Below are 44528 nucleotides of genomic sequence, written 5' to 3'. Positions count from 1 at the left end.
GACCCGGCGGCCGCGGCCGGGGAGCCACCGGCGGCCGCGGCCGCGCGGCGGGCCATCACCCGGCGGGTGTGCTCGCGCACCTCGCCGCCGCGCTCCTTGAGGGTGACCAGCAGCGGCGTCGCGAAGAACACCGAGGAGTACGTGCCGGCCAGCAGCCCGGTCAGCTGCACCAGCGCGAGGTCCTTGAGCGTCCCCACGCCCAGCAGGCCCACCCCGATGACGAGCAGCCCCAGCACCGGCAGCACCGCGATCACCGTGGTGTTGATCGAGCGCATGAGCGTCTGGTTGACGGCGAGGTTGGCCTGCTCGGCGTAGGTGCGGCGGCTGAGGCTGAGGAAGCCGCGGGTGTTCTCCTGCACCTTGTCGAACACCACCACCGTGTCGTAGAGCGAGAACCCGAGGATGGTGAGCAGGCCGATGACGGTCGCCGGGGTCACCTCGAAGCCGACCAGGGAGTAGATGCCCGCGGTGAGGACCAGGTCGTGCACCAGCGCGGCGAGCGCGGCCAGCGCCATGTCGCGCTCGAAGCGGAAGCCGATGAACAGGCTGACCAGGACGAGGAACACCACGAGCGCGATGAGCGCCTTCTGCGTGATCTCCCCGCCCCACGTCTCGCTCACCGCGGAGTCGCTGATGGCGTCGACGCTGGACTGCCCGTCGGCCCCGACGACCTGGAACCGGTCGAGCAGCGCCTGCTTGAGGGTGGTCACCTGCTGGGTGTCCAGCGCGACCGAGCGGATCTGCACCGTCGCCGAGGACCCGGTGCCGACGGTCTGCACCGCGACGGGGTCCATGCCGAGCGCGGCGCGGTAGGTGTCCTCCACCGCGGAGGTCGTCGTCCCCGCGGCGGGCAGCTGCAGCTGGGTGCCGCCCTCGAAGTCGATGCCGAGGGAGAAGCCGCGGAACACCATCGAGCCGATCGAGACGACCATGAGCACGGCGACGATGCCGTAGAAGAGCTTGCGGCGGCCGATGACGTCGAACGCGCCGGTCCCGGTGTAGAGCCGGGAGAGGAAGCTGCCGCCGGCCTCCGAGGCCGCGGGCTCGCGCGGCTCGGCCACGGCGGTCCCGGTGCTCGTCCCCGACCCGGCTGCGCCGTCCCGGGTGTCGTCCCCGTCGCCGGCGGGCGTGTCGTCGCTGGCCACGTCAGGCCTCCTTGGTCAGGGTCGAGGAGCCGGGGCGGGACGCGCCGGCCTGCGCCGCCTCGGCCCGCTTGCGGTTGCGGGCGATCTGCTGGACCGCGCCCAGCCCGGTCACCGACGGGCGCGACCAGAAGTCCGAGCGGGAGGCCAGGACGACCAGCGGGTGGGTCACGAGGAACACGACGACGAGGTCGAGCACGGTGGACATGCCGAGGGTGAACGCGAAGCCCTTGACCTGGCCGACGGCGAGCACGTAGAGCACCGCCGCGGCGAGGAAGCTGACCGCGTCGGCGGAGAGGATGGTGTGCCGCGCCCGCACCCAGCCCCGGGGCACGGCGGAGCGGAAGCTGCGGCCCTCCCGGACCTCGTCCTTGAGCCGTTCGAAGAACACCACGAACGAGTCGGCGGTGATGCCGATGGCGACGATGAACCCGGCGATGCCGGACAGGTCGAGGGTGAAGCCGATGTAGCGACCCAGCAGGACCAGCACCCCGTAGACGATGACGCCGGAGAGCACCAGCGACAGCGCGGTGAGCAGACCCAGGGCCCGGTAGTAGACCAGGCAGTACAGCAGCACCAGCACCAGGCCGATGCCGCCGGCGATGAGCCCGGCCTGCAGCGACGCCGAGCCCAGGCTGGCCGAGACGGTCTGCGCCTCGGACTGGGAGAACGACAGCGGCAGCGACCCGTACTTCAGCGTGTTGGCCAGGTCGGCGGCCTGCTGCTGGGAGAACGAGCCGGTGATCTGGGTCTGCCCGCCGGTGATGGCCTGGTTGATCCGCGGCGCGCTGACGACCTGGGAGTCCAGGACGAAGGCGGCCTGCTTGCCGACGTTGGCGGCGGTGAAGTCCGCCCAGGTGGCGCTGCCCTCGGAGGTGAAGTCGAGGCTGACCTGGAACCCGACGCCGCCCTGCGCGGGGCCGCTGCTGGCCCCCGAGATCTGGGTGCCGGTGATGATGGCCGGGCCGAGCAGGTACTTCGCGTCCCCCGTGCTGGAGCAGGTGACCAGCGGCAGCGAGGGGTCGTCGTTGCCGAGCAGGGGGTCGTTCTGGTCGCACGCCAGGCCGGTCAGCGCCTGCGCCTGGGTGGCCTGGTCGGTCGACTGCCGCAGCGCCTTGGCCGCCGCGATCGCCGCGGCGGAGTCGGTGGGCGAGGACGGGGTGGCGGGGGCGGCAGCGGTCGGGGCCGCCGGGTCGGTCGACGTCGGGGCGGGCTCGGTCGTCGGCGTGGGCTCGGTCGTCGGGGCCTGGGCGGGGGCGACGAAACCCTGGGGCGCGGTGCCGGCGCTCGTCGGGGCGGGCTCGCTGGTCGGCGCCGGGGCCGAGGTCGACGCCGGGGCGGGGGCCGTGCTCGGCGCGGCCGGGTCGGTGCTCGGCGCGGTGCTGCCCGCGGTGGACCCGGTGGCCGAGGCGGCCACGGTCTGCAGCACGGGCCGGATGTAGAGCTGCGCCGTCTGGCCGAGGTTGCGGGCCTGCGAGCTGTTGTCCCCGGGAACGGTGATGACGAGGTTGCTGCCGTCGACGACGACCTCGGATCCGGAGACGCCGAGCCCGTTCACGCGCGTCTCGATGATGGTCCGCGCCTGCTCGAGGGACTGCTGCGTGGGCGGGTTGCCGTCCGGGGTCCGGGCGGTGAGCGTGACCTGAGTGCCGCCCTGCAGGTCGATGCCCAGCTTGGGCGTCGGGGACCGGTCACCGGTGAGGAACACCAGCGCGTAGAGCACTGCCACCACCGCGACGAACGCGGCCAGGTAGCGGGCGGGACGGATCTTCGCTGCGGGCGGGGCCACGGGCGGTCGGTCTCCTCGGGGTTCGGGCGGACGGGCGCGAGCGCGGGCCGTCCAGGGCCCGGGTTCCGCCGCCGGCGCGCGTCCCGTCACCCGGGCCGCGCGGGTGGGTCAGGACTTGCGCAGCGAGGGGCGGGTGTCGTCGACCTCGGTGGCGGTCGTGCCGGCGTCGCTGGTGTCGTCCACCAGCGCGTCCTCGTCGTCGCCGGTGGTGTCCTCGGCGTCGTCGGTCAGCTCCTGGCGGATGACCAGGCGGCTCCACGTGGTGACGACCCCCGGGGCGATCTCCAGGTCCACGGTGTCCTCGTCCAGCCCGGCGACGGTGGCGTGCAGGCCGGCCGTTGTCATCACGCGGTCCCCCACCTGCAGGGCGCTCTGCATCTCCTGCGTGGCCTTGAGCTCGCGGCGCTGGCGGCGGCTCTGCGTCACGAGCAGCACGACGAAGCCCACGATGAGCAGCGGGAAGATGAGTTCCATCGGTGGATCAGTCCTCTGGTCGGGGTCAGTGGGGGTCGTGCCCGGTGCGCGGCGCACGGGTGCGCGCAGTCGGCCCCAGTGTGCCACCCCGCCGTCGGTGGTCCGTCGACCCCGCGCGGGGCGCACTGCTCGGTGCCCGGGGCACCCCCGGGGCCGCGGCGGGCGCACCGTCCGGTGTCGGGAGGGCCCCGGGCCCGTCAGGTGGGCGGGTCGGCGGGGTCGAACAGCGACGGCTCCGCGCCGCGGCCGCCGCCGGCGCCGCTCACCGCGTCGGGCGGGGCGACGAGCCCCAGGTGCTGCCACGCCGCCGCGGTCGCCACCCGGCCGCGGGGGGTGCGGGCCAGCAGCCCGGCGCGGACCAGGAACGGCTCGCACACCTCCTCGACGGTGCCGGGCTCCTCCCCCACGGCCACGGCCAGGGTCGACACCCCGACCGGCCCGCCGCCGAAGCTGCGCACCAGCACCCCGAGCACGGCGCGGTCGAGCCGGTCCAGGCCCAGCTCGTCGACGTCGTAGACGGCCAGCGCGGCCCGGGCGACGGCCCGGGTGACGGCGCCGTCCGCGCGCACCTCGGCGTAGTCGCGGACGCGACGCAGCAGCCGGTTGGCGATGCGGGGGGTGCCGCGGCTGCGGCCGGCGATCTCGGCGGCGCCGTCGTCGCGCAGGTCGACACCGAGGATCCGCGCGGAGCGGGCCAGGACCCGCTCGAGGTCGGCGGGCTCGTAGAACTCCATGTGCGCGGTGAAGCCGAAGCGGTCGCGCAGCGGGCCGGTCAGCGCGCCGGAGCGGGTCGTGGCCCCGACGAGGGTGAACGGGGCGACGTCGAGCGGGATGGACGTGGCCCCGGGGCCCTTGCCGACGACGACGTCGACCCGGAAGTCCTCCATGGCCAGGTAGAGCATCTCCTCGGCCGGGCGGGCGATGCGGTGGATCTCGTCGATGAACAGCACGTCGCCCTCGACGAGGTTGCTCAGCATCGCGGCCAGGTCCCCGGCGCGCTCCAGGGCCGGCCCGGAGGTGAGCCGCAGCGCAGCGCCCATCTCCGCGGCGATGATCATCGCCAGGCTGGTCTTGCCCAGCCCGGGCGGGCCGGAGAGCAGCACGTGGTCGGGCGGCGCGCCGCGGTTGCGGGCCCCGGCCAGCACGAGGTCGAGCTGCTCGCGGACCCGGTGCTGGCCGATGAACTCGGCGAGGTCCTTCGGCCGCAGGCTGGCCTCGACGTCGTGGTCCTCGCGCAGCGCCTGCGCCGTGACCACCTCGCTGACGGGCTCGTCGGCGGCGCGGTCGCTCACCGCGTCCGCCCCAGCGAGCCCAGGGCCCGGCGCAGGGCGGCGGCCGTGTCCGCGGCCGGGTCCTCGGCCAGCACGGCGTCGACGGCCGGCTCGGCCTGGCGTGCGGCGAAGCCGAGGCCGAGCAGCGCGTCGACGACCTGGTCGCGCACCGGGCCGCCCCCGGTGGTCCCGTCCTCGGGCGTGGGGGTGACCTCGACCTTGTCGCGCAGCTCGACGACCATCCGCTCCGCCCCGCGCTTGCCGATGCCCGGCACCCGCATGAGGACCGTCAGGTTGCCGTCGGCCAGCGCCCCGCGCAGCACGTCGGGCTCCAGCACCGCCAGCACGGCCATGGCCAGCCGCGGCCCGACGCCGGAGACCGTCTGCAGCAGCGAGAACAGCGCGCGCTGGTCGTCGTCGGCGAAGCCGTAGAGGGTCAGCGAGTCCTCCCGCACCACCAGCGTGGTGGCCAGCTGCGCCTCGGTGCCGCGCCGCAGGCCGCCCAGGGTGGCGGGGGTGGCGAGCACGGCCAAGCCGACCCCGCCCACCTCGAGCACGGCGTGGTCCAGCGCGATCGCGGTGACCCGGCCGCGGACCGAGGAGATCACGCGCGGGCCCGGGCGGCGGCGAGGCGGGCGAGGTGGCGGCGGCGGGCGTCCTCGGCCTGGGCCTGCGCGGCGGCCATCCGGGCCAGCATGGGCGCGCGCCAGCAGTGGCAGATGGCCAGGGCCAGGGCGTCGGCCGCGTCGGCGGGGCGCGGAGCCACCTCGAGGCCGAGCAGCCGGGTGACCATGGTGGTGACCTGCTCCTTGCCCGCGGTGCCGCTGCCGGTGACGGCGGCCTTGACCTCGCTGGGGGTGTGGAAGCTGACGGGGATGCCGCGGCGGGCGGCGGCCAGGGCGACGACTCCCCCGGCCTGCGCGGTGCCCATCGCGGTGCGCACGTTGTGCTGGGAGAACACCCGCTCGACGGCGACGACGTCGGGCCGGTGCGCGTCGAGCCACTGCTCGGCCGCGTCGGCGATCCGCAGCAGCCGACGGGAGAGCTCGAGGTCGGCGGGGGTGCGGACGACGTCGACGGCGACAGCGGCCACCTCGCGGCCCCGCCCGGCGTCGACCACCCCGAACCCGCACCGGGTCAGGCCAGGGTCGACCCCGAGCACCCGCACGCACGCCTCCCCGACCGCTGCCCGAACTGACGTTCGAACCCTAGCGAGGCCGCCCCGCACGGCCGCCCTGCGACACGCGCCCGCCCTCCCGGAGTGTCTGCAAGCACCACCCGGACGGTCCGGCGGGGTCTGCAGCCACCGCCAGGACGCGCTCAGGCGTCGAGCTCGGCCAGCACCTCGTCGGAGAGGTCGACGTTGGACCACACGTTCTGCACGTCGTCGGAGTCCTCGAGCGCGTCGACCAGGCGGAACACCTTGCGGGCCCCGTCGGCGTCCACGGCCACGCTCATCGACGGCTGGAAGCTGGCCTCGGCCGAGTCGTAGTCGATGCCCGCGTCCTGCAGCGCGGTGCGCACGGCGACGAGGTCGGTGGGCTCGGAGACGACCTCGAAGGTGTCGCCGTTGTCGGTGACCTCCTCGGCCCCGGCCTCGAGCACGGCCAGCAGCAGGTCGTCCTCGGTCAGGCCGTTCTTCTCCAGCGTCACCACGCCCTTGCGGGCGAACAGGTAGGACACCGAGCCCGGGTCGGCGAGGTTGCCCCCGTTGCGGCTCATCGCGGTCCGCACCTCGCCGGCGGCGCGGTTCTTGTTGTCGGTCAGGCACTCCACCAGCACGGCGACCCCGCCGGGGGCGTAGCCCTCGTACATGATCGTCTGGTAGTCGGCGCCGCCCGCCTCCTCGCCGGCCCCGCGCTTGCGGGCGCGCTCGATGTTGTCGTTGGGCACCGAGGTCTTCTTCGCCTTGGCGATCGCGTCGAACAGCGTCGGGTTGCCCGCCGGGTCACCGCCACCGGTACGGGCCGCGACCTCGATGTTCTTGATCAGCTTGGCGAAGGACTTGCCGCGCCGGGCGTCGATCACGGCCTTCTTGTGCTTCGTGGTTGCCCACTTGGAGTGGCCGCTCATCGGCGCGCGCTCCTCTCGTCGGGCGGGCGGCGGCCGGTCGGCCCGCCTCCGCTGGTGGTCCCTGCTCGGCGTCCATCCTAGTCGGGACGGCCTCCGTGCCCGGGCCCGCGGCTCAGGCCTGCGCGAGCACGGTGTCGACGAACAGCCGGTGGACGCGGACGTCCCCGGTGACCTCGGGGTGGAACGAGGTGGCCAGCAGCGGGCCCTGCCGCACCGCCACCACCGCGCCGACGGCCCCCGCGGCCACCCCGGGGGCGTCGGGCACCCGGGCCAGCACCTCGACGCCCCCGCCCACCCGCTCCACCCAGGGGGCGCGGATGAACACCGCCCGCACGTCGCCGCCGGGGACGCCGGTCAGCGGGAGGTCGGTCTCGAAGGAGTCGACCTGCCGGCCGAAGGCGTTGCGCCGCACCGTGACGTCGAGGACGCCGAGCGAACGGGCCTCGGGCCGGGTGTCGAGGACCTCGCGGGCCAGCAGGATCATCCCGGCGCAGGAGCCGTAGGCAGGCATCCCGGCCTCGAGGCGGGCGCACAAAGGCTCGAGCAGCGCGAACGAGACGAGCAGCCGGCTCATCGTCGTCGACTCCCCGCCGGGCAGGACGAGCGCGTCCACCCCGGCGAGCTCGGCCTCGCGGCGCACCGGGACCGGCTGCGCCCCCACCGCGGCGAGCGCGGCGAGGTGCTCGCGGACGTCGCCCTGCAGGGCGAGCACGCCGACGCGGGGTGGGGTCACGGCGGGTCAGCCTAGGCAGCGGCGGGGCCGGTCCCGCCGCCCCCGCCCGGGGCGGGCACCATCGCGGCCGTGGCCGACGCACCGCGGTTCCGCCCGCTGACCCCCGACGCGCTGGCCGACGAGGTGCTGGCCCGCTGCCTGGCCGCCCCCGCCGGCGGGGTGGCGCTGCGGGTGGCGGTGGACGGGGCCGACGCGGCACGGCCGGACCTGCTGGCCGACCTGGTCGCCGCCCGGCTGCGCGCCGCGGGCCGGGCGCCGCTGCGGGTCTCGGCCGTGGACTTCCTGCGGCCCGCCTCGCTGCGCCTGGAGCACGGCCGCGAGGACCCGACGAGCTACCAGCAGGACTGGGTGGACCACGGGGCGCTGGCCCGGGAGGTGCTCGACCCGCTGGGCCCCGGCGGGGCGGGGACGTGGCTGCCACGGCTGTGGGACGCCGCCCGCGACCGCTCCGCCCGGGAGCCGGTGCGCCCGGCCGCGGCGGGGTCGGTGCTGCTGCTCGACGGGCCGATGCTGCTGGGCCGGGGCCACCCGCTCGACCTCGTGGTGCACCTGCACCTGTCCGCGGGGGCGCTGCGGCGGCTCACCCCCGACGCCGACGGCTGGACCGTGCCCGCCCTGCTCGAGCACGAGGACGCGACGGGCACCGACGACGCCGCGGACCTGCTGGTGCGCGCCGAGCACGCGGACCGCCCCGCGCTGCGGGTGGGCTGACCCCGGGCGGGGTCAGCGCAGGCGGTCGCGCAGCGTGGCCACCCCGTCCCCGTCGAGGTCGGCCAGGGCGACGGTGCGGCCGACGGCGGCGAGGGCCAGTGCCTCCGACGGCCCGCGCACCACCGGGCCCGCCCCGGCGGTGAAGTCGCTGTCCGTGGCGACCAGGGCGAGGCCGTCGAGGCGTCCCCGCGGCACGAAGATCCCGGCCCGGCCGCTGCTGAGGTGGGCGAGCACGGGCTCCCACTGGGCGGGGGTGGGGCCGGTGGCCGCGCCGAGCGGCCGTGCGGCGTCGCGCAGGTGCAGCGAGACCTCGACCAGCGGGGTGATCGGCGGCGAGCCGGGCGGGCGGAACGGGTGGTCGGCCCGCTCCCGGAGCACGCGCACCACGTCCGCGGGCGGCGCCTGGGCGGCGCGCCGGCTGGCCCGGTCCATGGCGCGGTCGACCGAGCCGCGCGCGACGAGCAGGTCGCGCAGGAACCCGGTGCGCGACAGCGTCATCGGCAGCGCCAGGTGGGCGGCGAGGACGCGGACGTCCCAGCCGGTGCACAGGCTGGGGGTGGCCAGCTCGCGCTCGCTCAGGCCGTCGAGCAGGTCGGCCGCGACGCGGCGGTGCCCGGCGACCTGCTCGCGCACCGCGTCGGCGTCCACGCCGTCACGCTAGGCCCGGGCCCGGCGGCCGCACCAGGCCCGGACGGACGGCACCGGACCCAGAGGTCAGCGGCGGACGTCGACCGGGCCGTCGTGGGTCGGCAGCCCGGCCGCGAGCCACGCCTCGACCCCGCCGGCCAGGTCCGTCGCCCGCGGCAGGCCCACGGCGCGCAGCGAGGCGGCGGCCAGGCTGGAGGAGTACCCCTGACGGCACACCACGACGACGACCACGTCCGGGCCGGTCGCCTCCGGGATGCGGTGCGGGCAGGTCGGGTCGAGCCGCCACTCGAGCACGGTGCGGTCGATGACGAGCGCGCCGGGCAGGTCGCCCTGCTCGGCGCGCTGCACGTCGGTGCGGGTGTCGACGAGCAGCGCGCCCGCCGCCACCGCCGCGGCCGTCTCGTGCGGGTCGAGCCGGTGCACGCCGTGCCGCGACGCCGCGAGCACGGCGTCGACGCGGGCGCTCACCAGCCGCGCGTGGACAGCCGGTGGTCGACGGGGATCTGGTCCACGTTGAGGCCGACCATGGCCTCGCCGAGCCCGCGGGAGACCTTGGCGATCATCTCGGGGTCGTCGTGGAAGGTGGTGGCCTTGACGATGGCCTCCGCGCGCTGGGCGGGGTTGCCGGACTTGAAGATCCCCGAGCCGACGAACACGCCGTCGGCGCCGAGCTGCATCATCATGGCCGCGTCGGCGGGGGTGGCGATGCCGCCGGCGGTGAACAGCACGGTGGGCAGCCGGCCCTCGCGGGCGACCTGGGCGACGAGGTCGTAGGGGGCCTGCAGCTCCTTGGCCGCGACGAACAGCTCGTCGGGGCTCAGCGAGGTCAGCCGGCGGATCTCGCCGCGGATGGCCCGCATGTGGGTGGTGGCGTTGGAGACGTCGCCGGTGCCGGCCTCACCCTTGGAGCGGATCATCGCCGCGCCCTCGGTGATGCGGCGCAGCGCCTCGCCGAGGTTGGTCGCCCCGCACACGAACGGCACGGTGAACGCGTTCTTGTCGATGTGGTTCGCGTAGTCCGCGGGGGTGAGCACCTCGGACTCGTCGACGTAGTCGACCCCGAGGCTCTGCAGCACCTGCGCCTCGACGAAGTGCCCGATGCGCGCCTTGGCCATCACCGGGATGGTGACGGTGGCGATGATCGAGTCGATCATGTCGGGGTCGCTCATCCGGGACACGCCGCCCTCGGCGCGGATGTCGGCGGGCACCCGCTCGAGCGCCATGACGGCGACGGCGCCGGCGTCCTCGGCGATGCGGGCCTGCTCGGCGGTGACCACGTCCATGATCACGCCGCCCTTGAGCTGCTCGGCCATGCCGCGCTTGACGCGGGCGGTGCCCGGCCCGCTGGGGGTGGTGGCGTCGGTGGTCGTGTCCTGCGTGGTCACTGCGATCTCCAGGTCCTGGGGGGTTCCCGTCGGGGAGGTCCCATGGTAGGGCCAGCCGCCGCACCCGGCGTCCGCGGGGACGCCTCAGGTGATGTCGCGCACGGTGACCGGGGCGCCGCCCGCCGCAGCGTCCGCCGCCTCCCCCAGCAGGTCCGCCAGGGCGGGCGGGTACACCGGCTCCCCCGCGGCGGCCAGCGCGCGCAGCTCGGCCGCGGAGCACCACCGGGTCTCGGTGACGACGCGGCGCTCGAGCTCGGTCGGGGCCGCGGCGACCGCGTCGAAGGCGGGCACCCGCAGCACCCAGTACCGCTCGTCGAGCGACCAGGCGACCCCGTCGAACGCGAAGTCGGTGGTGCGGCGGAACACCGGGCCGACGAGGTCGGCCGCGTCCGCCCGCAGCCCGGTCTCCTCCCACAGCTCGCGGACCGCGGCGGCCGGGCCGTCCTCGCCCTCCTCGACGCCGCCGCCGACGGTGGTCCACCACGCCCGGGACGGGTCGCGGGGGTCGCGCCCGCGCTGCACCAGCACCCGCTCGTCCTCGTCGAGCACCACCACCCGTGCCGTGTCGCGCCGCGCCGGGTCCGCCGGGACGTGGGCCTGCGTGCGGGCCACGGCGTCGAGGGTCCGCCGCTCCGCGATCTCGAGGTAGGTCGGCGCGGGGGCCGTGCCGCCGAGGCGCAGCAGGCGGACCGGGCGGCGGCCCCGCAGGGCGAGGGTGTCGCGGACGGCGTCGTTGTGGAAGCGGCGGGCCAGCAGCACCCGGGCCTCGGCGTCGGCGAGCTCCGCGGCCAGCCGGGGGTCGAGCCCGTCGAGGCCCAGCTCGTCGAGCGCCGCGGAGAGCGCGTTCTCCGCGTCCTCCCGGCTGCGCCGGTCGGCCCGCTCGGCCCGGTCGGCGAGGCGGGCCAGGGCCGGGGTGCCCCGCGGGTCCCGGGCCAGGGCGCGGGCGACGACGGCCCGGCGGGCCAGCGCCGCGTCGAGCGCCACCCAGGCGGTGTCGGTGCGGACGTGCAGCCGGTCGAGCCGGCTCGCGGTGCCCGCCGCCCACAGCGCCACCAGGCCCAGCACGACGACGACGAGGACGACGAGCAGCACCACCCCCGTGCTCACGGCAGCACCTCCGGGCCCTCGTGCACGCGCTCGTGCCCGGCGGTGACGGTCTCGTAGACGCGCACCACCTGCGCGGCGACCACGGACCAGTCGTAGCGGGCGACGGTCGCGCGGCCGCGCTCGACGAGCTCGTCGCGGCGGGCCCGGTCCCCGAGCAGCCCGACCAGCGCCGTCGCGAACGCCGCCCCGTCCCCGACCGGGACCACCAGCCCGGCGGTGCCGTCGTCGAGCACGCGGCGGAACGCGTCGAGGTCCGCAGCCACCACCGCGGTGCCCGCGGCCATCGCCTCGCACAGCACGATGCCGAAGCTCTCCCCGCCGGTGTGCGGCGCGCAGTAGACGTCGGCGCTGCGCAGCGCGGCCGCCTTCTGCTCGTCGGTCACCTGCCCCAGCACGCGCAGGTGCGAGGCCAGCTGCGGGCCGGCCGCCCGGCGCAGCGCGGCCTCGTCACCCCGGCCGACGACGAGCACCTCCACGTCGGGGTGCGCCGCCACCACGGCGGGCAGCGCCTCGAGCAGCACCGGCATGCCCTTTCGGGGCTCGTCGTAGCGGCCGAGGAACGCCACGGTGGGGCCGTTGCGGGGGTAGCCGGGCAGCAGCGGGCCCTCGGCGAAGCGGGCGACGTGCACCCCGTTGGGGATCTCCACCGCGTCCGAGCCGAGCGCCTCGACCTGCCAGCGCCGGGCCAGGTCGGACACCGCGATGCGGCCCGAGATGCGCTCCAGGAACGGCTGCAGCACCGGGGTGAACGTGCTGAGCACCCGCGACTTCGTCGTGGAGGTGTGGAAGGTGGCGACGATGGGCCCGGTGGCCACGGCCATCGCCCACATCGACAGGCTGGGCGCGTTCGGCTCGTGCAGGTGCAGCACGTCGAAGTCGTGCTCGCGGATCCAGCGCCGCACCCGGTTCATCGTCTTGGGGTCGAACGCCAGCCGGGCCACGGACCCGTTGTAGGGCACCGCGATCGTCTTCCCGCTGCTCTCCACGTACGGCGGCAGCACGGTGTCGTCGTCCGCGGGGGCGAGCACGCTGACGTCGTGGCCCAGCTCGATGAGCACGCCGGCGAGCTCGGCCACGTGGGCCTGCACCCCGCCGGGGACGTCGAACGAGTACGGGCACACCATGCCGACGCGCATCAGGCCGCCCCCGCCCGGTCGGCGGTGAACACCGGCTGCAGGGCGTGCCAGTCCTCGGGGTGGGCGCGCAGCGCGTCGGCGAAGGCGTCGGCCAGGCCCTGGCACGCCGCGGCGACCCCGGCCGGGCCGCGGCCGACGGGCACCTCCGGGTAGACCCGGAACCCCCAGCCGTCCCCGTCGAACCAGCACGCGGCGGGCAGCAGCGCCGCCCCGGTGTGCTGGGCCAGGCGGGCGGGGCCGGGCGGCAGCCGCACCTCCTCGCCGAACAGGGTGGCGGCCACCCCGGTCGAGCCGAGGTCCCGGTCGGCGAGCAGGGCGACGACGCCGCCAGCCTGCAGGCGGCGGATGCACGCGCGCAGCGGGTTCTCCGCTCCGCCGGTCAGCGGCACGATCTCGAAGCCGAGGCCCTCGCGGTAGGCGACGAAGCGCTGGTAGAGCGACTCGGGGTGCAGCCGCTCGACGATGGTGGTGAAGGTGCCCAGGCGGTCGACCAGCCACAGCCCGGCCGCGTCCCAGTTGCCGGCGTGCGGCAGGGCGAGCACCGCGCCGCGGCCGGTGGCGAGGACGTCGAGCAGCAGGTGGTCGTCGGCGACCGCGTCGTGCACCGCCGCGGTCACCTCGGCGTGGGTGCTGGGCAGCCGGAACGCCTCGCGCCAGTAGCGGGCGTAGGAGCGCAGGCCGGCGGCGACGAGCGCGTCGGGCACCTGCTCGGGCGGGCAGCCCAGCACCCGGGCCAGGTTGCGGCGCAGCTGGGTGACGCCCTTGCCGCCGCGCCGGGCGCCCACCCGGGCGCCGAGGTCGAACGCGGCGGCGGCGACCGGCCCGGGCAGGGCCCGCACGAGGCGCCACCCCGCCGCGTAGGACAGGTCGGTGGCCCGCTCGGCGCGGGTGCTCACGCGGGCGGGGCGGTGCCGGCCTGGGCCGCGCCCCCGGCCCCCGTGGTCCTACCCGGTGCGGTGCTCCCGGTGGCCTGGGCCGCCCGGCGCACCGCGAGCACCCGCTGCACCACGGTGAACACGCTGCCCACCGTGAGCAGGTACGCCGCCAGGTACACCGCCCACGGCACGCCCAGCCCGGTGAACCCGGTGCCGACGAGGATGATGATCAGGCGCGAGGGTCGCTCGACGAGGCCCTTCGGCGCGGCGAACCCGCTGGCCTCGGCCCGGGCCTTGGCGTACGAGGTCACCTGCGAGGTGATGAGGCAGACCAGCAGGGCGGCCGCCAGCGGCTTGCTGCCCGCGGTGGTGAACGCCCACCAGGTGAGCGAGGCGAACACGGCGCCATCGGCGATGCGGTCGCCCGTCGCGTCGAGCACCGCGCCGAAGGCGGTGCCGCCCCCCTGCACCCGCGCCATGGCGCCGTCGAGCATGTCGAACATGACGAACAGCCAGATGAGCAGGGTGCCGACGAACAGGTGGTCGGTGGGGAACAGCGTCACCGCGGCCAGCACGCTGAGCACGGTGCCGATCACGGTCATGCCGTCCGGGGTGAGGCCGCGGCGCAGCAGCCACGCGCCCATCGGCTCGGTGACCCGCGACGCGGACGACCTGGTGATCAACCTGACCATGCGAGCGACCCGACCCCTCCGACCCCACCGGGGTCCCGGCGGCTCCGGGCCAGGCTAGTCGGCCGCGGCGACGCTCCCCGCCAGCCGCTGCTCGGCGGTGCGGCGCAGCAGCTGCTCCCCGGTGGGGGCGAGGAAGGCGTGGTCGACCGCGACCGCGGCGGCCCGGCCGTCGAGCACCACGGTCATGACCCCGTTGTCGAACCACGGCCCGTCGGTGACGTCCCACTCCACGCCGGGGTCGGTGACCCCGGCGGCGCGGGCCAGCCGGCGCAGCGCCCGGGTGGTGCCGGGCCGGGCGATGACCTTGTTGGCCACCTGGATGGGCAGGTTCAGCGGGTTGCGGAACGGCGACATGGTCAGCTGGTGCACCGCAGGCGCCCCGTCCCCCTCGAGGCCCTCGACGCGGGCGGCCGCCAGGTAGGAGCAGTGCACGTCGCCGGAGAGCCACAGCACCGAGGCGGGGGCGTCGGGCTCGGCGGCCACGTCGCGGACCAGGTCGACCATGGCGTCGAACGACGTGCGGAACGCGGCCCAGTGCTCGAGGTCGACGTCCTGGCGGATCTTCTCCGCCAGCCGCGCCGCCCGCCCGCCCCAGCGGCCGGCCGCGGTGGCCTCGTTCCAGCCCTCGAGGTGGTGGATGCCGGGCAGCAGCAGCACCGGCAGGGTCGAGGCGACCAGCAGGTGCTCCGCGCCCGGTTCCAGGGCCTGCTCCCGGAACCACGCCCACTCGGCGTCGTCGACCATCGCGCGGTCGTCGGGGTCGAGCCGGCGCGAGCAGCGGGAGTCGAGCACCAGCAGCCGGGTGCGGCCCAGGTCGCGGCGGAAGCTCCAGCGCGCGCTGGTGGGCTCGGCGTCGGCGCGGCGGGCGAAGTCGGCGAGCAGCGCCTCGCGGGCGGCGTCGTCGGGCGCGGCGCGGACCGCGGCGTAGAGCTCGTCGCGGGCCAGCTCGGCCGGGGTGAGGTTGCCCAGGTGCTGGTAGACCCAGTACGAGGAGAACGCGCCCACCACCCGGGCGTCCCACCACGGGGCCCGGCCCACCTCCTCGCGCCACGACTGCGAGGTGTTCCAGTCGTCGCGCAGGTCGTGGTCGTCGAGGATCATCGCGGTCGGCACGCTGGCCAGCAGCCACCGCACCTCGGGCGCGGACCACGACTCCCGGTAGAGCCAGCTGTACTCCTCGAAGTCGCAGATCTCGTCGGCGACCTCGCCGCTGCGCCTCGCCCCCTCCGGTCCCATCCCCGCGGCGCGGCGCTCGCGCAGCCGCAGCCGGATCCGCTCGGACGGGTCGTCGGCGTAGACCTGGTCGCCGAGCAGCAGCAGCGCGTCGGGCCACTGGTCGGGGGTGGTCCGCGCCATCGACGCCGCGAGCGCGACCAGGGCGTCGGCCCCGACGAGGGCCAGGTCGGCGTCGGTGTAGCCCTCGCCGCGCCGGCAGGAGCCGAAGGCCAGGCGCACGACCCCGTCGGCGGCGGGGACGCGGATCACGCCGGGGCGCTCCTGCGGCGCGGGCCAGGCCCGGTGCCCGTCGAGCTCGACGGTGTAGGTGAGCTGGTCGTCGCTGCCCGGGTCGAGGTCGGGGCAGACCACGAGGGCGAAGTGGTGGCCGTGCACGCCCCAGGTGGGCTCGGTGGCGGTGACGGCGTCCCCGTCCCCGCCGCGGACGGTCACGGTGACCGTCGCCGGGCGGTCCACCTCCACCCACACCGTCGCGCTGCCGCGGTCCACGTGGCGCAGCAGGGGTCCCAGCACCAGCGCCGGGCGCACGTCCGTCATCGCGCCGACCTTGCCAGTACCGCCGTGGGGCGACAACCGGGCCTCTAGGGTGGCCCCCGTCGTCGGGCGGTCCGGCGACGGGGCCCGCGCCCGGAGGGGGGACACCGTGCCGAGGACGACCGGACCCGTGCTGGCCGCGGCCCTGGCCGCGGTGGCCCTGGGCCTGGGTGGGTGCACCACGACGCTGGCCGGGCAGGCCGGGGTCGACCCCGCCGCGACCGCCGCAGGCACGCCCGCCCCGTCGGCCCCCGCGTCGAGCAGCCCCGCCCCGGTACCGAGCAGCCCGACCGAAAGCCCGACGGTGCCCTCGCCGGCCACCACCTCGGCCGCGCCCGCGTCGGGCGAGGTGCCCATCGTCGACGCCGGGCTCCCCGACGACTGCCTGCTGACCGCGGCGCAGATGGGTGCGCTGGCCTCGGTGGGCCCGATGGCGCCGGAGCAGACGACCGTCACCCAGAGCGACGGGCAGACCGTGGTGTCGTGCTTCTACACCGAGCAGGGCAGCTTCCAGCCCAAGGGCCGGATCCAGGTGTACACGACCACCGGGGCGCCGGTGTCGGAGGTGATGGACCGGCTGCAGGGCACGCCGGTGCCCGGGGTCGGCGACCGTGCCGTGCTGGTGCGCAGCGGCGAGCAGAACCTGCTGTGGTTCGCGGCGGGCCCGCGCATCGCCACCGTGCGGCTCACCGGCGGGCTCGACGGGTCGGCCGAGGCGTTCCGCACCGCCGGGCAGCAGGCCGCCGCCGCGCTCGCGACGCGCTGAGCGCCACCCACCCGCCTCAGCCCGGCCAGGCCTCCGCGAGCAGCCCGCGCGTCTCGGCCAGCAGCTGCGGGAGCACCTTCGTCCCGCCGAGCACGGTGATGAAGTTGGCGTCGCCACCCCAGCGGGGCACCACGTGCTGGTGCAGGTGCGCGGCCAGCGAGCCGCCCGCCACCCCGCCGAGGTTGAGGCCCACGTTGAACCCGTGCGGCTGCGAGACCGAGCGGATGACGCGCACCGCGGTCTGCGTCACCGTCATCAGCTCGTGGCTCTCGGCGTCGGTGAGGTCCTCGAGCTCGGCGACGTGGCGGTACGGCAGCACCATGAGGTGCCCCGGGTTGTACGGGTAGAGGTTGAGCACGGCGTAGACCTGCTCGCCGCGGTGCACCACGAGGCCGTCGGCGTCGCCCATCGCGGGGATGGCGCACAGCGGGCAGCCGGGCTCGCCGTCGTGGGGCACCTCCTCGGCGTCCGGCCCGGTGGCGATGTAGGACATCCGGTGCGGGGTCCACAGCCGCTGCAGCCGGTCGGGCTCGCCCGGGCCGCTCACCCGGATCTCCCCCGGCCCGGCCGCGTCGCTCACCCCGCCCTCACGAGCTCGGCCGTGGGCGAGGCGTTCTCCCGGCGTGCCACCCAGTCGACGACGAGGGCCACCGCGGCCTCGACGGGCACACCGTTGACCTGGGTGCCGTCGCGGAAGCGGAAGCTGACGGCGCCGGCCTCGACGTCGCGCTCCCCCGCCAGCAGCAGGAACGGCACCTTCTGCGTGGTGTGGGTGCGGATCTTCTTCTGCATCCGGTCGTCGGAGTGGTCGACCTCCACCCGGATGCCGGCGGCCTTCAACTGTCGGGCCACGTCGTCGAGGTGGTCGGCGAAGGTGTCCGCGACGGGGATGCCGACGACCTGCACCGGCGCGAGCCAGGCGGGGAACGCGCCGGCGTAGTGCTCGACGAGCACGCCCATGAACCGCTCGATCGACCCGAACTTGGCCGAGTGGATCATCACCGGCTGCTGCCGGGTGCCGTCGGCGGCCACGTACTCCAGGTCGAAGCGGTCGGCGGAGGGCTGGTTGAAGTCGTACTGCACGGTACCCATCTGCCAGGTGCGGCCGATCGCGTCGCGGGCCTGCACCGAGATCTTCGGGCCGTAGAACGCGGCGCCGCCCGGGTCGGGCACCAGCTCCAGGCCGCTGGCCACCGCGACGTCCTCGAGCACCCCCGTGGCCACCGCCCAGTCCGCCTCGGACCCGACGAACTTGTCGGGCTTGGAGTCGTCGCGGGTGGAGAGCTCGAGGTAGAAGTCGTCCATCCCGAAGTCGCGCAGCACGCTGAGCATGAAGTCGAGCAGGTGGCGGACCTCGTCGGGCGCCTGCTCCGGGGTGCAGTAGGAGTGCGAGTCGTCCTGGGCGAAGCCGCGCACCCGGGTCAGGCCGTGGATGACCCCGGAGCGCTCGTTGCGGTAGACGTGGCCGAACTCGAACAGCCGCAGCGGCAGCTCGCGGTAGGAGCGCTGCCGGGAGCGGTAGACGAGGTTGTGCATGGGGCAGTTCATGGCCTTGAGCCGGTAGGGGTTGCCGTCCACGTCGAGCGCCGGGAACATCCCCTCGCCGTAGTACGGCAGGTGCCCGGAGGTGTGGAACAGCTGCTCCTTGGCGATGTGCGGGGTGCCGACGTAGTCGAAGCCCTCCTCGATGTGGCGGCGGCGGACGTAGTCCTCCATCTCCCGCTTGATGACCCCGCCCCGCGGGTGGAAGACGGGCAGGCCGGAGCCGATCTCGTCGGGGAAGCTGAACAGGTCGAGCTCGGTGCCGAGCCGGCGGTGGTCGCGGCGCTCGGCCTCGGCGAGCAGCTCGAGGTGGTTGTCCAGCGCCTCCTGGGACTCCCACGCGGTGCCGTAGACGCGCTGCAGGTCGGCGTTGGCCTGGTCGCCGCGCCAGTACGCGGCCGAGCTGCGGGTGAGCCGGAACGCGGGGATGTGCTTGGTGGTGGGCACGTGCGGGCCGCGGCACAGGTCGCCCCAGACCCGCTCGCCCGAGCGCGGGTCGAGGTTGTCGTAGACGGTCAGCTCGCCCTCGCCGACCTCCATCACCTCGGGGTCGTCCACACCGGACTTGTCGCGGACCAGCTCGAGCTTGAACGGCTCGTCGGCCAGCTCGGCCTCCGCGTCGGCCACCGAGTCCACGACCCGGCGGGAGAAGCGCTGAGCGCCCTTGATGATCTTGCGCATCGTCTTCTCGAGGGCGGTGAGGTCCTCGGGGGTGAACGGCCGGTCGACCTGGAAGTCGTAGTAGAAGCCGTTGGTGATGGGCGGGCCGATGCCGAGCTTGGCCTGCGGGAAGTGCTGCTGCACGGCCTGGGCGAGGACGTGCGCGCAGGAGTGGCGGATGACCGTCCGACCGTCGGCGGTGCCGGCGAGGACGGGGACCACCTCGGTGTCGACGTCGGGGGTGAAGGACAGGTCGCGGAGCACGCCCTGCGGGTCGCGGACGACGACGACCGCGTCAGCGCCCCGGCCCGCCCAGCCGGCCTCGCGCACGGCCGTGCCCGCGGTGGTCCCGGCGGGGACGGCGACGGGGGTCGGGCTGGCGGGCACGGGCTGGGCCACGGCGGGGCGCTCCTCGCGGTTCGAGTGGGAGATGACGGGTGTGCGGGACGCGACCGCGCCCGCACGGCGATGCTATCCGCGGGGCGGGGGCCGCGAGGCCCCGGACGCACCACAGGCCCGCTCCCCCGGGTGGGGTGCGGGCCTGCGGTGCTGCGTGGTGGTCCCGGCTGGGTTCGAACCAGCGACCTTCCCGGTGTGAACGGGACGCTCTTCCGCTGAGCCACGGGACCAGGCGTGCCGCAGCGGCACGTGCGGGGCGGAACGCTAGCACGTCCGGTGGGCGTGCCCACCGTCCGGGCGGTGGGGCTAGAGCCCGAGCGGGGACTGCAGCCAGCCGGGCTCGAACCCGAACCAGCCGCCGACCAGCGCGAGCGCACCGATCAGCCACAGGGTGGCCACGACGATGACCCCCACGCCCAGCGCCACCAGGGCCTGCACCACGCGGGACTGCCGGCCCAGCCAGGCCGTCCACGCGTCGTAGTACTTCTTGACGAACTTCAGGGCGCGGTTGGCCCAGGTGAACTCGCTGGCCAGGATGGCGAGCCCGGCGATGACGATGGCCCAGCCGGGCCCGGGGTAGGGGATGGCGAGGATGCCGACGACGAGCACGATCCCGCCGACGACGCCGACGGCGATGCGGTAGGCCAGGGCACCGCCCGGCTTGGACTTGATGTCCGCCCGCTTGGCCTTGATGGTCCCGACCAGTCCGGAGGACTGCTCGCGGCCGTCCTCGTCGGACGCCGGTGACGCACCGGCACCGCCCCGGGTGGGGGCGGTGCCGGTGGTGTGGGACCTGTCGGTCTCGCTCATGGGGTCATGCTCTCACCTGGCCGCTGGCCACGACGGTCGTGGGAACGGTGGGCACGCCGTCGCTGGGCTCGATGGACATGGCGTACGTCTGGTACGTCGTCCCCGCTGCGGGGAGCGGGTTGACCTGCCGGGCCCCCAGGGCGTCCGAGCCGGCGGGGGCGAGGTCGCCGAGCGGGACGGGCACGCCCTTCTCGTCGAGGCCCCACATCCAGATGGCCTCGCCTGCGCTGACCTCGGGCATGTCGACCGGCAGGAGCAGCTCGTGGTCGTCGGTGGCCAGGAGCACCGCCACCGGGGCCTGGTCGCCGGCACCGCTGAGCACCACCTGCCGCACGCCCGGGCTGGCCAGGTCGCGGACGACGGTGTCGGCGGTGCCGGACGCGACCTGCGTCGGCTGGCCGGAGGACCCGGAGCCCAGCTGGGTGCCCGCCCAGCCGCCGACGGCACCGACGGCGAGGACCAGGACGGCCGCGGCGGCCACGAGCACCCGGCGCGGCCGGCTGGTGCGCGCCGGGGCGGCGATGACGGTGTGGATGACGGGCCGGCCGGTCGGGGCGTCCGCGGCGGGCCGCGCCGGACCGGCCGCACGCGCCGCCTCGAGGATGGAGGCGCGCAGCCGGGCCGGGGGGTCGAGCTGCGGGGTGCCGGTGCCCAGCAGCGCTGCGGTGTGCTCGGTGGCGGCGACCTGGTCGCGGCACTCGGCGCAGAGCGGGAGGTGGGCGGCCACGCTGGCCTCCTCCTCGGGCTCGAGGGCGTGCAGGGCCCAGCCGACGGCGAGGTCGCGCTGGGGGCAGGGGGTGGTGCTCATCGGGCACCTCCCTCGGTGGCGGCGGCGATCCCGAAATCGACGGACAGCGGGCCGAGCGCGGTGCGCAGCCGGTTGGCCGCGGCGAACATGCGGGACTTGACGGTGCCCAACGGCACGCCGACCAGGGCGGCGACCTCGCGCTGGGTGTAGCCGCCGTAGTAGGCGAGCATCATCGCGGTGCGCTGCTCGACGGGGAGCTCGCGGAGCGCGGCCTTGACGTGGTCGGCCACGACGGCGCCGATGGCGTCCTGGTCGGCGCCCGGGGTCTCGGGGGCGAGCCGGTCGGTGGTCTCGTCGTCGACGGCCACCTGGCGGCGGCGATGCACGCCCTCGCGGCGGACGGCGTCGACGGCCTTGTGGTGGACCAGGGTGAGCAGCCAGGAGGAGAACGCGCCGCGGTCGGGCGAGAACTTCGACGGGTCGCGCCAGACGGTGAGGAACACCTCCTGCACCACGTCCTCGGCCAGCAGCTCGTCGACGCACACGCGGCGGGCCAGGGAGTAGGCGGGGCGGGAGTAGCGGTCGTAGAGCGCGGCCAGCGCGCCCTCGTCACCCGCGCCCAGCCGGGCGACGAGCCGCGCGTCCTCCGCGGCGCGCTCGGCCCCGCCCGGGCCTCCGGCACGGCCACGCCGCACCGGGGCGCCGCTGGGCGCCTCCGGAGCCACGTCGGCCGTGTTGCCCTCAGCCACAGTCAGCATCCTCACGTCGGGTGTTCGGTCCCGGTGTGCTCGCCGGTTCGCCCCGTCCGGGACGCGCCGGCCGGACGCCGGTCGACGACTCAGCAGCCACTGTAGTGCGGTGATCGTCCGGACCCCCGGACGAGCGCGTCGGTGACGGGCGCTGCGACCGGCCCGGTTTGGAGCGCGGCGCCGGGGTCCGCTACTGTTCCGCCTCGCACGACGCACCGGGTCGGGGCCACCACGGACCACCCCGGTGATGCGGATGTAGCGCAGCTGGTAGCGCACAACCTTGCCAAGGTTGGGGTCGCGGGTTCGAATCCCGTCATCCGCTCGAGAAGGCCGTGAGGCCCTCCCGGCGGAGTGGCCGAGTGGCTTAGGCAAGGGCCTGCAAAGCCCTGTACACGGGTTCGATTCCCGTCTCCGCCTCCATCTCGACGCCGGTTCGTCCCGGTCCCGCGCGATTAGCTCAGCGGGAGAGCGCTTCCCTGACACGGAAGAGGTCACTGGTTCAATCCCAGTATCGCGCACCAGTTCAGAGGTACTTTCCTTGCCAGCGTGACCTGAACGTGACCTATAAATGTCTGTGGGAGGTCACGCCGGGGTCCGAAGGTCCCCGCGCGACATGGCCCTCACGGGGTCCTGTCTTCCCTCCCCCAGGAAGTACCCAATCGCCCACGGGTGTCGGCGAACCACCCGGCTCGTGGCGTCGTCTGAAGACAGCGAAATCCCCGTAGCTGATCCAGCTGGGATACGGGTTGCGACCGGGCGCACGGGCAAGGCCGGGGTCGAACTAGTAAATTCCGAGGCGCCTGAACTCGGCGGCGCGTACTCGAGCGTGCAGTTCGAGGACTCGCTCGGCCGTCGTCTTGAGGATCGCGCCGATGCGGCTCGCCTCGGGGGTGCTTATCGGCCGGTGTCCCGACTCAATCGCTTGATATACCCCCTGCGAAAATCCAGTGAGTCGGGCAGCCGCTGCCTGACTAAAGCCGGCCTGGTGTCGCAGGTCCCGTAACACCATGTCTTTCTCTTCCACGGGGACGAGGGCAGCCACGTGTACGCCGAGGGCACGTGCAACCTCGGTGAGCGCCCGCGGCGACGGTGTCCGTCTACCCGTCTCCCAGCCGTTCAGGGTCGTCGCGCCGACACCAGACAGCAGCGCGAGATCTCGAAGCGTGAGCCGGCGGCAGGTCCGTAGTTGGATTAGAGCTGCTCGGCTGAAACGGGTAATCCCCGGACCACTCGCGTCAGCGTCTTCGCTGACGTGTTGATCCTCTTTGCGCTGGTCCGGGCCCGATGTGTCGGGCGAGCCAGCGGGTCGTTGAGAAATATGCGTACACGAAGTTGCTCTCTCAAGCCGATCGCTGGTTGATACCCTCAGGCCAGGGTCATCGAGTTTCGCCAGGCATCCGGACGGATCGGGATTTTCGGTCGGCGACCAGTGGTGACGGGGGCAAGAGGCGCGGAGGGTCGCTCGGGGAGGAGCACTCAGCGCGTGGCTGTGTCTCACGGTACTTACGTGCAGAACATCTAGGTGATAGCCAATGGACCGGACGGCCGCGGTAAAGAAACTTCGAGTAGCAGCGAGCGCTACTTGCCTGGCGATGGGACTGACCGCCTGCGCGACATCGGTCGGTCCCGGGTCTGCGGGCGGAACACTCTCCTCGACTCAACTTCCTGTGCCTTCCGCACGCGAGACCAGCGTCGCGCCCGGCACCATCTCCGACCCCGCCCTCGCGTCGGCCCTCGATGAGGCCGCCCGCAGGTACTGGTCGGTGCAGTCCCAGGTGTATGTCGACCCGCGGGCCAACATGGGCCTTGTCGACACAGCTGCGACCGGGCAAACGGCGACCGATCTGCGTTTCCAAGCGCAGCAGATCATCGACAAGAACCTCCGCGTGACCGGGTCAGTCGCGGTAGTTCGCACGAACATCGCCTCGGTCATGCCTAGTCCGGTTGTCTCGGGGCAGTTGGCTACTGCGGTGGTCAAGACCTGCAACGACGTGTCTGCCATACAGATCGACACAGCTGATGGAACGTCGACGATTGACCCGAACCGCCTACCGCAGAACCAAGCCTCTCTGACGCTGGTGAACGCAGACCCATCGGCGCCGGCTGGGTGGCGCGTCAGCGCCATCGACCAGGGCCCCGCCGTCCCTTGCGACTCCGCCTCATGAAGCGCGGGCAGCTCGCTGCAGCTCTCGGCGCTGGGTTGATGCTTGGGGTCGCCGGCGCCCAGCCGGCACTCGCGCAGACCGACGTGTCTGTCGGCGGCGGCGGCTCCTTCGGCTCGGTGCAGATCACGATCACGGCGCCGCCGTCGGGCGGCGGCGATGATGGCGGTTCGGCGCCGTCGGGCGGCGGCGGCGGCACAGCGCCGGTGTCTAACGGCGGTGGCGCGTCCGACGGGGGCTCTGCCCCAACGGGCCCGTCCTACATCCCGGGTCTGGACTCCTACGGGTCTGTTGGGTGCTCGTCGACGGGCAACGCGGCGTGCATCGCTGGCGGTTCGGGTGGGTTGTCCGCGGGGTTCCTCAACAGTGTTGGGCTCGCCGGCTGTCAGCTGGGTGGAGCGTGCCCCGGCACGGGCGCTGCAACGGCGGGTGCCCCCGCGACCCCTACCCCGCCACCGCCGCCGTCTCCCGCGCAGGTGGCGCAGATCGCGATAGCACAGCTCGGGCTGCGTGCGGGCACGCCGCGGTTGTCGGCGAACCCGAACACAGCGGTCGGCCTGCCGGTGTGGATGTGGGTCGACCGGTCGCCGCAGACCACCGGCCCGCAGTCGGTCACGGCCGCACTGGGCCCCACGGTGGTGACGGCGACGGCGGTGCTGTCGCGGATCACCTGGTCGATGGGCCCGGCCGGCGCGGTCGCGGTGTGTAACGGGCCGGGCACCCCGGCCCCGGCGCGGCTGCTGTTTCAGGGGGACAACTCCCCGGACTGCGGTTACTCCTACGCCCAGCGTTCGCTCCCGGAGCGCACCGGCGGCACCGGCCGGTGGCCGGTGACGGCGACCTCGACGTTCGCGATCACCTGGGTGGGCGGCGGCCAGGTCGGCGCCCAGACCTTGACCTTGTCCGCAGCTACCAGCGTCGAGGTCGGCGAGCTGCAGGCCGTCGTGACCGGAGGAAGCTGAGATGACCACGACCGACCTGCCCCGCAACGGGGTCACCCAGTCCTCCGCGGTGCCGCCGCTGCCGTCGGTGTCCACGGCCCGGCGGCAGCGCCGCCGGGGCCTGCTGGCCCTTGCCCTGGCCCTGGTCGTCCTGTTCGCCGTGGGCACCGTGGCGGCGTTCGACTACTTCTCCGCGACCCACTCCGCGGTCGGGGTGGGTCGGACCGTGCCCTACGGCCAGCAGGTCACCTCCGGTGACCTGGTCGAGGTGTCCATCCCCAACGGGGACACCCTCAACTCGATCGACTGGGCCGCCCGGGACTCCCTGGTCGGCGGGTTCGCCTCGACCACGCTGCAGGCCGGGCAGCTCCTGCCCGGCGGCGTGGTCGTGGCGTCGCTGACCCCGCCCCCCGGTTCCGCGCTGGTCGCGGTCGGGGTCAAGGTCGGGTTCCTCCCGGCGACCGAGCTGGCCGCGGGCGACCAGGTGCGGGTCGTCGCGGTGCAGACCGCGACGTCGGCGACGGGTGCGGCGGCCGGTTCCAGCAGCTCGATCCCGACCGGTCAGGCGGTGCAGGCGTCGGTGTTCTCCATCGGCGGCACGGACGCCTCCGGGTCCACCGTCGTCGACGTCGTCGTCGCCGACCGCGACGCGAACGCCGTCGCTCAGCTGTCCGCGCTCGGCGCGGCGGCCATCGTGCTGACCCCGAAGGGCTGATGACGTGCTGATCGGACTGCTCTCCACCGGAGGATCACCGGGGGTGTCGACCACCACCGCGGTGATGGCCGCGTCCTGGCCGAGCCCCGTGGTGGCCATCGACGCCGACCCCGCCGGGGGCGACCTGCTCGCCGGCGCGGGCGGTGAGGTCGAGGCCAGCCGCGACCGCGGCCTGCTCGAGCTGGTGCGCCTCGCCCGCCAGGGCGACCTACCCGTCGTCCTGGACTCCCAGATCGTGACCCTGCCGACCGGGGTCCCCCTGGTCGCGGGCCTTGGTCACCCGGGGCAGGCCGCCGGGGTTAACTGGGCGGAGCTGGCCGACGGGCTGCGCGCGGTGACCCACCGCGACGCGCTGGTCGACCTGGGCCGCTGGTCGATCAACTTCCCCGCCGCCCCGCTGCTGCGAGCGTGCGACGTGCTCCTCGTCGTGGTCCGCACCCAGTTGCGTGGGCTGCGCCGGGCGGAGCGGACGCTGCCCCTGATCCGGGAGGACGTGGACCGCCACAACCCCGGCGTCGGGTCGATGGGCCTTGTCGTCGTCGACGACAACGGCCCGTACGCGGTCAACGACATTTCCCGCCGCCTCGGCCTGCCCACGATCGGTGAGGTCGCGTTCGACCCGAAGGCGGCCGCGGTGTTCTCCGACGCCGCCGCCCCCGCCCGGAGCCACACCCGCTCCCCCCTGCTGCGCTCCGTGCCCGGGGTGGTCCGCGCCGCGGGCCAGCTCGGGCAACAGCAGCGCGCCCTCGGCACCCGGCGCACCCTGCTGCGCGAGCAGCACAACGCCGACGCCACCGTCGTCATCCCGGCCCCCGGGACCCCGGCTCCTGCCCCGGCGGCGCGGCACGCCGCCGCCCCGGCGGGCCTGCGAGAGATGCCCCGCCGGCAGCGACGACTCAGCTCGGTCCGACCCGACGGGGGCGGACAGTGACCGGCCCAACGTCGGTGTACTCCGACCACGTCACCGTCACCAACATCCGCGACGCGGTGCTCAGCGCGTTCGACGCCGAGCGCACCCCGGAGATGAGCGCGGCCGACCTGCGCCAACTCACCCAGGCCCTCATCCAGCGCGAGCTGGTCGCGGAGTCCCGCCGCCGCGCGGAGGCGGGCATCCAGGCTCTCTCCACCGAGGAGGAGCTGGGCCTGGCCCGCGCGGTGGACAACCAGATCAACGGTGTCGGCCGGTTGCAGGCGCTGCTCGACCTCGACGGCGTCGAGGACATCTACATCCGCGGCGCCCAGCCGGTGGTGCTGCGGATGGCCGACCGCCGGGTGCTGCAGGCCGAGCCGATCGCCGACACCCCCGAGGAGCTGTTCGCCCAGGTCCAGTACCTCGCGGCCTACCACGGGTCCCGGGAGCGGGCATTCTCCCCGGCGCACCCGTTCCTCGACATGGCCCTGCCCGACGGCTCGCGGCTGGCTGCGGTGTGCGACAACTCGCCGTGGCCGGTGGTCACGATCCGCCGCCACGCCCTGGTCGACGTCACCCTCGACGACCTGGTGGACATGGGCTCGATCACCCCGTCGATGCGGCGCTTCCTCGGGGCGTGCGTGCGGGCCCGCCGCACCCTGGTCGTGTCCGGGATGCCCTCGGCGGGCAAGACCACGATGCTCCGGGCCCTGGCCCGCGAGCTCGACGACTACGTGCGCTTCGCGACGCTTGAGACCGAGTTCGAGCTGGGCCTGCACACCCTGCCCGACCGGTTCCCGCTGATCGTGCCGCTGGAGGCCCGCCCCGGGTCGGTGGAGACCGACGCCCAGGGCCGGGCCATCGGTGAGATCAACCTGGCCGACCTGCTGCCCCCGGTGCTGCGGCACTCGGTGACCCTGGCCATCTACGGGGAGGTTCGCGGCGGCGAGGCCTACGCCTTCGTCAAGGGCGCCGGGGCCGGTCTGCCCGGGTCGATGTGCACGCTGCACGCGATCTCCGCCGACGACGCGGTGGACCGCCTAGTCACCGCGGCGATGGAAGGGGCCCCCGGGCAGTCCCCGGAGTACCTGACCCGCCTGGTCGCCCAGTCGATCGACTACGTGGTGCACATGGAGCACTTCGACCACACCGACATTGGGGGCGGCGCGGGCCGGTTCTGCGCGCAGATCGCCGAGGTCACCGCGGTGTCCACGACCGGCAAGGTCGCCATGAACCTGATCTACGAGCCCCCGAAGTACCCGGGGGCGAACGAGCCCCGCGGGCACCGCAGCTCACCGGTGGAGGTCAAGGGCCCGTTCGAGCGCATCGGGTTCGACCTGCGCAGCATCGACAGCGGAGACTCCTGGCCGGAGCCGCTCGTCCTGGGCAAGCTCGGATGAGCGGGCTCATCGTCCTGATGCCCGCAGCCCTCGGTGCCGGGGCCGGAGCGTCCGCTGTTGCCGTGGTCGCGGTGTGGCGCGGTGCCGGTACCAACGCAGAGGTGTTCGGGGGCCGGCTGTCCAAGCGGGTCTCCCGCGTCCTGGCCACCGGGGACACCGAGGGCCCGTCGGTGAAGCCGACCCCGCAGCGCGCCATCTTCGCCGGCGGGGTCCTCGTCGCGGTGTGGATCCTCTCCGGGTGGCCCGTCGCCGGCATCGGCTGCGCCGTCGCGGTGGTGGCCCTGCCGTGGCTGCTGGGCTCCAACGCTGTCGCGAACCGTCGCCTGGACCGCATCGAGGCACTCGAGGTGTGGTGCCGGGGCATGGCCGACCGCCTCGCCGGTGGTGGCGGCACCGGGCTCGTGCAGACCATCCGGGAGTCCACCCGCCGGGCCCCGGAGCCGATCGCCGCGGAGGTCCGCACCCTCGCAGCCCGCCTCGCCAGCATGGACAGGGGATACTCCGCCGCCCTGCAGGCGTTCGCCGACGACATCGACGACCCCACCGGCGACGACGTCGCCGCCGCGCTCATGCTCGCCCTGGACCGACAGGGCGGGGGCGTCGCCGACGTCCTGCGCCGCCTCGCCGCGCAGGTGGCCCGGGAGGTCCTCTCCCGCGACGAGGTCGAGGCCGAGCGCGCCCAGCCCCGCCAGGCGATGCGGGTCCTGCTGATGATGCTGGGCCTGCTGATCGTCGCGTCAGTGTTCATCCCACAACTCCACCAAGGGTACTCCACGGTCACCGGGCAGATCGTGATGGCCGTGCTGCTCACCTTCGCCGGGTTGATGATGGTGCGGATGCGGTCCCTGGCCATCGGCAAGCCGGGGCCCCGCTTCCTCACCGGGGGGAACCGGTCATGAACCCGCAGGTCAGCGTTCTCCTGCTCGTCGGGGCCCTCGGCGGTCTCGCCGTCGCCGTCCTCGTCGCCGCGTTCTCCCCGGCCGCCCCGGTCCGCCTCGACGACGCCCTCGACCGCCTCGACGAGCGGGTCGCGGTGACCCGGGCGTTTTCCGGCACCACCCGCACCGGGTGGCGCCGCCGGGTCGACACCCAGTGGACGTCGCTGGCGCTGCGCCTGCCCGGCTCCGTCCCCGACGAGGACCTGCACGTCATCGGCTGGACCCGGGAGCGGTTCCTGGTCACCCGGCTGACCTCGACCGCCCAGTTCGCGGCCCTGCTGGGACCCGGCGTCGCCGCGATCGGGCTGCTGTTGAGCCTAGGCATCCCCGCCTACATACCCGTGATCGGCCTCGTCCTCGGCGCGTACCTCGGGTTCCGCGCCACCGGGTCCACCGTGACCCGCCGCGCCGCCGCCGCCCGCCTAGAGATGCGCCACGCGACGGTGTCCTACCTTCGTCAGGTCGCGCTGCTCTCCCAGTCCGGGTCCGGCGTCGTCTCCGCCCTCACCCGGCCCACCACGCTGACCACCAGCTCGTGGGCGTTCGGCCGTCTCCGCGCCCAGCTCGACCTCGCCCGCCGGGCGGGGGAGCAGCCCTGGGAGGGACTGCGACGCTTCGGTGAGGAGGTCGGGGTCGACGAGCTCGCCGACCTCTCCGACATCGCCGCCGGGGCCGGGGCCGACGGGTCCGCCGTCGTCTCGACGCTGATCGAGCGGGCCGACTCCCTCACCGCGCAGATGCAGACGGAGGAGCGGGCCGGGCAGAACAAGGCCAGCGACAAGATGAGCTCCCCGACCGTCGCGATGGTCTGGGTCATCGCAGTCTGGATCGGCTACCCCATGATCTCCCTGCTCGTGCAGGGCTGAGCTCCACCGCACCACCCACCACCACCCGAAGGAGAACCACATGAGCAACCGCATCACCGACGCCAAGGCCCGCGCCGAGCTGGCCCTGACCGAGGCCCAGTCCCGCCTGATCACCCTGTCCGAGGAGCCCGAGCTCGGTGGGGCCCGCAACACCGACGAGGGCTTTCACATCGGCATCGGCGCCGCCGCTGCCGGAGCCATCGGCATCGCCGTGGCCGCGTTCGTCGCCAAGAAGATGGGCGCCCTGGGCTGACCCAGCCCAAACCCCGCTCCACCAGCTCCACGTCCTCGGGTGGGGATGACCGGGCGCCACACCCGCCCGGTCACCCCGCCCGCGACAACCCCCAGCACCATCACCGGGAGGTGAGCAGCATGGCCAGCACCCCCACCTGGGGCGAGAAGGACCGCGGCAGCGCCGTCAACGTCCAGGTCGCGATCCTCTTCCCGCTGCTGCTGCTCACCGTGTTCACCGTCCTGCAGACCGGTCTGTACCTCTACGGCAAGGACGTCGCTCTCTCCGCCGCCCGCGCCGGCGTCGACCAGGGCCGCGCGTTCGGCACCATCGACACCTCTGCCGCCCAGGTCCGCGCGCAGAGCGCCCTGGCCAGCAACAGCGGCGGTGTCCTCGACGGCCCCCGGGTCACTGCGACCCGCACCGCGACCACCATGACCGTCACCGTCGACGCCGCGGTCACCTCCCTGGTCCCCGGCCTCGACATGCGGGTCACCCAGTCCTCGACCGCCGCCCTCGAGCAGGTCACCCGATGAGCCCCCACCGCGGCGGCCTCACCGCCCGGTGGGCGTCGCTGACCGAGCGACCCGAGCACGGCGGCGCCCCGACCACCGAGGCCGCGCAGCTGCTCCCGGTGGTGCTGCTCGTCCTCGTCGCCGTCATCGCCGGCGGCCGGGTCAGCAACGCCCACGACGCCGCCGACCAGGCCGCCCGCGCCGCCGCCCGCATCGCCTCGGTCGGGCGTGAGCCCGTGTCGGCCCGCGCCGACGCCACCGCGGCCGCGACGGCCTCGTTCGAGCAGCAGAACGTCCACTGCCTCGGGGTCAACGTCGACGTCTCCACCGCCGGTCTCACCGCCGCCCTGGGCACCTCCGGGGCGGTCACCACCACCGTCAAATGCACCGTCGCCCTCTCCGAGCTCGCGTTCCCCGGCATCCCCGGCGACCGCACCCTCACCGCCTCCTTCACCTCCCTCGTCGACCCCAACCGGGAACGCCCATGACCACCCAGGCCACCCCCGACAAGCCGACCCCGGCCGACCCCGAGGCCGTGGACGCGGTCGCCGGCGCCGGCGCCGGCGCCGTCGACGTCGACGTCGACGTCGACGTCGACGTCGACGTCGACGTCGACGTCGAGCCGACCCGGTGGTCGAGGCTGCGCGCGCACCCGGAGCGGGGCGCGTCGGTGTCGGTCATGGCCGCCGGCCTGCTGGTGGCCACCGCGGTGTTCCTCGGCCTGGTCATCGACGGCGGCGCGAAGATCACCGCCAGCAACAAGGCCAACGCCACCGCCCAGGAAGCGGCCCGCGCCGGGGTGCAGGCCGCGACGACCTTCGGGGTCGGCGGGGTGGCCCCCGGGGCCACCCAGGCCGCGCTCGGCGGGTCCGGGGCCTCGGTCAACGTCGCCCGCTCCGCCGCGGCCGCGCAGTCCTACCTGGCCGCCGCCGGGGTCGCGGGCACCGCGACCCCCGCCGGGGCGGACAGCCTGCGGGTCACTGTGACCATCGCCGAGCCCACCAAGGTGCTCTCCCTCATCGGCATCGGCTCCTTCGCGGTCACCGGCACCGCGGACGCCCGAATCCTCTACGCCCGCTCCTAGCCCGCACCTGACCCGCAGGAGGCCCCCGTGCGCCGACTCATCCGCGCCCTGACCGGCCTCGTCCTGATGGGCGTGCTGCTGGTCGGGGTCCCCGTCGGGCTGCTCATCGCCGGCTCCGCCGCCGTGGGCCCTGACTTCCTGCCCCGCATCACCGCCGACCCAGCCGCCCTCGGGCAGGCGTTCCTCGACCGGGGCAGCGTCGAGCTGCTCCTCGCGCTGCTGGTCCTCATCGGCCTGATCGCCTGGGCGGTGTTCACCCTCGCCGTCGTCATCGAGCTCGTCGCCCTGGTCGGGAAGTTCCGCACCCCCCACGTCGCCGGGATCGGGTGGGCCCAGGGCGCCGCCGCCGCCCTGCTCGGGCTGATCGTGCTCGCCTCCCCCACCTCGCAGACCACCGCGCAGGCCGCGACCTTCGGCGACGCCCCCGCCCCGCCGTCGGCGTCGCTGTCGCTCTCCGCCGCCCAGCTCGCCCCCGCCCCCGGCGGGGTCACGGTCAGCGGGTTGACCGACCCCGCCCCCACCCAGGCCGAGGCACCCGCCCCGGCCCCGGCCGGGCCCACGGTCACCACGGCCCGCGGGGACTCCCTATGGGGCCTGGCCCAGGCCCACCTGGGCAGCGGGATGCGGTGGGCGGAGATCGTCGACCTCAACGCCGACCGCACCCAGCCCGACGGGTCGCACCTGACCCGGGAGCACACCACCCTGCCGGTGGGCTGGACCCTCGAGCTGCCCGCGGACGCGACGAACCTCCCCGCCACGACCAGCCCCGCCACCGCGGGCGCCGCAGCGGCCACCGTCACCGTCGCCCCCGGCGACACCCTCTCGAGCATCGCCCAGGACCGCCTGGGCGACGCCTCCCGCGCCGGGGAGCTCGCCGCCGCCACCGAGGGCATCACCCAGCCCGACGGGTCGCACCTCACCGACCCCGACCTGCTCCGCCCCGGCTGGCAGGTCGCCGTGCCCGGGGCAGTCGCCCCTCCCCCCGTGGTCACCCCACCCCCGCCGGTGGTGCCCCCCGTCGTGGTCCCGCCCGTGCAGCCCCCAGCTGTGCAGCCGCCCGCCGCCACCCAGACCCCCACCCCGGTGCCGAGCACCCAGCCCACCACCCCGGCACCGACCACACAGTCCCCGGCGACGCCGTCGGCCCCGGCCCCGGTGTCCCCCGCGGCGCAGGCCGTGCCCACCACGACCGCGTCGTCGTGGACGGCCCTGAACCCCTACACCGAGTTCGGGGGCCTCCTGGCCGCCGGTGTGCTCGTCGCCCTGGGCGCTCGGCGGATGGTGCAGGCCCGCCGCCGCCGCCCCGGCAACCGGCTCGTCGGGGCCGGGTCGGTGTCGCCGATGGAGCTGGCGCTGCGCGCCACCGAGGACCCGCCCACCGTGGCCGTCCTCGACGCCGCCCTGCGCACCTGGTCCGCGCGCAGCGCCCCCGACACCGAGCTGCCCGACGTGCTCGGCGCAGTCATCGGGACCCGGCTGACCCTGCTGCTCGCCTCCCCCGCGACCCCCACCGACCCGTTCCTGCCCGGGCCCACCCCCACCCACTGGGTCCTCGACCCCGCCGCGGACCTCGACACCGACCGCGACGTCGTCGCCCCCTTCCCCACCCTGGTCACCCTGGGCAAGTCCCCCACCGGCGATCTCGTCCTGATCGACCTCGAGCGGACCGGGGCCATGACCCTGACCGGGGACGCCGACGACGTCGTCGACGTGCTCTCCGCCATGGCCATCGAGCTGGCCCTGTCCGGGTGGGCCGACCACCTCGACGTCACCGTCGTGGGTCTGTCCCGCGACCTCGTCACCTACCTCGGCGGGGGCCGGCTCCGGCACGCCGAGACCCTCGACGAGGTCCTCGACCGGCTCGAGCGTCACCACCAGGACTCCACCGACGCCCTCGCCGAGAGCACCGCGGCCACCGCTGTCGGTGCCCGCGTCGCCGGCGTCGCGGAGGACGTGTGGACCCCGGAGGTCGTGCTGACAGCCCAGGCCGTCACCCCGCAGCAGCGGGACCGCCTCGCCCAGGTCACCGCCAGCGGGGCGGGCCTGAACCTCGCCGCGGTCATCACCGCCGCCGACGGGGACGTCGCCGCCCTGCCCGGCCCCTGGCAGGTCCACGTCCCCGACCAGGGCCCCACCGAGGTGCCCGTGCTGGGCACCACCGTGTCCCTGCAGCGCCTCGCCTTAGCCGACCGCGACGCCCTGCTCGCCGACTTCCGGGCCACCGACTCCCACGCCCAGGTGCCCGGCCCCGACGCCCACCTGATCCCCGCCGAGCCCACCGAGGTCGTCGGACCGCCCCCCGCCCCGGCCGGTCCGGCGGAGATCCCCGCCGGCCTCGTGGCGACCCCCGCCTCGACCCCGCAGCCCTCGGTCGAGCCGGACCCCACCGACGCCGACCGGGCCGAGCTCGCAACCCTGCTGCACGTCGACCCGGGTGCCCCCGAGGTGCGGGTCTTGGGCCCGGTAAAGATCACCGGGCGTCCCCCGCTGACCTCGGCCGGGGCCAGCAAAGTCACCGAGCTGGCCGTGTTCCTGGCCCTCAACCCGGGCCGCGGCGCGGTCGAGGTGTCCCGGGAGCTGGGCCCGGAGGGGGAGCCGTGGAAGGACGGCACCCGCCAGTCCCGCATGTCCCAGCTGCGGACGTGGCTGGGCTCCGACGCCGCCGGCAACGACTACGTCCCCACCGTCACCACCGCCCGCGGCTACCGGCTCGCCGAGGTGATCCGCACCGACTGGCGGTGCTTCCAGACCCTCGCCACCCGCGGTCTGCACGACCCCGCCGGGGGCCTGTTCTGGCTCGACGCCGCCCTCGACCTGGTCCGCGGCGTGCCCTTCTCCAACGCCCCCTACGGGGCCTACCGCTTCGCCCTGGTGGAGCGGCAGGAGATGGTCAACCGCATCGTCGACGTCGCCCACGCCGCCGCGATGGGCCACCTCGCCGGGGACCTCCGCAAGGCCCGCACCGCGGTCCTGCTGGGCCTGCGAGCCGACCCGGTGAGCGAACTGCTCTACCGCGACTGGTTCCGTATCGAGTACGCCGCGGGGGACCTGTCCGCGGTCCGGGCCGCCGCCCGCGAGCTGCGCCGCACCCTGGAGGACGTCGAGGTCTCCCAGGAGACCGAGGACCTCCTCGTCGAGCTGCTCGACCCGCAGGTTCGCGCGGCCCGCCGCGCCGCCCGATGAGTGGCACCGCCAGCCTCACTATGTGCGCCGTCCTCGGTGCGGGCATCGTGCTGACGTGGGCTGCCGCAAAGCAGCTCGCCGGGCCGCCGCGGGCGGGCAACCGGCTCCCCGACCCGGGCCGACTCTGGCCCGTCGGGGTCGGGTTCGCTGTCATCGCCGGCGTCACAGTGGCCGCGGCCGACGAGCCCAGGTTCGTCCCCGTGGTGCTGCTCGTCTTCTTCGGTGTGCCCGCCGCGTACACCGACGCGAGGGAGCTGCGGCTGCCCGACCCGCTCACCTACGGGCTCGCTGCAGCGACCGCTGCGGCGGTCGTCGTGCTCGCTCTGACCGGGGTCCCGGGCAGCGTCCTGTGGGCCGTGGTGGGGGGCATTGGGTACCCGCTGGTCCTCCTCGCGATCGCCCTGCTGACCCCCACCCGGGCCACCCCCGCTGCCGCCACGGCGGGGTCCGGTGGGGACGCCACGACGGTGCCCGCGACCCGCCCGACGGCCCTCGGCCTGGGGGACGTGAAGCTCGCTGTCGGGGTCGGGATCGTCGCCGGGTGGGGCTCCCCCGCGGCCCTCACCACCGCACTGTTGCTGACCGCGGCGGGGCACCTGCTGTGGGTCATCGGCTGCTCCATAGGGCGCCATGCCGGCGCCCGCTCCGGCCTCTCCGGGACCGCGATGGGCCCCTGGATGGTCGCCGGCGGCCTCGCCGCCGTCGTCCTCACCGCCTAGCACCGCGCTGCTCTCCGGCCACCGCCGGACAGCCTCCCGACTGGACCCTCTACACCCACTCTGACCTGGGCAGTAGAGGGTCACCGGGACCCACCGCGCCCCGTCCACGGCTGGCGTGGGGCGGTCGCGAGGTCCATTCCCGGCCTGGGTCGCCGGAAGGCCCGGGAAATGGCCCCGATCACGGATCAGCCGAGGTCCGCGAGCTCGGCGGACACTGTCCCTCTACTGGGGCGGCGCGGACCCTCTATACCCCCTCTGAACTGCGAGGTAGAGGGTCCGACCCGGCGGGGCCTGCAGGTGGCGCCGCGAAACTCGACGAAGTTTCTTAGGGGTAGAGGATTTGGTAGAGGATCGCTGAAAGGGTCCCTCCCCAGCGTGAAGACATCTCACTCCGTCTCTTCACGCCGGGAGCTTCCATGACCAACGACCCACTGTCCTTCTACACCGAGGAGTGGCGACGATTCGTCGCTGGACCCGTAGCGAGCACAACGCTGAAACGCTGGGCTGAGCACGCACCAGCACTGGCCGGGGTGAGCGACGTCAGCAGAGAACTCACAGTGGCCCGCGCGGCGAGAGATTTCGACCGGACGGACCACGTGCTGCATGCCTTGCTCGTCACGTCGGCGTCGCGGGATTCGGCCGCAGCAACGGCATCTATCGGGGTAGCGGCCCACCTTGTACCGGGTGCGGTGCGCGTCGCCCTTCAGGTGCAGTCTGCTCTGTCGCGAGCTGGTCAACCCACATCCTTCGCCGACGTCCGCGCGACCGTCGCGGGTTGCCTGTGGGAGGAGATTCGCACTTTTCCCCTGAGACGGACTCACGCGATCGCAGCGAACGTTCTTGGGGACGTTCTCGCCATGGCCTTGCGTGCTCACGACTGCCACCCCCGTGTCAGGGGACGTGGTCTCCCGACATCGCAGGAGGAACTTGATCAGTTGGGTGCGGGTGGAACCGCTGCGGTCATACAAGAGTCTGAGGAGTTGCTCTATCTCCTTGCATGGGCCCGTGTGCACGACCGCCTGACCGCGCCTCAGACAGAGATTTTGCTGCGCCGTTGGACCACCGGCACCAAGCCGGTCTCGACCCGTCAGCTAGGGGCCGAGATGGGCTGCTCGCAGCGAACGGCGGCCCGGCGCTGCGCCGAGGCCGAGCGCGCACTTGCGTTGGCGGTCGCAGCATGACCGGGCGAGGCGAAGGCCGGGAGCATTGGTGCGACCAGTTCGTGGTCGGTGTCCCGCTCAGCGGGGATGAGGAGCAGATTTCCGCTGGCTACCAATCAGCGCGAAGGTTGGGCGCGGCGCTACAGCGGACGCCTCTGAACCGAGCGCTTCTTGGCGAACTTGCGGCATTCGTCGACGGCCCCGGGTGGCGTGCCTGTGATGCGCTCGACCGGCTCCTCGCTGGCACAGCCGTTGCACGAGCAGACCGCATGACCGCGCTTCTCCGCGGCGACGACGCGGGTCGGGACGCGGAACTGTGACGGTCCCGCCCCTCCCCCCGCCTTCGCCGTCACGCGCACGGGCGCCGCGGGGCTCCTACCTCGACCAGCTTCTCGCTGGGCCCTGCCACACCACGCCCGCCCCCGAGGTCCCCGCGGCAGCGGAGCCGGACCCTCGGTGGGCGTCCTGGTGGGACGACGCCTGGCCGGTCGAGCCCACCCCGACCGCTGCACCGGCGGCGGAGCGGATCGCACCGGTGCTGCCGCCGGTCCCCGCCGACCGGCCCGAGCCGGTGGACGACGGTCCCGAGCCGCGTCCGGCCCGCCGGCCCCGCCTGCCTATCCCGGCCCTCACCCGCACGGCTCCGGCGGTGCCCCGCCGGACGGTCCATACACCCGCGGTGCAGCGCAGCCGGTTGCCCGGGCGCGGGGTCCACGTGACACGTCGCGGCCCGGCCTGGTCGGCCGCCTCGGCCGGTCAGAGCTGATGGGATCGGAGGACAGCTCGCAGCGTTCCGCGCTGCTAGTGGTGCTGGCCGCGGTCGGCGCCCCGGTGTTCATCGTGGTGCTGCTCGTCGTGGTCCTCGCCGGTGGCGGGCAGCCGCCGCCGTGCGGGCCCGGTGGGGCCGCCGGCCCCGGGTCCTCCCCGGGTGTCGGACCGCTGTCGCCTAACGGCATCCCCGAGGCCTACGTGCCGCTGGTCCAGGCCGCCGGGACGGTGTGCCCGGAGTTCCCCGCCCCGGTCATCGCCGCCGAGCTCCAGCAGGAGTCCGGGTTCAACCCCAACGCCGTGTCGGAGTCGGGAGCGCAGGGCATCGCCCAGTTCATGCCCGGCACCTGGCCCTCCTACGGGGTCGGGTCCCCGTTCGACCCGGCCGCCGCGATCCCCGCGCAGGCGAAGTACCTGTGCGAGATGGCCGGGCAGATCAGCGCCGCCAACGCCTCCGGGCAGCTGCACCTGACCGTGTCGGTCACCGAGGCCGCGCTGTTCGGCTACAACGCCGGCCTCGGTGCGGTCCTGGCGTCGGGCAACGGGGTGCCGACCAACTCCCAGTCCGCGGACTACGTCCCCCGGATCATGGAGATGGCGCGGACCGAGTTCTCCACCGCAGGCACCACCGGAGGAGCTCCCGCCCCGGCCGGTGGCGCCGGGGTGCAGGCCGCGCCCGCCCCGGCCGCGACCGCACCCTCCGGGTGCGGCGGGGCCGGGGTCCAGGTCACGGTCACCCAGGTCACCTACCCCGTCCCAGGCGGCGGGACGCAGCCCGCCGACCTCTACACCCCAGCCGGGGCCGGGGCGGGCACGACACCGCGCCCGGTCGTGGTCATGGTCCACGGCGGCGGGTTCTTCTTCGGGGACCGCTCCGAGCTCGCCGACGCCGCGAAGGCCGCCGCCGAGCACGGCTACCTCGTGCTGAACATCGACTACGACCTCGGCGCCCCCCGGTGGCCACGCCAGCTCGACCAGGTCGGCGCCGCCATCGACTACGCCCGCACCACGGTGCCGGGTGCCGACCCGGCCCGGGTCGCCCTGCTCGGTGACTCCGCCGGCGGCGCCCTCGTCCTCGAGGCCGGGATGCTCGGCGACCACCACGGGGTGCAGGCCGTCGTCTCCTGGTCCGGGCCCAGCAACTTCACCAGCCTGTCCGCGCAGGTGCCCCCACCCGCCCCGGGCACCGCGCAGCTCGCGTCGTACCAGCAGGCCGCGGCGGTTGCGGACCCCACGATCTACCTGGGCTGCCTGCAGATCGTGTGCCCCGACCTGTGGCGCCAAGCCTCCCCAGCACTGTCGCTGACCCCGGGGGCGCCGCCGGTGATGATGGTCAACTCCGACGCCGAGCTCGTCCCGCTGCCACAGGTCGCGGAGATGACCGACGCCCTCACCCGGCAGGGGCAGACGTCGAAGACGCTGATCTTCCCCGGGGACCGGCACGCCAACGCCTACACCGCTGACGCCAACGGGCCGTCGCTGGCGTTCCTGGACGAGACCCTGCACTTCACCCCGCCCCCGCCGACCGCGGCCGCGGGTGGTTCCGGCGGGGGCGGCCCGGCCGCGCAGAAGGTCGTCGCCGCCGCGGAGACCCAGCAGGGGCTGCCCTACATCTGGGGCGGCGGTGGCTACAACGGGCCCACCGGCGGCGGCTTCGACTGCTCCGGCCTCACCGCCTACGCCTTCCACCAGGTCGGCCTCGACCTGCCCCGCACCGCGCAGGACCAGTACGCGGCCACCGCCGGCACCGCGCTGCCCGGCGGGTTCAACCCCGCCTCCTACCAACCCGGCGACCTCCTGTTCTGGGGGACCTCCGGCGACATCCACCACGTCGCCATCGCCATCGGCAACGGCCAGCTCATCGAGGCGTCCACCTTCGGCCAGCCCCTCGCCGAACGGCCCATCTACGAGTCCGACTTCTTCGCCGCCACCCGACCGCTCAGCACCACCCCAGGAGCCCCCCAGTGACCCCACGCAGCCACGCCCACCGCGCCGGGCCCGCCGCGGTCCTGCTCGCCCTCACCGCGGCCCTGGCCGCGGCCTGCACCAGCACCGCCCCGACCCCCGTCCCCGCCACAGCGGCCGCCACGCCCACCGCCGTCGCACCGTCGGCGGCGCCCGCCGCTGCGTCGGGGGCACCGTCGGTGTTCGTGACCCCGCCCGCGGTGGCCACCGGCACCCCCGGGCAGCCCCGCGGGGCGGCCCCGGGCCCGGTGGACCGCACCGACCCCACTGCGGTCGCCGCGGCGTTCACCACGGCCACCTTCACCGTGGACACCGCGATCGACCGGTCCCGGTTCGACGCGCAGGCCCGCTCCGCGGTGTGGGCGAGCCCCGCCTACGCCGCTGTCCTCACCACCCCACCCCCCTCGACGGGGGACGCCGAGGTCACCGACCTCGCCGCGCACCGCGGGTTCACCACCGTGGCCCTGTCGCCGAACAGCGACGCCGGGCGCCCCACCGACGAGCTGCGGTCCGCGGCCCGCAGCTTCACCGTTGCCCCCACCGGCCACGGGGAGGACGGGTGGACCCAGGCGTGGGCCACCCGCACCATCTACGTGTTCCTCACCCGCGACGGCGGCGACGCCCCCTGGCAGGTCAGCTCCGCGCAGTTCACCGCCACCACCGGGAGCGGGCAGTGAGCGCGGCCCGCACCGTCGGGACGCGGATGCTGACCGAGGGGGTCGTGACCCCCTCGGGCGCCGTGCTGGAGGTGCCGCTCTACCCACGGCACCGGGTGCACCTCGGGGCCGACAGCGCCACCGTCGACGGCACCGAGGTCGACCTCGACGGGCAGGACCCGCGGACCGCGGCCACCGCCGCCCTCGTCGCGAAAGCCCGCCGGGTGCGGGGCTCCTCGGGTGCAGTCCGCGCCGAGGTCGCCGTCGAGGGGTCCGACGAGGTGTGGCACGCCGTCGTCACCGCCGGCGGGGAGCTCTTCGACGCCACCGCGCCCCGCACCGGGCCCGGTCGGGGCCGGTGGGTCGCCGCCGCCGCCGCGGCCGCAGTCCTCGTGCTGGGCGCGGCCACCACCGCGGTCCTGATGACCCGACCCGCACCGACGCCCGTGGTGGCGGCGGCCCCGGCGGCGCCGCCGACGGGGACCCCCACCCCGTACCCGCAGCTGCCCCCACCCGGGTTCGCCGGCGTCGCGGACTGGTCCGCCCCCGTCGCCCCCGGAGCGGTCCCGGTCCTCACCGACTCCGCGGTCCTCACCGTCACCGGCACCACCGGGTCCCCGCAGGTCACCGCACTGGACCCCGGCACCGGGCTGCCGGCCTGGTCGGTGCCGCTGCCCCGCGGCGCCGCCACCACCGGGGGCCTGCACCTGGCCCTCATCGACACCACCCCCGTGGTCGCCACCTCCACCGGCACCGACCTGCTGTGGTGGCCGCTGGCTCCGGCCGCCGACGGCACCCACCCGCAGAGCTCGGTGTCGCTGCCCCCGCAGGCCACGGTCTCCTGGGCAGGCACCACCCCGCTGGTCACCGTCCCCGGGCAGCACGCCGCCGCGGTGACCCGCGGGGCCCTGACCGACCGCCCGGTGCCCGCCGGGGCCACCGCCCTCGGCGCCACCACCAGCGACGGTGGAGTCGAGGTCGTCGCCGCGAACTCCGTCGGCCAGCTGTGGCGGCTCACCCTGGCGGGGGACACCACCACCATCCCGGCCCCGACCACACTCCCCACCCCGGCCGGGGCCACGACCCTGGAGTCCGTCGCCGGCTACACCGCACCCCTGCCCACCGGCACCGACCTGCTCGTCACCACCTGGTTCACCACCGACCCCGGCACCCGCCTGGTCGCTCTCCTCGACGCCCACACCGGTGCCGTCGTCGGCTCCCCCACCCCGGCCGCCGCCGGTGACCTCACCTCGAGCGGGTGGGCTGCCTCCCCGCGTCACCAGCTCGGGACCCTCGGACCCGTCCTCGCCCGCACCACCACCCAGGTCGGGGTGGTGGGGCTGCCCGCGGGGTGGCGCACCGGGGAGGTCACCGACTCCGCCGTCTACGGCACCGCCACCACCAGCGGGGCCGCCCCGACCCGGCTGCTCGTCACGCCCACCGGGCAGGCCGCCGCCCTCGGCTCGGGGTCGGTGCCACTGGGCGTCATCGCCGGGCGGGCGATCACCTCGGCCACCACCGGGTCCGACACCACCCTCTACGGGCTGCCGGTAGCAACGACCAGTCCCACGCCGACCCCGTCGGTGACCGCGTCCGCCCCGCCTCCGCTGCCCTCGGCGGCCCCGACCCCGGCGAAGGCCGCGACCCCCACCCGCGCGCCCTGACGGGCCCTTCGGGCTAGTCCCGCCGGTAGGCGCGCAGGACGGCGTCCGCGGTGCAGAACAGCGCCACCGCGAACCCGGACCCGACCGCGCCCGTGACGACCGCGGCGACCACGTCACCGGCGGACCCGCCGCCGGCGACCGTGAGCAGGGCGAGGACCACCTCGACGGCCACCACCGCCGCCGCCATGTTGCGGAGCTCCCGGCCTCCGAGCGGCTGTCCCATCCCGCGACCGTAGGCCGCCGGATGGGGCAGCCGTCGTGCGCGGCCGCGGGGGCTCGTGCAGGGGTCCGGAAAAAACTTTCCGGATCGGTGGCCAAAACCGGGTCCCCACACCCGTAGAGGAGGGCCACACCCCGCAACCCTCCCGAGGAGGACCCCGCGATGACCCACCCCGCCGCGGTGAACCCGCTGCTTCCGGCGGCGCCGCCGCCCCCGCCGGCCCCGGAGCGGGTGGAGACCTCCGCGGTCCTTGGCGACGAGCTCGCCGCCACCTACGGGCCCACCGCCCCGCTGGCGACCCCGGCCCCCGCCGGGCCCGGGCTGCCCACGACGCGGGTCGACACCGACCCGCTGCTGTGGGTCGTCGGCGTCCACGGCGGGGCCGGTGCCTCCACCGTCGCCGCCCTGCTCGGCTCCGCCGGGGAGCACCCCGACGAGGTCAGCGAGCTGCCCCAGCACCTCCCCGACACCGGCCCCGGCCGGCCCGCCCCGCGGGTCCTTCTCGTCGCCCGCACCCACGTCACCGGGCTGCACTGGGCCGCCCACGTCGCCCGGCACTGGGCCAGCGGCCGCACCGGCATCGACCTCGTCGGCCTGGTCGTCCTCGACGACGCCCCCACCCTGCCCCCGGTCCTCGCCGCCGAGGTCCGCCGCGTCGCCGGGATGGTCCCCGCCCTGTGGCACCTGCCCTGGGTCGAGGCGTGGCGCACCGAGCTCGACCTGCACCCCGCCGGGCTGCCCCGCCGGGTCCGCCGCTCCATCACCCAGATCCGCGACCACGCCGTCACCGCCGCCTACCGCGGCACCGACTCCACCCCCCACCCCCACACCGACCGCGCCGCGGTCTGAGAAGCGAAGGACACCCCCTCATGGCCACCTACCTGCACACCACCCCCGACACCACCGTCCTGGCCCAGGGCTCCGGCATCCAGATCAACTCCACCCAGCCACCCGGCACCCAGGGCCTCATCACGGTCGTCAACTACATCGCCTGGGGCGCCTTCGCGGTCTGCCTCATCGGGTTCGTCGTCGCCGCCGCCGGCATGGCGATCAAGCACCACCGCGGCGAGGAGATGGCCTCGATGAAGGGCCTCGGAATGTCGCTCATGGGCACCGTCCTGATCGGCGCCGCCGGGGCAATCGTCGGGTCCGTCACCTAGACCAGCGCCCACAACCACCCCGAGCACGGAGGACCCGATGAGCACCCCTGACGCACCCCGACCCACCCGCCACCGCAGCTGGACCGCCGCCGCCGCCCTGCTCGCGCTGGTCGTCGTCGCCCTGGCCGCGGTCCTCATCAACGCCGCCGTGTCCGGCCCCGACACCACCACCGCCGCACCTGACCCGTCCGGCCCCCCGACCCCGGCCCCGGCGGCGGGGTCGGTCACCGCCTCGGCCACCAGCGAGGACGGTGGCGACCGCCCGGCGGGGTGCGCCACCACCGGCACCGACCAGTCCGTCCCCACCGCCACCCCCTCGGGGGTGACGTGGTCGCTGGTGCAGGGCTTCGCGGTCCCGTCCACCACCGCCGACGGCCCCGCCCTCAAGGGCCCGGCCGGGGTCGCCTACTGCTACTCCCGCACCCCGGTCGGGGCGCTGCTGGCCGCGTCGAACCTCGGTCACGTCACCGGTAGCCCCACGGCCGTCGTCGCAGACCTCAGGGACCACGCCCTCGTCGAGAACCAGTACACCGACCAGCTCGCCTCCAGCTCCACCCCGGGTAGCCCCGGGGCCGGTGCCGGCGTGCAGCTCGCGGGGTTCCGGGTCGTGTCCTACTCCCCCGACCAGGCCACCGTCACCCTGGCCATCGCCTCGGCCGGGTCGACCTCGGGCAGCGTGCAGCTCACCGTCGCCCTCGCGTGGTCCGGGGGCGACTGGCGGGTCGTGCCCCAGGCCGGCCCCGCCCTGTTCGTGAACGTCGGATCGGTGACGTCGCTGTCGAACTTCGTCCCGTGGTCCGGTGTCGCCTGATGTGCGACTTCTGGGACGTCAAGTGCCTCGGCGGCGACCTCGTCAACAGCGCCGCATCGAAGGTCACGAACTCCTTCCTCGACGAGCTTCGCCGATCCGCCGCGGACATGGTCACCACCGCCCTGAAGACGCTGGGCACGTTCTGGCTGAACATCCCCTCGCCGAACCTCGGGGACGGGTCCGCGCAGAACGCCGGGGTCGCGCAGTCCTTGCAGGACAACCTGGGCTACTTCACCCTCCTGGCCGCGGTCGTCGGGCTGATCCTCTGCGGCGCCCGGGTGGGCATCACCGCGAAGGCCGACGCCGGCGCCGAAGGCGTGAAGATGCTCGCCCGCCTCATCGGAGTCACCGCAGCCGGTGGTGCCGTCGTGGCCCTGCTCATCTCCGCCGGGGACGCCCTCTCCCCGTGGGTCATCGAGCAGTCCACCGGGAAGACCTTCGATCAGTCCGCGCCGTCGCTGGTCACCAACGCCGCGATGCTGCAGCTGACCCCGCTGCTGACCATCGTCTCCGCGATCTTCGCGGTTCTCGGCGCCGCCGCGATGGTCATCTACATGATCATCCGGGGTGGGCTGCTGGTCGTGCTCATGGCGGTGTGGCCGCTGGCCGCGTCCATGTCGACCACCGAGCAGGGCCTGCAGTGGTACAAGAAGATCAACGCCTGGATGGTGGCGTTCGTCCTGCTCAAGCCGGTCGCGGCGATCATCTACTCCGCCGGGTTCCTGCTCCTCAAGGGTGCGGGCACGTTCACCACCGACGACCCCGACACCACCGCGCTCATGTCGACCCTGACCGGGACCGCGGTGCTGGCCCTGGCCGGTCTGTCCCTGCCCGCCCTGCTGCGGTTCGTCTCCCCCATGACCGCCGCGGGGTCCGGGGCGATCAGCGGCGCGGCGATCGGCGCGGCCACCGTCGCCGTCGGTGCCGCGGTCGTCACCGGCGGGGCCGGGGCCGCCGCTGGTGGTGCCGGGGCGGCCGG

At 74.8% G+C, this 44528-nt stretch carries 45 protein-coding genes and 4 tRNA genes; 25 read left to right on the top strand and 24 right to left on the bottom strand.

Annotation, left to right across the window (positions count from 1 at the left end; genetic code table 11):
• The 8 genes from secF to pdxT all read right to left on the bottom strand — a co-directional run.
• The coding region (secF, locus tag ACYVOF_RS08660) for a protein translocase subunit SecF (RefSeq protein WP_460865621.1) at positions 1 to 1061 on the bottom strand (1061 nt) is incomplete at its 3' end.
• Between the two features lie 85 nt (positions 1062 to 1146).
• The gene (gene secD, locus ACYVOF_RS08655) at positions 1147 to 2931 is read right to left on the bottom strand and encodes a protein translocase subunit SecD (RefSeq protein ID WP_460865615.1); all 1785 of its coding nucleotides are present in this window, start codon (positions 2929 to 2931) and stop codon (positions 1147 to 1149) included.
• Between the two features lie 108 nt (positions 2932 to 3039).
• Entirely contained in the window at positions 3040 to 3405 is a 366-nt protein-coding gene (gene yajC, locus ACYVOF_RS08650; RefSeq protein WP_460865613.1) for a preprotein translocase subunit YajC, read from the bottom strand.
• Positions 3406 to 3602: 197 nt separating this feature from the next.
• The gene (ruvB, locus tag ACYVOF_RS08645; RefSeq protein ID WP_460865619.1) at positions 3603 to 4661 is read right to left on the bottom strand and encodes a Holliday junction branch migration DNA helicase RuvB; all 1059 of its coding nucleotides are present in this window, start codon (positions 4659 to 4661) and stop codon (positions 3603 to 3605) included.
• 32 nt (positions 4662 to 4693) lie between these two features.
• Complete coding sequence (gene ruvA, locus ACYVOF_RS08640) at positions 4694 to 5284, bottom strand: Holliday junction branch migration protein RuvA (protein ID WP_460865612.1); 591 nt, start codon at positions 5282 to 5284, stop codon at positions 4694 to 4696.
• The gene (ruvC, locus tag ACYVOF_RS08635) at positions 5281 to 5844 is read right to left on the bottom strand and encodes a crossover junction endodeoxyribonuclease RuvC (RefSeq protein ID WP_460865610.1); all 564 of its coding nucleotides are present in this window, start codon (positions 5842 to 5844) and stop codon (positions 5281 to 5283) included. Before ruvC ends, ruvA begins: the two co-directional genes overlap by 4 nt.
• A gap of 152 nt (positions 5845 to 5996) precedes the next feature.
• On the bottom strand, positions 5997 to 6749 hold the full coding sequence (locus ACYVOF_RS08630; protein WP_460865608.1) for a YebC/PmpR family DNA-binding transcriptional regulator: 753 nt from the start codon (positions 6747 to 6749) through the stop codon (positions 5997 to 5999).
• A gap of 112 nt (positions 6750 to 6861) precedes the next feature.
• The gene (gene pdxT / locus ACYVOF_RS08625; protein WP_460865606.1) at positions 6862 to 7482 is read right to left on the bottom strand and encodes a pyridoxal 5'-phosphate synthase glutaminase subunit PdxT; all 621 of its coding nucleotides are present in this window, start codon (positions 7480 to 7482) and stop codon (positions 6862 to 6864) included.
• Between the two features lie 69 nt (positions 7483 to 7551).
• Here pdxT and ACYVOF_RS08620 point away from each other — a divergent pair, with 69 nt between their 5' ends.
• Positions 7552 to 8193 (top strand): nucleoside/nucleotide kinase family protein, encoded by a 642-nt coding sequence (locus ACYVOF_RS08620; RefSeq protein WP_460865604.1) that lies wholly within the window; start codon positions 7552 to 7554, stop codon positions 8191 to 8193.
• A 12-nt stretch (positions 8194 to 8205) separates the two neighbouring features.
• Here ACYVOF_RS08620 and ACYVOF_RS08615 read toward each other — a convergent pair whose 3' ends face one another.
• The 8 genes from ACYVOF_RS08615 to ACYVOF_RS08580 all read right to left on the bottom strand — a co-directional run bounded on the left by ACYVOF_RS08615 (position 8206) and on the right by ACYVOF_RS08580 (position 15809).
• Positions 8206 to 8841, bottom strand: a complete 636-nt coding sequence (locus tag ACYVOF_RS08615) for a maleylpyruvate isomerase family mycothiol-dependent enzyme (protein ID WP_460865602.1) — start codon at positions 8839 to 8841, stop codon at positions 8206 to 8208.
• A 66-nt stretch (positions 8842 to 8907) separates the two neighbouring features.
• Entirely contained in the window at positions 8908 to 9309 is a 402-nt protein-coding gene (locus tag ACYVOF_RS08610; RefSeq protein WP_460865600.1) for a rhodanese-like domain-containing protein, read from the bottom strand.
• Entirely contained in the window at positions 9306 to 10154 is an 849-nt protein-coding gene (pdxS, locus tag ACYVOF_RS08605) for a pyridoxal 5'-phosphate synthase lyase subunit PdxS (protein WP_460865617.1), read from the bottom strand. The genes ACYVOF_RS08610 and pdxS overlap by 4 nt, the downstream gene beginning before the upstream one ends.
• 156 nt (positions 10155 to 10310) lie before the next feature.
• Entirely contained in the window at positions 10311 to 11333 is a 1023-nt protein-coding gene (locus ACYVOF_RS08600) for an NUDIX hydrolase (protein WP_460865599.1), read from the bottom strand.
• Complete coding sequence (locus tag ACYVOF_RS08595; RefSeq protein WP_460865597.1) at positions 11330 to 12469, bottom strand: glycosyltransferase family 4 protein; 1140 nt, start codon at positions 12467 to 12469, stop codon at positions 11330 to 11332. Before ACYVOF_RS08595 ends, ACYVOF_RS08600 begins: the two co-directional genes overlap by 4 nt.
• The gene (locus tag ACYVOF_RS08590; RefSeq protein WP_460865595.1) at positions 12469 to 13365 is read right to left on the bottom strand and encodes a phosphatidylinositol mannoside acyltransferase; all 897 of its coding nucleotides are present in this window, start codon (positions 13363 to 13365) and stop codon (positions 12469 to 12471) included. Before ACYVOF_RS08590 ends, ACYVOF_RS08595 begins: the two co-directional genes overlap by 1 nt.
• A complete protein-coding gene (pgsA, locus tag ACYVOF_RS08585) occupies positions 13362 to 14036 on the bottom strand; it encodes a phosphatidylinositol phosphate synthase (RefSeq protein WP_460865594.1) in 675 nt (224 codons plus the stop codon). The genes ACYVOF_RS08590 and pgsA overlap by 4 nt, the downstream gene beginning before the upstream one ends.
• Positions 14037 to 14090: 54 nt before the next feature.
• On the bottom strand, positions 14091 to 15809 hold the full coding sequence (locus tag ACYVOF_RS08580) for an alkaline phosphatase D family protein (RefSeq protein WP_460865592.1): 1719 nt from the start codon (positions 15807 to 15809) through the stop codon (positions 14091 to 14093).
• Between the two features lie 106 nt (positions 15810 to 15915).
• On the opposite strand from ACYVOF_RS08580, the gene ACYVOF_RS08575 reads away from it, so the two are divergent.
• Entirely contained in the window at positions 15916 to 16572 is a 657-nt protein-coding gene (locus ACYVOF_RS08575) for a hypothetical protein (protein ID WP_460865590.1), read from the top strand.
• A 16-nt stretch (positions 16573 to 16588) separates the two neighbouring features.
• On the opposite strand, the gene ACYVOF_RS08570 is transcribed toward ACYVOF_RS08575, so the two are convergent.
• From ACYVOF_RS08570 to ACYVOF_RS08545, 6 genes are all read right to left on the bottom strand, one after another.
• The gene (locus ACYVOF_RS08570; protein WP_460865588.1) at positions 16589 to 17152 is read right to left on the bottom strand and encodes an HIT family protein; all 564 of its coding nucleotides are present in this window, start codon (positions 17150 to 17152) and stop codon (positions 16589 to 16591) included.
• A complete protein-coding gene (gene thrS, locus ACYVOF_RS08565; protein WP_460865587.1) occupies positions 17149 to 19173 on the bottom strand; it encodes a threonine--tRNA ligase in 2025 nt (674 codons plus the stop codon). Before thrS ends, ACYVOF_RS08570 begins: the two co-directional genes overlap by 4 nt.
• Positions 19174 to 19328: 155 nt before the next feature.
• A tRNA-Val gene (locus ACYVOF_RS08560) sits at positions 19329 to 19403 on the bottom strand.
• A gap of 76 nt (positions 19404 to 19479) precedes the next feature.
• A complete protein-coding gene (locus ACYVOF_RS08555) occupies positions 19480 to 19983 on the bottom strand; it encodes a TIGR02611 family protein (protein ID WP_460865585.1) in 504 nt (167 codons plus the stop codon).
• Between the two features lie 4 nt (positions 19984 to 19987).
• Positions 19988 to 20791: an anti-sigma factor gene (locus ACYVOF_RS08550; protein WP_460865583.1), complete on the bottom strand. Its 804-nt coding sequence runs from the start codon at positions 20789 to 20791 to the stop codon at positions 19988 to 19990.
• A complete protein-coding gene (locus ACYVOF_RS08545) occupies positions 20788 to 21480 on the bottom strand; it encodes an RNA polymerase sigma factor (protein WP_460865581.1) in 693 nt (230 codons plus the stop codon). Before ACYVOF_RS08545 ends, ACYVOF_RS08550 begins: the two co-directional genes overlap by 4 nt.
• A 249-nt stretch (positions 21481 to 21729) precedes the next feature.
• Here ACYVOF_RS08545 and ACYVOF_RS08540 point away from each other — a divergent pair.
• From ACYVOF_RS08540 to ACYVOF_RS08530, 3 genes are all read left to right on the top strand, one after another.
• A tRNA-Gly gene (locus ACYVOF_RS08540) sits at positions 21730 to 21802 on the top strand.
• Positions 21803 to 21825: 23 nt separating this feature from the next.
• Positions 21826 to 21900, top strand: a tRNA-Cys gene (locus ACYVOF_RS08535).
• Positions 21901 to 21926: 26 nt separating this feature from the next.
• Positions 21927 to 22001 (top strand) — tRNA-Val (locus ACYVOF_RS08530).
• Positions 22002 to 22261: 260 nt separating this feature from the next.
• On the opposite strand, the gene ACYVOF_RS08525 is transcribed toward ACYVOF_RS08530, so the two are convergent.
• On the bottom strand, positions 22262 to 22978 hold the full coding sequence (locus ACYVOF_RS08525; RefSeq protein WP_460865579.1) for a helix-turn-helix domain-containing protein: 717 nt from the start codon (positions 22976 to 22978) through the stop codon (positions 22262 to 22264).
• A 169-nt stretch (positions 22979 to 23147) separates the two neighbouring features.
• Between ACYVOF_RS08525 and ACYVOF_RS08520 the strand changes: the two genes are divergently transcribed.
• The 16 genes from ACYVOF_RS08520 (at position 23148) to ACYVOF_RS08445 (ending at position 41358) form a co-directional block, all read left to right on the top strand.
• Positions 23148 to 23645, top strand: coding sequence for a hypothetical protein (locus ACYVOF_RS08520; protein ID WP_460865578.1), 498 nt, complete (start codon positions 23148 to 23150; stop codon positions 23643 to 23645).
• On the top strand, positions 23642 to 24604 hold the full coding sequence (locus tag ACYVOF_RS08515) for a hypothetical protein (protein WP_460865576.1): 963 nt from the start codon (positions 23642 to 23644) through the stop codon (positions 24602 to 24604). Before ACYVOF_RS08520 ends, ACYVOF_RS08515 begins: the two co-directional genes overlap by 4 nt.
• Before the next feature lies 1 nt (position 24605).
• Entirely contained in the window at positions 24606 to 25298 is a 693-nt protein-coding gene (locus ACYVOF_RS08510; RefSeq protein WP_460865574.1) for a hypothetical protein, read from the top strand.
• A gap of 43 nt (positions 25299 to 25341) precedes the next feature.
• A complete protein-coding gene (locus ACYVOF_RS08505; protein ID WP_460865572.1) occupies positions 25342 to 26229 on the top strand; it encodes a hypothetical protein in 888 nt (295 codons plus the stop codon).
• A complete protein-coding gene (locus tag ACYVOF_RS08500) occupies positions 26226 to 27608 on the top strand; it encodes a CpaF family protein (RefSeq protein WP_460865570.1) in 1383 nt (460 codons plus the stop codon). Before ACYVOF_RS08505 ends, ACYVOF_RS08500 begins: the two co-directional genes overlap by 4 nt.
• Before the next feature lie 101 nt (positions 27609 to 27709).
• A complete protein-coding gene (locus ACYVOF_RS08495; protein WP_460865568.1) occupies positions 27710 to 28507 on the top strand; it encodes a type II secretion system F family protein in 798 nt (265 codons plus the stop codon).
• Positions 28504 to 29412 carry a hypothetical protein gene (locus ACYVOF_RS08490; RefSeq protein WP_460865566.1) on the top strand — a complete coding sequence of 303 codons (909 nt, stop codon included), beginning with the start codon at positions 28504 to 28506 and terminating at the stop codon, positions 29410 to 29412. Before ACYVOF_RS08495 ends, ACYVOF_RS08490 begins: the two co-directional genes overlap by 4 nt.
• Positions 29413 to 29452: 40 nt before the next feature.
• Positions 29453 to 29665 carry a hypothetical protein gene (locus ACYVOF_RS08485; protein ID WP_460865564.1) on the top strand — a complete coding sequence of 71 codons (213 nt, stop codon included), beginning with the start codon at positions 29453 to 29455 and terminating at the stop codon, positions 29663 to 29665.
• Between the two features lie 119 nt (positions 29666 to 29784).
• The gene (locus ACYVOF_RS08480) at positions 29785 to 30180 is read left to right on the top strand and encodes a TadE/TadG family type IV pilus assembly protein (protein WP_460865562.1); all 396 of its coding nucleotides are present in this window, start codon (positions 29785 to 29787) and stop codon (positions 30178 to 30180) included.
• On the top strand, positions 30177 to 30647 hold the full coding sequence (locus ACYVOF_RS08475) for a TadE/TadG family type IV pilus assembly protein (RefSeq protein WP_460865561.1): 471 nt from the start codon (positions 30177 to 30179) through the stop codon (positions 30645 to 30647). The genes ACYVOF_RS08480 and ACYVOF_RS08475 overlap by 4 nt, the downstream gene beginning before the upstream one ends.
• On the top strand, positions 30644 to 31243 hold the full coding sequence (locus tag ACYVOF_RS08470) for a pilus assembly protein TadG-related protein (protein WP_460865560.1): 600 nt from the start codon (positions 30644 to 30646) through the stop codon (positions 31241 to 31243). The genes ACYVOF_RS08475 and ACYVOF_RS08470 overlap by 4 nt, the downstream gene beginning before the upstream one ends.
• Before the next feature lie 27 nt (positions 31244 to 31270).
• Positions 31271 to 34426 (top strand): LysM peptidoglycan-binding domain-containing protein, encoded by a 3156-nt coding sequence (locus ACYVOF_RS08465; RefSeq protein WP_460865558.1) that lies wholly within the window; start codon positions 31271 to 31273, stop codon positions 34424 to 34426.
• A complete protein-coding gene (locus ACYVOF_RS08460; protein WP_460865557.1) occupies positions 34423 to 35145 on the top strand; it encodes a prepilin peptidase in 723 nt (240 codons plus the stop codon). The genes ACYVOF_RS08465 and ACYVOF_RS08460 overlap by 4 nt, the downstream gene beginning before the upstream one ends.
• A 1925-nt stretch (positions 35146 to 37070) precedes the next feature.
• Positions 37071 to 39041 (top strand): NlpC/P60 family protein, encoded by a 1971-nt coding sequence (locus ACYVOF_RS08455; protein ID WP_460865555.1) that lies wholly within the window; start codon positions 37071 to 37073, stop codon positions 39039 to 39041.
• Positions 39038 to 39715, top strand: coding sequence for a hypothetical protein (locus ACYVOF_RS08450; RefSeq protein ID WP_460865553.1), 678 nt, complete (start codon positions 39038 to 39040; stop codon positions 39713 to 39715). The genes ACYVOF_RS08455 and ACYVOF_RS08450 overlap by 4 nt, the downstream gene beginning before the upstream one ends.
• A complete protein-coding gene (locus tag ACYVOF_RS08445; protein WP_460865551.1) occupies positions 39712 to 41358 on the top strand; it encodes a hypothetical protein in 1647 nt (548 codons plus the stop codon). Before ACYVOF_RS08450 ends, ACYVOF_RS08445 begins: the two co-directional genes overlap by 4 nt.
• 13 nt (positions 41359 to 41371) lie before the next feature.
• On the opposite strand, the gene ACYVOF_RS08440 is transcribed toward ACYVOF_RS08445, so the two are convergent.
• Positions 41372 to 41581, bottom strand: coding sequence for a hypothetical protein (locus ACYVOF_RS08440; protein ID WP_460865549.1), 210 nt, complete (start codon positions 41579 to 41581; stop codon positions 41372 to 41374).
• Between the two features lie 159 nt (positions 41582 to 41740).
• On the opposite strand from ACYVOF_RS08440, the gene ACYVOF_RS08435 reads away from it, so the two are divergent.
• The 4 genes from ACYVOF_RS08435 to ACYVOF_RS08420 form a co-directional block, all read left to right on the top strand.
• Positions 41741 to 42427 carry a DUF6668 family protein gene (locus ACYVOF_RS08435; protein ID WP_460865547.1) on the top strand — a complete coding sequence of 229 codons (687 nt, stop codon included), beginning with the start codon at positions 41741 to 41743 and terminating at the stop codon, positions 42425 to 42427.
• Between the two features lie 20 nt (positions 42428 to 42447).
• Positions 42448 to 42738, top strand: coding sequence for a hypothetical protein (locus ACYVOF_RS08430; protein WP_460865545.1), 291 nt, complete (start codon positions 42448 to 42450; stop codon positions 42736 to 42738).
• 37 nt (positions 42739 to 42775) lie between these two features.
• Entirely contained in the window at positions 42776 to 43549 is a 774-nt protein-coding gene (locus ACYVOF_RS08425) for a hypothetical protein (RefSeq protein WP_460865543.1), read from the top strand.
• Positions 43549 to 44528 (top strand): hypothetical protein (locus ACYVOF_RS08420; RefSeq protein WP_460865541.1); only part of this gene is annotated, 980 nt, incomplete at its 3' end. The genes ACYVOF_RS08425 and ACYVOF_RS08420, both read left to right, overlap by 1 nt.

This window comes from Rhodococcus aerolatus (assembly GCF_054783215.1).
Note: the sequence above shows the minus strand (reverse complement) of the source record. Positions and strands in the feature narration are given on the sequence as shown.

Excerpts from the sequence above, each read along its gene's own strand:
- yajC (WP_460865613.1), bottom strand. The coding sequence starts at position 3,405 with ATGGAACTCATCTTCCCGCTGCTCATCGTGGGCTTCGTCGTGCTGCTC.
- ACYVOF_RS08630 (WP_460865608.1), bottom strand. The coding sequence starts at position 6,749 with ATGAGCGGCCACTCCAAGTGGGCAACCACGAAGCACAAGAAGGCCGTG.
- pdxS (WP_460865617.1), bottom strand. The coding sequence starts at position 10,154 with ATGGCCGAGCAGCTCAAGGGCGGCGTGATCATGGACGTGGTCACCGCC.
- ACYVOF_RS08595 (WP_460865597.1), bottom strand. The coding sequence starts at position 12,469 with ATGCGCGTCGGCATGGTGTGCCCGTACTCGTTCGACGTCCCCGGCGGG.
- pgsA (WP_460865594.1), bottom strand. The coding sequence starts at position 14,036 with ATGGTCAGGTTGATCACCAGGTCGTCCGCGTCGCGGGTCACCGAGCCG.
- ACYVOF_RS08580 (WP_460865592.1), bottom strand. The coding sequence starts at position 15,809 with ATGACGGACGTGCGCCCGGCGCTGGTGCTGGGACCCCTGCTGCGCCAC.
- ACYVOF_RS08555 (WP_460865585.1), bottom strand. The coding sequence starts at position 19,983 with ATGAGCGAGACCGACAGGTCCCACACCACCGGCACCGCCCCCACCCGG.
- ACYVOF_RS08550 (WP_460865583.1), bottom strand. The coding sequence starts at position 20,791 with ATGAGCACCACCCCCTGCCCCCAGCGCGACCTCGCCGTCGGCTGGGCC.
- ACYVOF_RS08515 (WP_460865576.1), top strand. The coding sequence starts at position 23,642 with ATGAAGCGCGGGCAGCTCGCTGCAGCTCTCGGCGCTGGGTTGATGCTT.
- ACYVOF_RS08510 (WP_460865574.1), top strand. The coding sequence starts at position 24,606 with ATGACCACGACCGACCTGCCCCGCAACGGGGTCACCCAGTCCTCCGCG.
- ACYVOF_RS08490 (WP_460865566.1), top strand. The coding sequence starts at position 28,504 with ATGAACCCGCAGGTCAGCGTTCTCCTGCTCGTCGGGGCCCTCGGCGGT.
- ACYVOF_RS08485 (WP_460865564.1), top strand. The coding sequence starts at position 29,453 with ATGAGCAACCGCATCACCGACGCCAAGGCCCGCGCCGAGCTGGCCCTG.
- ACYVOF_RS08480 (WP_460865562.1), top strand. The coding sequence starts at position 29,785 with ATGGCCAGCACCCCCACCTGGGGCGAGAAGGACCGCGGCAGCGCCGTC.
- ACYVOF_RS08475 (WP_460865561.1), top strand. The coding sequence starts at position 30,177 with ATGAGCCCCCACCGCGGCGGCCTCACCGCCCGGTGGGCGTCGCTGACC.
- ACYVOF_RS08470 (WP_460865560.1), top strand. The coding sequence starts at position 30,644 with ATGACCACCCAGGCCACCCCCGACAAGCCGACCCCGGCCGACCCCGAG.
- ACYVOF_RS08460 (WP_460865557.1), top strand. The coding sequence starts at position 34,423 with ATGAGTGGCACCGCCAGCCTCACTATGTGCGCCGTCCTCGGTGCGGGC.
- ACYVOF_RS08455 (WP_460865555.1), top strand. The coding sequence starts at position 37,071 with ATGGGATCGGAGGACAGCTCGCAGCGTTCCGCGCTGCTAGTGGTGCTG.
- ACYVOF_RS08440 (WP_460865549.1), bottom strand. The coding sequence starts at position 41,581 with ATGGGACAGCCGCTCGGAGGCCGGGAGCTCCGCAACATGGCGGCGGCG.
- ACYVOF_RS08435 (WP_460865547.1), top strand. The coding sequence starts at position 41,741 with ATGACCCACCCCGCCGCGGTGAACCCGCTGCTTCCGGCGGCGCCGCCG.
- ACYVOF_RS08430 (WP_460865545.1), top strand. The coding sequence starts at position 42,448 with ATGGCCACCTACCTGCACACCACCCCCGACACCACCGTCCTGGCCCAG.
- ACYVOF_RS08425 (WP_460865543.1), top strand. The coding sequence starts at position 42,776 with ATGAGCACCCCTGACGCACCCCGACCCACCCGCCACCGCAGCTGGACC.